This is a genomic window from Mesorhizobium sp. M0136 (assembly GCF_040322515.1).
In the GTDB taxonomy this organism is placed as follows: Bacteria; Pseudomonadota; Alphaproteobacteria; order Rhizobiales; family Rhizobiaceae; genus Mesorhizobium.
The window spans coordinates 1-53,890 of the sequence record NZ_JAMYTP010000031.1 but is presented as its reverse complement, the minus strand read 5'-3'; the positions used below and the strand labels follow the sequence as shown (position 1 = coordinate 53,890).

At 61.9% G+C, this 53,890-nt stretch carries 48 protein-coding genes, 1 tRNA gene and 3 pseudogenes; 18 read left to right on the top strand and 34 right to left on the bottom strand.

What is annotated here, in order from left to right:
• Positions 1 to 186: 186 nt before the first annotated feature.
• A tRNA-Gln gene (locus NKJ35_RS27430) sits at positions 187 to 260 on the top strand.
• Between the two features lie 243 nt (positions 261 to 503).
• Here the strand turns inward: NKJ35_RS27430 and NKJ35_RS27425 are convergent.
• Both NKJ35_RS27425 and NKJ35_RS27420 read right to left on the bottom strand, forming a co-directional pair.
• The gene (locus tag NKJ35_RS27425) at positions 504 to 872 is read right to left on the bottom strand and encodes a hypothetical protein (protein WP_352650596.1); all 369 of its coding nucleotides are present in this window, start codon (positions 870 to 872) and stop codon (positions 504 to 506) included.
• Positions 869 to 1,531 (bottom strand): hypothetical protein, encoded by a 663-nt coding sequence (locus tag NKJ35_RS27420; protein WP_352650591.1) that lies wholly within the window; start codon positions 1,529 to 1,531, stop codon positions 869 to 871. The genes NKJ35_RS27425 and NKJ35_RS27420 overlap by 4 nt, the downstream gene beginning before the upstream one ends.
• Before the next feature lie 94 nt (positions 1,532 to 1,625).
• Here NKJ35_RS27420 and NKJ35_RS27415 point away from each other — a divergent pair, with 94 nt between their 5' ends.
• Complete coding sequence (locus NKJ35_RS27415; protein WP_352650590.1) at positions 1,626 to 1,862, top strand: helix-turn-helix domain-containing protein; 237 nt, start codon at positions 1,626 to 1,628, stop codon at positions 1,860 to 1,862.
• Between the two features lie 275 nt (positions 1,863 to 2,137).
• A complete protein-coding gene (locus tag NKJ35_RS27410; protein ID WP_352650589.1) occupies positions 2,138 to 2,635 on the top strand; it encodes an SGNH/GDSL hydrolase family protein in 498 nt (165 codons plus the stop codon).
• A 9-nt stretch (positions 2,636 to 2,644) separates the two neighbouring features.
• Here NKJ35_RS27410 and NKJ35_RS27405 read toward each other — a convergent pair whose 3' ends face one another.
• The 11 genes from NKJ35_RS27405 to NKJ35_RS27355 form a co-directional block, all read right to left on the bottom strand.
• Positions 2,645 to 3,607 carry a hypothetical protein gene (locus NKJ35_RS27405; RefSeq protein ID WP_352650587.1) on the bottom strand — a complete coding sequence of 321 codons (963 nt, stop codon included), beginning with the start codon at positions 3,605 to 3,607 and terminating at the stop codon, positions 2,645 to 2,647.
• Positions 3,608 to 3,646: 39 nt separating this feature from the next.
• A complete protein-coding gene (locus tag NKJ35_RS27400) occupies positions 3,647 to 6,184 on the bottom strand; it encodes a GDSL-type esterase/lipase family protein (RefSeq protein ID WP_352650585.1) in 2,538 nt (845 codons plus the stop codon).
• Positions 6,174 to 6,725 (bottom strand): hypothetical protein, encoded by a 552-nt coding sequence (locus tag NKJ35_RS27395; protein ID WP_352650584.1) that lies wholly within the window; start codon positions 6,723 to 6,725, stop codon positions 6,174 to 6,176. Before NKJ35_RS27395 ends, NKJ35_RS27400 begins: the two co-directional genes overlap by 11 nt.
• Positions 6,722 to 7,072, bottom strand: a complete 351-nt coding sequence (locus NKJ35_RS27390) for a hypothetical protein (protein WP_352650582.1) — start codon at positions 7,070 to 7,072, stop codon at positions 6,722 to 6,724. Before NKJ35_RS27390 ends, NKJ35_RS27395 begins: the two co-directional genes overlap by 4 nt.
• Positions 7,073 to 7,226: 154 nt before the next feature.
• Positions 7,227 to 7,640: a hypothetical protein gene (locus NKJ35_RS27385; RefSeq protein WP_352650581.1), complete on the bottom strand. Its 414-nt coding sequence runs from the start codon at positions 7,638 to 7,640 to the stop codon at positions 7,227 to 7,229.
• An 82-nt stretch (positions 7,641 to 7,722) separates the two neighbouring features.
• Entirely contained in the window at positions 7,723 to 7,923 is a 201-nt protein-coding gene (locus tag NKJ35_RS27380; protein ID WP_352650579.1) for a hypothetical protein, read from the bottom strand.
• Between the two features lie 166 nt (positions 7,924 to 8,089).
• The gene (locus NKJ35_RS27375) at positions 8,090 to 8,224 is read right to left on the bottom strand and encodes a hypothetical protein (RefSeq protein WP_352650578.1); all 135 of its coding nucleotides are present in this window, start codon (positions 8,222 to 8,224) and stop codon (positions 8,090 to 8,092) included.
• A gap of 84 nt (positions 8,225 to 8,308) precedes the next feature.
• Positions 8,309 to 10,114, bottom strand: coding sequence for a phage tail tape measure protein (locus NKJ35_RS27370; RefSeq protein WP_352650576.1), 1,806 nt, complete (start codon positions 10,112 to 10,114; stop codon positions 8,309 to 8,311).
• A 106-nt stretch (positions 10,115 to 10,220) separates the two neighbouring features.
• On the bottom strand, positions 10,221 to 10,559 hold the full coding sequence (locus tag NKJ35_RS27365; protein ID WP_352640413.1) for a hypothetical protein: 339 nt from the start codon (positions 10,557 to 10,559) through the stop codon (positions 10,221 to 10,223).
• 785 nt (positions 10,560 to 11,344) lie between these two features.
• Complete coding sequence (locus NKJ35_RS27360; protein ID WP_352650575.1) at positions 11,345 to 11,560, bottom strand: hypothetical protein; 216 nt, start codon at positions 11,558 to 11,560, stop codon at positions 11,345 to 11,347.
• Positions 11,561 to 11,721: 161 nt separating this feature from the next.
• Positions 11,722 to 11,928 (bottom strand): helix-turn-helix domain-containing protein, encoded by a 207-nt coding sequence (locus NKJ35_RS27355; protein ID WP_352650573.1) that lies wholly within the window; start codon positions 11,926 to 11,928, stop codon positions 11,722 to 11,724.
• Between the two features lie 111 nt (positions 11,929 to 12,039).
• Here NKJ35_RS27355 and NKJ35_RS27350 point away from each other — a divergent pair, with 111 nt between their 5' ends.
• Complete coding sequence (locus tag NKJ35_RS27350; protein WP_352650572.1) at positions 12,040 to 12,750, top strand: Arc family DNA-binding protein; 711 nt, start codon at positions 12,040 to 12,042, stop codon at positions 12,748 to 12,750.
• Positions 12,750 to 13,889 (top strand): tyrosine-type recombinase/integrase, encoded by a 1,140-nt coding sequence (locus NKJ35_RS27345; protein WP_352650571.1) that lies wholly within the window; start codon positions 12,750 to 12,752, stop codon positions 13,887 to 13,889. The genes NKJ35_RS27350 and NKJ35_RS27345 overlap by 1 nt, the downstream gene beginning before the upstream one ends.
• Positions 13,890 to 14,146: 257 nt before the next feature.
• On the opposite strand, the gene NKJ35_RS27340 is transcribed toward NKJ35_RS27345, so the two are convergent.
• The 3 genes from NKJ35_RS27340 to NKJ35_RS27330 all read right to left on the bottom strand — a co-directional run bounded on the left by NKJ35_RS27340 (position 14,147) and on the right by NKJ35_RS27330 (position 17,789).
• The gene (locus tag NKJ35_RS27340) at positions 14,147 to 15,598 is read right to left on the bottom strand and encodes a hypothetical protein (protein ID WP_352650569.1); all 1,452 of its coding nucleotides are present in this window, start codon (positions 15,596 to 15,598) and stop codon (positions 14,147 to 14,149) included.
• A gap of 321 nt (positions 15,599 to 15,919) precedes the next feature.
• Positions 15,920 to 16,771: a hypothetical protein gene (locus NKJ35_RS27335; RefSeq protein WP_352650567.1), complete on the bottom strand. Its 852-nt coding sequence runs from the start codon at positions 16,769 to 16,771 to the stop codon at positions 15,920 to 15,922.
• 70 nt (positions 16,772 to 16,841) lie between these two features.
• Positions 16,842 to 17,789, bottom strand: a complete 948-nt coding sequence (locus NKJ35_RS27330) for a hypothetical protein (protein WP_352650565.1) — start codon at positions 17,787 to 17,789, stop codon at positions 16,842 to 16,844.
• Here NKJ35_RS27330 and NKJ35_RS27325 point away from each other — a divergent pair.
• A complete protein-coding gene (locus NKJ35_RS27325) occupies positions 17,782 to 17,961 on the top strand; it encodes a hypothetical protein (protein ID WP_352650564.1) in 180 nt (59 codons plus the stop codon). The genes NKJ35_RS27330 and NKJ35_RS27325 overlap by 8 nt on opposite strands.
• Before the next feature lie 103 nt (positions 17,962 to 18,064).
• Here NKJ35_RS27325 and NKJ35_RS27320 read toward each other — a convergent pair whose 3' ends face one another.
• The 8 genes and pseudogenes from NKJ35_RS27320 to NKJ35_RS27285 all read right to left on the bottom strand — a co-directional run bounded on the left by NKJ35_RS27320 (position 18,065) and on the right by NKJ35_RS27285 (position 22,973).
• The gene (locus NKJ35_RS27320; RefSeq protein ID WP_352650563.1) at positions 18,065 to 18,685 is read right to left on the bottom strand and encodes a hypothetical protein; all 621 of its coding nucleotides are present in this window, start codon (positions 18,683 to 18,685) and stop codon (positions 18,065 to 18,067) included.
• Between the two features lie 127 nt (positions 18,686 to 18,812).
• Entirely contained in the window at positions 18,813 to 19,469 is a 657-nt protein-coding gene (locus NKJ35_RS27315; protein ID WP_352650561.1) for an acyl-homoserine-lactone synthase, read from the bottom strand.
• Between the two features lie 83 nt (positions 19,470 to 19,552).
• A pseudogene (locus NKJ35_RS27310) lies at positions 19,553 to 19,705 on the bottom strand (LuxR C-terminal-related transcriptional regulator); the annotation flags it as partial.
• A 118-nt stretch (positions 19,706 to 19,823) separates the two neighbouring features.
• Positions 19,824 to 20,366 (bottom strand): hypothetical protein, encoded by a 543-nt coding sequence (locus tag NKJ35_RS27305; protein ID WP_352650558.1) that lies wholly within the window; start codon positions 20,364 to 20,366, stop codon positions 19,824 to 19,826.
• 87 nt (positions 20,367 to 20,453) lie between these two features.
• A complete protein-coding gene (locus NKJ35_RS27300; protein ID WP_352650556.1) occupies positions 20,454 to 20,819 on the bottom strand; it encodes a hypothetical protein in 366 nt (121 codons plus the stop codon).
• 9 nt (positions 20,820 to 20,828) lie between these two features.
• Entirely contained in the window at positions 20,829 to 21,380 is a 552-nt protein-coding gene (locus tag NKJ35_RS27295) for a hypothetical protein (protein ID WP_352650554.1), read from the bottom strand.
• Between the two features lie 43 nt (positions 21,381 to 21,423).
• The gene (locus tag NKJ35_RS27290) at positions 21,424 to 22,080 is read right to left on the bottom strand and encodes an acyl-homoserine-lactone synthase (RefSeq protein ID WP_352650552.1); all 657 of its coding nucleotides are present in this window, start codon (positions 22,078 to 22,080) and stop codon (positions 21,424 to 21,426) included.
• A gap of 170 nt (positions 22,081 to 22,250) precedes the next feature.
• Entirely contained in the window at positions 22,251 to 22,973 is a 723-nt protein-coding gene (locus NKJ35_RS27285) for a LuxR family transcriptional regulator (RefSeq protein WP_352650550.1), read from the bottom strand.
• Positions 22,974 to 23,135: 162 nt separating this feature from the next.
• On the opposite strand from NKJ35_RS27285, the pseudogene NKJ35_RS27280 reads away from it, so the two are divergent.
• Both NKJ35_RS27280 and NKJ35_RS27275 read left to right on the top strand, forming a co-directional pair.
• Positions 23,136 to 23,377 (top strand): annotated as a pseudogene (locus NKJ35_RS27280) (isochorismatase family protein); the annotation flags it as partial.
• A gap of 23 nt (positions 23,378 to 23,400) precedes the next feature.
• Positions 23,401 to 23,736 (top strand): annotated as a pseudogene (locus NKJ35_RS27275) (N-formylglutamate amidohydrolase); the annotation flags it as partial.
• A 201-nt stretch (positions 23,737 to 23,937) separates the two neighbouring features.
• Here the strand turns inward: NKJ35_RS27275 and NKJ35_RS27270 are convergent.
• A complete protein-coding gene (locus NKJ35_RS27270; RefSeq protein WP_352650548.1) occupies positions 23,938 to 24,672 on the bottom strand; it encodes a hypothetical protein in 735 nt (244 codons plus the stop codon).
• A 199-nt stretch (positions 24,673 to 24,871) separates the two neighbouring features.
• On the opposite strand from NKJ35_RS27270, the gene NKJ35_RS27265 reads away from it, so the two are divergent.
• Genes NKJ35_RS27265 through NKJ35_RS27235 form a run of 7 tightly spaced genes read left to right on the top strand, consistent with a single transcriptional unit; the run spans position 24,872 to position 31,190 of the window.
• The gene (locus NKJ35_RS27265) at positions 24,872 to 25,498 is read left to right on the top strand and encodes a DUF4129 domain-containing protein (protein ID WP_352458749.1); all 627 of its coding nucleotides are present in this window, start codon (positions 24,872 to 24,874) and stop codon (positions 25,496 to 25,498) included.
• Positions 25,495 to 26,694, top strand: a complete 1,200-nt coding sequence (locus tag NKJ35_RS27260) for a DUF4350 domain-containing protein (protein ID WP_352650547.1) — start codon at positions 25,495 to 25,497, stop codon at positions 26,692 to 26,694. Before NKJ35_RS27265 ends, NKJ35_RS27260 begins: the two co-directional genes overlap by 4 nt.
• Positions 26,681 to 27,637, top strand: a complete 957-nt coding sequence (locus NKJ35_RS27255; RefSeq protein ID WP_352650545.1) for an AAA family ATPase — start codon at positions 26,681 to 26,683, stop codon at positions 27,635 to 27,637. Before NKJ35_RS27260 ends, NKJ35_RS27255 begins: the two co-directional genes overlap by 14 nt.
• On the top strand, positions 27,634 to 28,941 hold the full coding sequence (locus tag NKJ35_RS27250) for a DUF58 domain-containing protein (RefSeq protein WP_352650543.1): 1,308 nt from the start codon (positions 27,634 to 27,636) through the stop codon (positions 28,939 to 28,941). Before NKJ35_RS27255 ends, NKJ35_RS27250 begins: the two co-directional genes overlap by 4 nt.
• Positions 28,938 to 29,969, top strand: coding sequence for a stage II sporulation protein M (locus NKJ35_RS27245; RefSeq protein WP_352650541.1), 1,032 nt, complete (start codon positions 28,938 to 28,940; stop codon positions 29,967 to 29,969). The genes NKJ35_RS27250 and NKJ35_RS27245 overlap by 4 nt, the downstream gene beginning before the upstream one ends.
• Positions 29,956 to 30,822 (top strand): RDD family protein, encoded by an 867-nt coding sequence (locus NKJ35_RS27240; RefSeq protein ID WP_352650539.1) that lies wholly within the window; start codon positions 29,956 to 29,958, stop codon positions 30,820 to 30,822. The genes NKJ35_RS27245 and NKJ35_RS27240 overlap by 14 nt, the downstream gene beginning before the upstream one ends.
• Before the next feature lie 17 nt (positions 30,823 to 30,839).
• Positions 30,840 to 31,190 carry a hypothetical protein gene (locus tag NKJ35_RS27235; protein WP_352506554.1) on the top strand — a complete coding sequence of 117 codons (351 nt, stop codon included), beginning with the start codon at positions 30,840 to 30,842 and terminating at the stop codon, positions 31,188 to 31,190.
• 38 nt (positions 31,191 to 31,228) lie between these two features.
• Here NKJ35_RS27235 and NKJ35_RS27230 read toward each other — a convergent pair whose 3' ends face one another.
• Positions 31,229 to 31,915: a D-lyxose/D-mannose family sugar isomerase gene (locus tag NKJ35_RS27230; protein ID WP_352650537.1), complete on the bottom strand. Its 687-nt coding sequence runs from the start codon at positions 31,913 to 31,915 to the stop codon at positions 31,229 to 31,231.
• Positions 31,916 to 32,056: 141 nt separating this feature from the next.
• Between NKJ35_RS27230 and NKJ35_RS27225 the strand changes: the two genes are divergently transcribed.
• On the top strand, positions 32,057 to 33,115 hold the full coding sequence (locus NKJ35_RS27225; protein ID WP_352650535.1) for a D-TA family PLP-dependent enzyme: 1,059 nt from the start codon (positions 32,057 to 32,059) through the stop codon (positions 33,113 to 33,115).
• A gap of 13 nt (positions 33,116 to 33,128) precedes the next feature.
• On the opposite strand, the gene NKJ35_RS27220 is transcribed toward NKJ35_RS27225, so the two are convergent.
• The 8 genes from NKJ35_RS27220 to hutI form a co-directional block, all read right to left on the bottom strand.
• A complete protein-coding gene (locus tag NKJ35_RS27220; protein WP_352650533.1) occupies positions 33,129 to 33,884 on the bottom strand; it encodes a heme ABC transporter permease in 756 nt (251 codons plus the stop codon).
• 247 nt (positions 33,885 to 34,131) lie between these two features.
• The gene (locus NKJ35_RS27215; protein ID WP_254817502.1) at positions 34,132 to 35,901 is read right to left on the bottom strand and encodes a glucan ABC transporter ATP-binding protein/ permease; all 1,770 of its coding nucleotides are present in this window, start codon (positions 35,899 to 35,901) and stop codon (positions 34,132 to 34,134) included.
• 363 nt (positions 35,902 to 36,264) lie between these two features.
• Positions 36,265 to 44,835 (bottom strand): glycoside hydrolase family 94 protein, encoded by an 8,571-nt coding sequence (locus NKJ35_RS27210; RefSeq protein ID WP_352650531.1) that lies wholly within the window; start codon positions 44,833 to 44,835, stop codon positions 36,265 to 36,267.
• Between the two features lie 267 nt (positions 44,836 to 45,102).
• Complete coding sequence (locus NKJ35_RS27205; protein WP_352480596.1) at positions 45,103 to 45,690, bottom strand: HutD/Ves family protein; 588 nt, start codon at positions 45,688 to 45,690, stop codon at positions 45,103 to 45,105.
• 8 nt (positions 45,691 to 45,698) lie between these two features.
• Positions 45,699 to 47,369 carry a urocanate hydratase gene (gene hutU / locus NKJ35_RS27200; RefSeq protein ID WP_352650529.1) on the bottom strand — a complete coding sequence of 557 codons (1,671 nt, stop codon included), beginning with the start codon at positions 47,367 to 47,369 and terminating at the stop codon, positions 45,699 to 45,701.
• Positions 47,370 to 47,401: 32 nt separating this feature from the next.
• Complete coding sequence (gene hutG, locus NKJ35_RS27195; RefSeq protein WP_352650527.1) at positions 47,402 to 48,220, bottom strand: N-formylglutamate deformylase; 819 nt, start codon at positions 48,218 to 48,220, stop codon at positions 47,402 to 47,404.
• Between the two features lie 424 nt (positions 48,221 to 48,644).
• The gene (hutH, locus tag NKJ35_RS27190) at positions 48,645 to 50,180 is read right to left on the bottom strand and encodes a histidine ammonia-lyase (protein WP_352650525.1); all 1,536 of its coding nucleotides are present in this window, start codon (positions 50,178 to 50,180) and stop codon (positions 48,645 to 48,647) included.
• On the bottom strand, positions 50,177 to 51,412 hold the full coding sequence (hutI, locus tag NKJ35_RS27185; RefSeq protein ID WP_352650523.1) for an imidazolonepropionase: 1,236 nt from the start codon (positions 51,410 to 51,412) through the stop codon (positions 50,177 to 50,179). Before hutI ends, hutH begins: the two co-directional genes overlap by 4 nt.
• 98 nt (positions 51,413 to 51,510) lie before the next feature.
• Here hutI and NKJ35_RS27180 point away from each other — a divergent pair, with 98 nt between their 5' ends.
• Positions 51,511 to 52,863, top strand: coding sequence for a formimidoylglutamate deiminase (locus NKJ35_RS27180; RefSeq protein WP_352650521.1), 1,353 nt, complete (start codon positions 51,511 to 51,513; stop codon positions 52,861 to 52,863).
• A complete protein-coding gene (hutC, locus tag NKJ35_RS27175) occupies positions 52,860 to 53,621 on the top strand; it encodes a histidine utilization transcriptional repressor HutC (protein WP_254817494.1) in 762 nt (253 codons plus the stop codon). The genes NKJ35_RS27180 and hutC overlap by 4 nt, the downstream gene beginning before the upstream one ends.
• Positions 53,622 to 53,890: the final 269 nt, after the last annotated feature.

Genomic DNA, 53,890 nt, shown 5'->3' with positions numbered 1-53,890 from the left:
ATCGAAAGCTTGACCCCAGCACCGCGGTGCTCAGGTCCTCATGGCATCGGATATGCACGTCTGCGGTCTTCACCGGATGCGTACAATTGAACCCAGACACAGGGTTGACTATTTTCCGGCGGCGGCTACAAGGGCCGCGCGGCTGCTTGGCGGCCCACCCTGCGCGTTTTCTTCAACCGCGCCTGCTGGGGAATAGGTTAACGGTAGACCCACGGACTCTGACTCCGTTAGTCCTGGTTCGAATCCAGGTTCCCCAGCCAACGATTTTCCTCTTATGAAACAACAGCTTACAAGCCCAACACCTCTCTAAAACCGTGTTGCAGGCCGTTTCCGGTGTATTCCGGTCCAAGTCCTTATTTTCCAAGGCTTTCCGGTCTGGTCCCGTTAAGTCTATGCAACACCGTTGCAACACGGATCGAGCGGTTTGTGCCACTAATGTTCCGGCAAAAAAATGGCGGGCATTTCTTGCCCGCCCACCGTTCGCCCTTGGCCTTTATCCCAATTCAGCCGGCGCCGTCGGCCATCGCCTTGATATCATCGACCAAGCTTCGGAGTATGGTGATTTCCAGATCCTCGTCGTCACAGTAGTCGCGCTCGCGAACTCGCACCTTGGCGGCGAGCCCCTCGATAGTTTTGGCCCGCGTCTTCATGACCTTATCGAGCGCGCGGCTGAAAGCTGCGGCCCTATTCTCCTCCTTTTTTTCCGCCTTTGCGATGCGCGACCTGAGCCGCTTGACCGCCACTTCGAACTCATCCTCGAGCTTCGCCGTTCGGTGCGTGGCCGCGTTCCATTTGTCGCTCGCAGAGTTGAATTTGGATTCGAGACGGAGGAGCTTGGCGTCGAGGCTGCGCCTGGTGGTCTTACCCATCACGCCGCCTCACCTGCCAGGCGCCTGATATCGGCGGCGATCGATATCAACGCCTCGCTCTTGGCGTCGATTTTGTCGGCCGCCCGGAGCTTGACGATGATCCCCGCCAACGTGTTGGCCGGCATTGCCAAGATCCGATCGCCGACCTGGTAAAACTCGGCGGAGCGCGCGCTGTAGGCGGCCTCTGCGGCATCAACGCCGGCCTCGCGATTTATCTCAGCCACTTTTATGACGAAGGCTTCCTGCAAAGCCCTGTGCGCGGCCCGCTGCTCTTCACGCGCCCTGTGAAAATCGCGCAAAGGCGCCGGCTGTTTCTCCGGAAACGCAAGGTCGCGCACAAGCATGCCGCCCGTCATCTCATGAAGGTCGTCCGGCATGCGCCGTTCCTTCCATGCCGCAGGCTGTGGCGGATAGAGCTTATCGGCCTTCCTGCCGACCCGACAGCATGCCTTGTTAGCCCGATTCATCTGGGCCTCAGCTTCCACCATTTCCTGATCGAGCCAGAACAGATCGGCGTCGGGATGCTCGGCGGCACGCGCGGCCGGAATAGCCGCTACCAAGGCAGCGGCGGCGGCTGACGATGCTGCCAGGCTATGAAGGACCTGGCGGCGGTTGATTGACGGCAAGCCTTCGGCGGCTGCCGCAACGAGTGCGTTCGGCATTGCATTTGCTCCTAGGTTCGCATTGTGCGATAACCCATTTCATGTAATGTTACCGGTTTAAAGTCAACCTATTTTATGTAAGGTTTCCCAAAACATGTCACTTACCCCGGCGCAATGCCGCGCGGCGAGAGGTCTAGTAGACTGGTCGCAAGCGCAGCTCGCGGATGCTGCGAAGGTCGCAACTAAAACCCTTGCGGATTTCGAGCGTGGGAAACGCACCCCCTACGATCGAACGTTGGAGGATGTCAGAGCAGCCCTCGAGGCTGCCGGCGTGATCTTCGTCGACGAGAACGGCGAAGGGCCAGGCGTGAGGTTGAGGAAAGCGCGATAACTAATTTGCCGCAATGGGCCGGGCCCTGGTTGTTCAGCTTCACGTCTTTGTCCCAATCATTCACATCGGCGTGATCTAGCCGGCGTCACTGAAACCGGCTAAGTAGAAGGCGGGCTTGGGGGCTTGGGCAAATGGGACTTATTAAAGTAAAGGGCGTTCTTTCGTCTTGGAAAGGTCGCATGCTCGCGACCAACGCCGTCCCATGGCAAGATCATTGGGCGGTCCGCACCGCAGCGATATCGGCTCATCTGCGATGGATCGGTCCCGGCTGTCTGATGCTTGTTGGCGATTCACTCTTCGAACTTGTCCCGCCGCATCCGCTCGAGGGTCTCAATGTCGTGAACGCCGGCTTCGGCGGCGCGACGGCCGCCCATGTCTATGCCTCTGTCGCGTCCTCCGTCGTGTCGTCGGCCTTGAAAGCAAATCCGCCGTCCAAGGCCATCATCCAGGTCGGAACAAATGACAGCAAGGCCGGCGCCGATTCCTCCGCCGTAGCGGAAAAGACCATGGCGATCGGCAAATTGTTTCGGGATATTGGCACCGAACCCATCATCTTCGCCATCCCGCCGATTGAAGAGAACAAGACTGCCTTCAGATCGGCATCCGTGGCCGCCGCGATCAATGATGCAACGCGCCAGGCGTCGCTCAGAAATGGCGTCCCCTTTATTGATCCCTACCTGACAATTCGCGGGTCAAATGACGTGACGGAGGATGGCATCCACTTGGCCCGCCACGCCATCATTGCACTCGTCGAAGCCATTCGAGCGGCTTAGCTCGCTCCTTCAGAGCAGAGTGATGCCACGCGTCAGCAACCGGGCCTTGGAGCGCGCGTAGATGGCGGCGATCTGCGCAGAAGTCTTGGCGGCTTGGAACACCATCAACTCGGCGAAGTCGCCACCGCCGGCGTAAGCGTAGGTGCTCCCACCGATGCCGACCCGGTGCCTGACGTCGGCCACGTCGAGCGCCCCGGCTTGGCTGTAGACCGTACCGTTGCCCCAGTCGATACGCCGGGCACCCGCTGCGTCATGCGTGACGGCTAGAAACAACCAATCCCCAACGCTACCAGCAGGCGGCGCGACAGTCTGTGCGTCGCCAGAGAAGTTGCCGCCCGACGCACGCGAAAATGCGACATAGCCAGCGGCGGTAACCTGCACCATCCATGCCGGGGTGCGCGTGTTGCCGATGGGCCACCAGCCGACAATCATTGTGGTGCTCGCCAGCGCCTTGCGCTTGACCGCTAGGCAGATCGTCTGATCGCGCTTGATGTCAATCGGCGTCTGGTAGCCATTGAGATTGTTGGTCGTGGCGTCGGCAAGCGTGAGAGAGCCTGCGTTCTGGGTCGGAGCCGGGGCGAGGCCGCTGGCGATCACCGCGCCCGATCCGCCGCCGCCAGTCGCTGCCACCGAGCCTTGGGCAGTCGCATCCGGGGAACCGGGATCGGTTTCGGTGAATGAGGAAACCGCGCCGCTGGTGAGCGTTGCGGTAAGCGCCTGCGGGATGGTCTGGCCAGTCCCGCTGCGCGTCAGGGTCGGCGCGGAGGTGTAGCCAGTACCACCGGCCGTGAGGCGGGTCGAGAGGCGCGGCGTCATCAACTGCCCGGACAGCATGTCGGCCATGGTCGGGTTGTCGTTGCCGAAAAGCCAATGCGCCTCGGCGTCGGTCTCGGCGATGCCTTGGAACATCGGCTGAAAGTCGGCCGGGTTTACGGAATAGCCCGTGCCGTTGATATCGACGGGGAGAACCATGCAGGGCCAGAGAGTGGACACGGGTGGGGTGATCCTTCTTTAGAAGTGCGTGAAGAGGTTGGTCCGGATTTCGGACGCGCCTAGGTTGTTGGGATGCGTCTGATCGCTGCCAAGCCGATCCGAGGAGTTGACCATCAATGCCTTGCCATCGACATAGGTGAGGTTCGGATCAGCCGCAGCGACGACAATTGCCTGCATCACGTCCCGGTAATCCTGCAAAGGATAGGTGTGCGCGGTCTCGTGCGCGGGACAGTAGAACGCGCCGCAGAAGACCAGCGGCGTCGTCGGACACTTGGTTCTGAACCCGGCGAGATATCCCTCGACCGCCGTCTTGAAGGCGACGGTCGGCACCCGGTTGGTGATGCAGTCGTTGATGCCAATCGAGTAGAACGACTTGGCGTCGGCGATGCCCTTGTCGAGTATCGCCTGCCCGACCACCGCGCCCTGCGAGGCGACCGCCGTGTTGGAGCCGTTGCCGGTGTTGAGAAGCTGTCGGCCGAGGTCCACGGCCAAACCGAATGCCCACGCCTCATAGATAGAGGACACGCCCAAGCCGTGCGTCGTGCTGTCGCCATGCGTGTTCAGCAACTTGTTCGGGCGCGCCGAGCCCAGGGCCAGCGCGGCATTGGCCGAGAACCGGGTCTGACGAAGCTCCATGCCCGCCGCAAGACACCATACCACCTCGACCAAGCGCTTGCCGACCGAACCGAAGTCGAATGTATAGCTCTGGTCGCCCGGCGTTCCCGGAGCAAAGCCGCTGGAGAATGTGGCGAAGAGCGCGCCATCCACCAACACGGCGCAAAGCGTGTTGTAAGTGTCGAGCCGGGTGACGAGGTTGTTCCAGTACACGTCAAGCTGCATGTACTGGGCCGTCGTGATGTAGCCGACCCGGGCTCCCGGTGCGCAATGCTGGAAGTTGTTGCTGTCATTGACCGGGCGCAGGAAGCGCAGCGTATCGACCGACTGCTCGGCAATGGACGCGTAGTCGGAGACGAGGCCACGGGCATCGTTCGGGAACAGCGCCTGGTACTGCACGCCCGAGAAGATGAAGTTGCCGCTGAGCGCTGGCGGGCTGACGCTGGTATCCAGCCACATCAACACGCCGCCGTTCTTGCCGGCGACGATCGGCTTGCGAGCGTCCAGCCCGATATAGTTGCGCATGCCGCGCCCGGGGATCGACACGTTGTGGTCGATGGCCTGCACAAGGCTGACATTTTCAGGATCGATCTGGACGCTCTCTGATGCCAGCGGCAGGATCGCCTTGCCGTCCGACAGGCGCAGACCTAAGAACACGCCGCCATTTCGACCGGCGATGATTGGCTGGATAGCCGGCTGCTGCGGCAAGCGTGTGAGCGCGCCGGCGTTATTGAATTGCTGCTGAACTGCGGGTTTGACCTTGCCCTGCTCGACATAGCCGGTGCCGCCGATGCCGTTCGAAATGTCTCCTTGTGTTGCCGGGCTCAGGATGCGCGATATCGAGCCGACGACGATCGCCGGCGCGCCGCTGTTGTTCAAATAAAGCTGGTAATAGGTCCCGTCCGCCGACAGCGCGTAATAGCTTTGCCCGCTCACCACCAGGAATTCCGGGTTCAGGACGACAGCGGCACCGGTCAGGCCAGCCGCTGAGGCAAACGAGGGCGTCGGCAGTACGGGCGATGCGCCGATGTAGCGGCCCCGGCCAGTGATGCGCACCGCAGCGACGCTACCGGAGACGATGTCGAACTCGCCGGTCGGATTAATGGCGAAATTGCCGCCTGTCCAGGCCAGCGAGTACGTGCCGTTGGCAGGGCCGCCAGAGCCCGGCGTGATCGCGCCCACCGTCTTACTGACGCCGCGTGGCACATTGGTTGCTGCAGTGTTGGCATAGAAGCCGCCCTGGTCAGCGGCAGCGGCTGCATAGGTAGAGGATGCGGCGACATTATTCGCCGTCAGAGCGGCATCGCTTGCTGCTGTCGATGCGCTGCTGGCAGCGGCAGCTCGGTCGAGATCGGTAGCGACGCGATCCTGGCCGGTCTGCACGACATCAAGGCCGGTTTGCGTACGATCGGCGCCAGTGGCAATGCGATCAGCCGCCGTCTGGCCGGCATCGACGCCGGTCGCGGCGCGATCGAGACCGGTCTGCGCGCGGTCGGCGGCAGTGGCGATGCGATCGGCCGCGGTTTGGCCGGCATCGGCGCCGGTCGCGGCGCGATCGATGCCGGTGGCGGTGCGATCGGCCGCCGTCTGGACGGCATCCTGCGCAGCCGCGGCGGCCGCCGCCTGCGCCAGCGTCACGCCAGCCTCCAGATCGCCGAACGCATCGGCGATGGTTTGCGCCTGCTCGGCCGCGAGGCGCGCCTGGTCGACCTGCGTGGCGCCCTGCGCCAGCAGCGTGCCCCAGAAATTTTCGCCAGTCGCCGCCCACACCCCTGCCGTCTTCAGCCATTCGTCGCCATTGGCGCGGACGATGGCGCGGTCGCGGTCGCGGCCGAAATCGGCGGTCAGCTCGGAGGCATCATCGACGGGCAGGAAGGACTGGCCGGCCGGGCCAGGCACAATAGTGACATTCGGGATCGACAGAATAGCATTATGCGCCATCGGATGATCCCATCCCGATCTCACCATCCGGCGCCAATAGGATGGCCGGGTTTGCGTCGATGCGACGGGGCATGTCGGCACCCAATACACGTTCCATTTCCCGGCAGGCGACTTCCTCGGCAATCTCGGCCGACAAAATCTCAGCATCAATTTTAGCCAAGCGCGCCGAACGCGTTTCAGCCGTGATGCCATCCTTCGGCAACGCCGCAAGCATGGCTGCTTTCAAGCGCGGTGCATCCAGCGCGGCGAACACGCCAAAAGCGTTCTGCTGAAGCGCCGTGTTGAACGCCCCGGCGACAGGCAGATAATAACCTTCACCACGGACAAGGAACGGCATAAAGAGCGGCCGCGTTTGAATCGCGGCCTCAATCGCTCGATCAATTTCCCTTTCGATCGTACCGAGGTCGTTCGGCGCCATCTCCACCAGGTGACGCTCAGCCTGAAGATCGGCAATCCGGTCGCGGATCGTGTCAATATCGGAGCGCGCGCTGCGGAAGGTTCGCTCCAGCAGTGCCGCAGTGTTTTTGATGACGTTTTTCATGCGATCGCTCCAGCCAAGAAGAAGCTCGGTTTGCGCGGTTCCGCGTACTCCCGGCACAGATCGGCGATCGCTCCGAGATGCACCCATTTGTCGTTCAATAGGTCTTTCGCGGCTTTGAGACGTACAACCTCGGCCTCGAGCTTTGCGATTTCTGCCTGCTTCTCGGCGATGTCATCGTCTGAAAGACGATACCTCTCGGAATCACGTTGGGCTTTTGCCCTGACAGCCGCCAGTTTGTCGCGCGCAGCCCGTTCGTCCTCGCCTGCCGACAAGCAGGCGGCGTTCGCCCCTTCGGCGGAAGCGATGCGGGCAGACAGCCTTTGCTGATCAACTGAAAATTTGCGCATTCGGAAAATACCTCCCTTTTGGGGCGAGGCCTCCCCGGTTCGTCAGCAACAGGGGAGGCCTCTTGTTCACCATCAGCCATGACGGTGCCTGAGGGAGAACGCCCTGGAACAGTGCGCCAGATGGATCGTCGCGGCAGCAATGTTTTAGAAATTTTTAGTCCCGATGACCGTCCTGCGAGGCGTCCAGGTCGGCCCAGATCGTATTCCAGGACTTCGGGCTGATACGGGCTCTGGAAAGGCGCGCGAAATAGGCAGCCTTGGTTCCCGGAAGCGCATCGCCAACATCATCTTCACTGGCCATATGCCAGTCAGCCGCGATGAGCTTAGCGGCCACTGTGATGGCCTTGCCGGGATAAAACACGTTCCAGACGCGACGGAGAATATTTCTTCGTAGAGCCCGCGCGTCAGGAATAATCCGGTCGGCGTCGTCGTCGACGAGCTGCCTCAGGATCAAGAGGCCGGCCAACACGTCTTCGGTCTCGGGAAAACTGCCGGCCGCGATCTGGTCGGCGATACGTCGAAACCGACACGCAGTCTCGATGACATCTTTGTCGAGCGGCGCGCCCATTTTCGCTCAAGCCTTGACGTTGAGGAGAGGCTTACCCCCTACCCCCCACAGGTCTCCAAGCCCCGCCCGCAAACTGCCGCGTCTAAACATCGACAAGACAGGGCTCCAAGGCAGCGCCAAGCGCATAAACGACTGTGCCGTCCATCTCGCCCACGATGCCGCCCTGCGCCTTCACGGCAGCCACGCCTGCGGCGCTGAGCGCGCCAGTCGCCAGGTCGAGCTTTTCCCCGCACCGCTCGCAAGTCGTGCGCCATTCGCCCTGGTCGCGATGCCACAGGCCCATGGTGTGACCTCGCGTGGTCGCGCGTCGCACCGCAGCCGCTTGCGCCGTGGCGATGCTCAATGCCGGCAGCAAGGGCGCGACCCGAGCGTGAAACGTCGGCAATGTTTCACGGGAAGAGCACTGAAACGGCGGTGAGGTGCGGCCCGCCAATGAGATTGGCTTGTTTTTAGGCATCGGCCCCAGCGCCTCCTTCCGCCAGGTGCCCGGCGACTTCCTCCCAGAGATCGGCGATACGATTGCTTGCTTCGGCGATCATAAGCCTGCGAAACAGCCGGTCCTCCCGGTCGTCGACCTCGGCCATGGCGCAAACGATCCTGACCAGCTCAGTGTGTTCCTCACCGATCCTCTGAAACCGCTGCGACAGAAATTCGCCGTCGAACATCGTTCACCGTGGTCCCATCAAGCGGCCGGCGCTCGAGCGTCCAGTATCGGCGCGCACTGCGACAGGCGACGGCGCCCTTGCCGTCGCATTGAATGCGGCACCAGCCTCCGCTCCAAGTTGCTTGCCCATGCCGGCGATCATGGAGGCAAATATCCCTCCGGCCTGCTTTGCGCCCTCGGTCATCTCCTGGTTGATGGACTGGCCAGCCTGGTGGCCGCCACTGGCGATCTTATCCTCGATCTCGGCGCCTACGGGGGCGAACCAGTCGCCGGCCGGCCGCGACCCGCCGCCCGCACCTGGCGGCAGCGACCAGTCGCTTTCCGGCCGGTACGAGGATCCTCGGCCGTGCTGTGCCGGGTAAAGGTTGCTGCGCACCACCGGACCGAGCGGCGTCGGCGCGCCGTAGGGCAGCGGAATGGGCACGCCATTGGCGTCAGTGCCGGCGCTGAAACTGGGATCACGCGGCAAGCCTGCGCGCCGCGAATCGCCATATTGCTTATAGGCGGCGGCCGCGCGAAGCTCTTCATCGGAGCGATAGCCGCCGATCCGGGCCATCTGGTCCTTGTCCTCGTCGCCGTGGGTGATGCCCCACGCCGTGCGCGCGGCGAACCCATGGACGCCGCTTTTTTCGAGACCGGCATTGACCGAGTTGGCATAGCCGAGTGTGTCGACGATGTATTTCAGCCCGTCGACGACGCCCAGCGAAGCGGCGAAATCGCCGGCCTGAATCTGCAGTTGGCTGAGGGTTTCCTTGATCCGGTCAAGACCGGCTTGCGTGTTTTTCAGCAGCTGCGCGTTGTTGCGATCGAGGACGCCAGGTGCATTTGCTGCAATCTCCTTTTGGGCGGCGACGATCTCGTCATACTTGGTGAGGATCACGGTTGCGGCCTGGCGGGCTTCCTTGTCGCCGAAAATCTGGCCAAGCCGGTCCGCCTTGCCGCCGGTGGCCTCCATCAAAATATCATGCGTCACCTTGAGCATGTCCTCGCCATTTTCGCGAGCGGCCGACATGCGCTTCAGAAAGCTTCCGCTGATTTTCGCGAGCCGCTTCTCGACGTCCGGACTGGAAAGCTTTTCGAGGAAATCGCCGACCGACGTCGCGGCCTCGCCGACAGTGCCGGTATAGTTCGCCATCACCTCGAGGAATCCGACCATGCGCTGCGCGCCCTCGATCCCTTGAAACCCCTGCTTGGCCGCCGACGGCAGCAGCGAGGGAAGGAAGCGCGACATATCCGGCGCCTCGAATTTGCCGGCCGAGCTGCCGGCGGCGATGATCGAGAAGAACTTCTCGGCATCCTTGGTCGTCAAGCCGAGCGACAGGCGCGCCGTGTTCCAGCTGTTCACGACATCCTCGCCCGACGCGCCGAGTGCCTGCTGCGACTTGGTGAGCAGGTCCAGATCGTTGCGGATGTCCGTCAGACTGGCGCCGGCGGCCGCGTAGGCGCCGACCGTTTCCATGACCTGGTCAGACTGCAGGGCGTAGGCTTTGGCGAAGTGGTTTACATCCTGGTACAGGCCCTGCATGTCGTCGCGCGACGCGCCAAGCGTCAGGCCGATGCGCGTGAGCTGGCGCTCGACAGAGGCAAATTCCTTGATCGATTGCGTGAGGGCGTACCCCGCGACGGCCGGGCCAATGAAGCGCCCGATCGGCATGGCCGACATCGTGCGATTGAGCAGGCCCTGCGTCCTGTTGAACGCGATCGACTTCTGATTGACCTGGTTCAGCTTGGCGCCCATCTTATCGAAGGCGCCCATCGGGCCCAGCTTGGCGGAAAGCCGCATCACGGCTTCGATGGTACGGTTGCTCATTTTTGGCTCCTACGATTGTGATAGGCGACGGCGCGCGCGAACCAGGCGAGGATCTCCGACATCGGCATGCAGGCGACATCCGCCGCTCGCATGCCAAACCGGAAGATCAGCTCGTCGGCGCGGGTTCCGACTTCGAGGCAGGCGAGGCGGTTGCTGGCTCGCCATACGTAAAAAAATCGAGCACAGCGACCCGAACCGCCCTGGCGTCTTTGATGCCGAGCTCGCCAAGCATGTCGAAGCCGGGCTCGACGACGCAACGGCGGACATAGGCGGCGACCGTTTCGACGTTCTCGATGACGACGTTGTTGCCCGCAGCGCGCTGCATCTCGTAGGGCTCGCCCAGCTGCATCAAGTCGTTGAACCGCGGCTCGCGCACCTTCACCGTTTCGAAGACAGCGCCATGCGCTTCATAGCGGCGGGACAGGGTGACGGTCTTCTCAGTCATTTCGCATTCTCCTTCAGGTTGCATGATGTGTGTTGCACGGGTCCGAACGCGTGTTGCGTGTACCGCCTGCAAAGTGGCCTACTAGAAAAATCCCGGGCTCCCCCGGGCCCGTATGGGGCGAAGACGCTGATACGGTCCCTACACCGGGGGTGGGGCCAGCCTCAGGCCGATCGCCCTTGCCGCGCAGATCGGGCGGCAGGTACTTCATCAGCCGCCGCACCTGCTTTGCTGACAGACCAACACTGAAAGCAACGGCATCCACGCTCCAGCCCCGTTCTGCCACCAACAGGCGCGCTGCCTCAGCCCGCAAGCTAAGGGGCAGATTGAGGATTCTCTCCGGACGATCCGCAAAGTTCGGCGCCCAAAGCCAGAGTGCCTTCCTCAGCTTCCCTGTGCCAACAGCTCGGGCTGAACCAGGCTCAGATTGATGATCCTTATCCATCTTCCTTGCTTCACCACTTAGCGATAGTTTAGCGATAGTTTCGCGATAGTATTGTTGTTAGATATCAATAGGTTCGGCAGTTGCGATAGTTTTCGCCGTATTAGAGGTGGGAGAAAATATCCCGCACCCTTTTGTCTCTACGTATACACCCCACAAAACTGTCGCGGACTGTCGCAAGCCTTTGATTTCGTTTCGTTATCTTCGCTGAATGAACTGTCGCGAAGTGTCGCAAACTGCCGCAAGTGTCGCGGCGAAAAAGTTAACGAAAACAAGGAAAGCGCTACTCTTCGGCTGTGCGCCAACCCAAAACGGGGGTGCGGGGTTTTGGTCATAACTGTTGACATTATTTGAACCTCGCTTCGTAGGTGACGGTGCGCCCCGCCACACGTCGAATGCCGGTCTGCTGCATCAGCAAGCCAAATCGTGTGAGGGATAGCTGGGGCGCGCCTGTCTCGATCGCCCAAATGGTGTAGGCTCTGTGGAGCTGCCGCGCGGCAATTCCGACCCGACTATCAGCCACCAGGCGCGCGTCGACGAATGCGGCGACATGCTGCAGCAATCTTAAATCGGGGGTTCCGGGGGCTCGGCCGCCGACTGGCGGAAGACCAAGCTCGAACCAAAGGCGCCGCGCCGCCTGAGCGCCGAAGACATCTCGAGCGGCGCTGACTATTTGCGCCTTGTTGGCCTTGACGCTCCAGTCCGGATGATCCTCTAGAGACATCAAGCAGACTTCTGCTGGGGCACTTCAAGCATCCGTTCGACCGCGGCGCGCGGTACTCGAATCGAAGTGCCGAAACGAACCGACGGAATCTCGCCGCGCGAAATCGCTAGGTATGCCGTGGACTTCTGCAGGCCGAGCAGGGTGCAAACTTCTTTCACGGTATAGACGGCAGGGGCAACGGACGTGCCAATCTGGTTTGAGCGCATGGGACATTCCTTTCCAAACGAAGCAATCATGGTCCACACAATACATTCCGTTCCTTGACAGTGGAAGGAATTGGGTATTAGAAAAAGAATACACAGTTTTGGAGCATTCAAATGGGAAAGCGCGGACCAGCACCTGGGTCAGGCAAAACCCCAATTTTCACTATGCGCTTGCCGACCGACCTGCGCGAAAAACTGACCGAAAAGGCCGAGGCTGCTGGGCTATCCCTGTCTAGGCAGATTGAGCTCAGGCTGTCGAAGAGCTTCGACGAAGAAGACGCAATCGAGAACAGGTTCGGCTCGAAAGAGAATTATAGAATAATGCAGGTCCTCGGGATGGCTATCGACGCTGCGAAGGAAAAATACGACGCAAAGTCGTGGCTGCACGATCCTGAAGTGTTCGACCTTGTTGTCGAGACGTTCAATCGTACTATTGCGCCACTGAGGCCGACTGATGATCGTCAAATGTTCGAACGCGCGAGCCCAACGCAGCGCTACAGCGACGCGATCAATATAGCCCGGCAATCATGGGCGGCCGTCGCCGAAGCGAAATCTCCCCGAACAAAATACATCAAAGCTGATTTGGCTGATGTGGCAGATCGACCGACGATCCATCGCGGGGAGTTCGAGCTGCGATCCAAAGAACGCCTTGCCCAATTTCTATTTGAGGGCGGTATGCCGGCTTCGTCCCCTGACGACCTTGAGGATAGGATGAAATGGCTGCGCCAGCGGGGCGAACTCCTACAGCGTGCTGAAAACGAAATAGCAGCCGAGATGATCTCCGAAGGGAAAGATCCTCGTCTGAGCGATGAGGATACCTTTTGATGGCTAAAGTCCGCAAACGTACCCTCCCCTCTGGTGAGATTCGCTGGCTCGCCGACTATTTTGACGGCTCCGGCAAACGCCGCTCAAAGCAGTTCGAGAAACGCAAGGACGCCGACGCCTATCTCGTTCGCACTAGACGAGACGTGCAGCTCGGTCTGCACGTTCCTGACAGCACGTCGATAACGGTGCGCGAAGCGGCAAAGCTATGGCTTGGAAAATGCGCCGACGCCGGCCTCGAGCGATCGACGCGCGACGCCTACGGGCAGCACGTCGACCTCCACATTGTGCCGCTGATCGGCTCAAAGAAGCTATCGCAGATGACAACGCCGGCTGTTCACGCCTTTGCCGATGAACTCATGCTGACGCGCTCGGCGGCGATGGTAAAGCGCGTCGTAAGATCGCTCGGCGCAATCTTCGTCGAGGCGCGCCGCCGCGGCCTGGCTAACACCAATCCGGTTTCGGACGCCAAGATCAAGGTCGGTGACCGCCGCAAGTCGAAGCGGCCCGACATTCCCACCAAAGCAGAACTGCGCGCCATTCTATCGGCCGCGCAGGGCAAGCACCGTGCGCTTATCGTGACCGCCATCTTTAGCGGCTTGCGCGCTTCCGAGCTGCGCGGCCTGCGATGGAACTGCGTCGATCTCAAAGCTGGCGTTCTGTCGGTCAAGGGCCGCGTCGATGCGTGGGGAGACTTCGGCCTGCCGAAGACATCCGCCGGCGAACGCGACGTACCCTTGGCGCCCATGGCTGTCACCGCGCTCAAGCAACAACGGTTGGCCATAGCGAACGGGCCGGACGGTCTCGTCTTCCCTTCCGACGAAGGGACACCGCTGGACCACAAGAACATTCTCAACCGTGTGTGGACGCCCCTACTGATCACCGCCGGCCTGGTCAAGGTCCACCGCACGAAGCGGGACGAGAATGGAAACCCGCTCCCGATCGGTAAGTACAATTTTCACGCTCTTCGCCACGCGGCCGCCAGCCTATTCATCGAGCAAAAGCTCTCGCCAAAACGCGTCCAGGCGATCATGGGGCACAGCTCGATTACCGTCACTTTCGACACTTACGGCCACCTTTTTGAAGATGCCAAAGCTGATCAAGTTGCGGTGGCGGAGATCGAAGCTCGGCTTATGCAATAACCGCCGATTTGCAACACGCTTGCAACACGAGCCGGAATTATGCAGCAGAAACAGCAGCAAAATCTGCCTCTGACTCCGTTAGTCCTGGTTCGAATCCAGGTTCCCCAGCCAAACGTAGCCGCAAAGCACGAACTTCTATCGAAGCTTCCTCGTGGGTGACTTCAACAGGTTGATACCCGCTGCCTGGCAAGCTATTTCATCGATCGATCGAACTGAAGTGAATAGCGGGCGGCCATTCAGGGCCAAAACCCGCGCGTTTATGCGAATTCGAGGCGCTTAGCTATATGGCGACGGGTGTTTCCCTTATCCAAAAGGCCCACCAACATCAAAGAACACGTAGTCCAAAGACCCAATGCCATCCAATACCAATATAGTCCTCGCCTGTTGTGCGTGTACCATTCGTAGCCAAAAGCCTGCAAGCTTGGAGCCAGGGCACTAAAAAACACGAGTGTCGCCAACAGTGGTATGCCTCGGACTTTTAGTTTGTAGCGTATAGTAACCCAAGCCAAAAAAACGATTGTAGGCAAAATCGCCACCGTCAAAGTATCGAACCAAAACTTTGGCGTCACGACGGAGTATGGAGTTTCTCTAGGTGAAGCTACAGCTTGTATGCCAGCAATCACCTCAAGGCTGTCTAGAAAGCAAAAGGCAAAAGAAAATATTAGAGCTATAACAACCTGCTGCAAGCACGCCACCCTCACGCAATCCCCAATGGTATCGTAAGTATCATCTGACCTTCGCCTCGCCGTATAAATAAAGAAACCAAGATATAGAGGCACAAGGAAGCAGAAAATATACCGTAACACTTGAACAGTGCCTCCATAAGGCTCGTAAACCCATTCGAACAAAGATGGAGACCACGCCTGCTCTATTCTAACAGGCTCGCTTGCACGATAAGCAAACAACAAGATGAATAACGCGCACATGACCGCAAAGGCTGGGACTGCCAGTAGAATCACCTTCCAGTCGGTTGGCGTGTCGTCCTGCGGAGCCGGTCGTCCGCCAATGTTCAAGCCGATGAGAATGGATTCGATTCCACGCTTGAGGCCGATCTTCCTAGTGTTATTCGTCGCTGCATAGATTAAGGTATATGCGATCTTCTGCTGCGGCGTGGCCGCAGCCAATTCCTCTCTGAGAGGAACCTCGACGCCTAGCAGCACGCCTATCTGTTCTCGCAGCTTTGCATAGTCATTGTTAAAGGCGCGAAGCGATGCTCTTGAGGCCTCTAGCGCAATATCGTCAATGTGCTCTTCCACGCCGGTTGAGCGAATAAACAAGCCTTGGAGCCCGATGATTGGCATATTAACGTACGGTGCAAACAGGAATAGTGCTGCCAATAGACAAAACAGTGGTGATAAATATGAAACACTAATAAAATAATTCTCAAACGCACTTGTCACGCCATCATGATAATCAACAGGAAGAAATCCGTTGATTACTTTCGGCGCAAATTCTTTTACCAACGCGACAATTGCTTCCTTTGATCTCCAACATACAATCAAAAACAGCGCCGCGATCGGAAGTGAAGCCAAATATGAAACTAGATGTAGAAAATTGCTTGAAAGATATTTACGAAGCGGGAAATACGACGAAGGTCGTTGCGGATCAAACTCTGTCACGCGCTCAGAAATAGCGCCGACTTGGATCCAAAAGATCACGAAGGCAGCGAAAGCAGCGATCGCTGCGTATATAACGTCTCCTCCCAACATCACAACGATACCTAGCTACAAACGCCGTTTACGCAAGAAACTGCCAAAGCTGACTCCGAAAGCCCAAGCGACAACCCAAAAATTGTCGCCACAACAAAATATATCACACAGCGCATGAGAATTCTCCCCAAAAAATGAGAAAAAACTCTGTCATAGTTTGTTAACTTCCGCAAGAACTTTCTTACGCAAATCCCCGTCGTCACAGCTTTGATATACCCGATTGCTGTTGGCCAATAGCTCGACTGCCCGAAACTATTCTAGCCCATGGGCTCCGAATAGGTACGGGATACACGAGACGGTCTAATCAGAATCTACAGTCCTTCAATTCAGCCAGCTCGTTAGTTGCGGCAGCAATGCGGACGGGTTCGGGGCACCGCGGGATATGTCGACAATGTAGGCGTCAGGGTGGCCATACTTAAGCTTAGGCAGTGCATCTGAAGCGTACGCACGCGTGCCGAACAGGGCAACAGACCGCCAGTATCCTTGTCTCTTAAAGAGCAGGAAGGGGTTGGCCACGCTAGACTGCGCCTTCCTGACCTCATCCATTGCCGCCTGGGTGGTTGCATCGGCACCAATGACCACTCCGTACCCGACCGCGGGCACCATGTCTGGCTCAGCAATGATCTTAGACGCCTGAGCAGCTACCGTAGTGGCGGATGCGACTTGCGCTGCACTTTCTTCGTTTGTCTTGGTAATCCTGGTGTCCAGCGCTCGCGTTTCGAGAGGGCTTGAGCTCGAGGCGCGTAATCGGTTGTTGGCCTCATCAAGCTGTGACTTGGCCGTAGCAACCAACGCCTGTAGCTCCTGAACAGAGCCTTTCAGCTTGTCGTTTTCCGTCCTGAGGTCGCGTCCAGTCTGCTCCAGCTGAGCCAGCCGATCCGGTATTGCGTTCGCGTCGACGCCGGCGATCAGCATGCGTCCATCCTGGGTGAGCTTGACCGCACTTCCGGACAGTGCGAGATCAACGATCTGCACTTTGGACCCGAGGATATTGATCTCCGAACTCCGGACGCCGAACCGCTTGAGTAACGGAATGAAGTCAGGATACAAGATCGCGATTATGACTGCCGAGCTGACTAGGATTTTCAGAAGGACGTTGAGCCACGCGTGAGCGACGTCTGCCCAAATTCGCGCGCCTGGCTCGTTCACGCCGAGTGTCTCAGTTTCCGACATCCGTGCCTCCGGCTGTCCATGCAGTCTAATCGAAGTGGCCGTCGTGTGCATGGCTGAACTCGACAACCGCTCATTTCAGCCTGTCGTTGGTCAGCCAGCCGATTACGGGATCAGTCTTTTGCCCGGTCGCCGTCACGAAGAGATCATCGCTCTGCGAGTCCTTGAGCGCTCGAAGCGCCTGCTCCACGGACGCCCCCTGGGGGATGAAGCCGAATTGGACGGCATCGGCCGCGTTGTTCCCAATCTTCAGATAATCGTCAATTGTCAGCGCCTGTGCCTTGAGCTTTCCGGCTTCATCGATCCAATCGGCGGGAATGTTCTTACGTCGGATCACGAAGATGGGAGAGCGAGCTTTGTCGAAGACAATGACGCGCGTTGTTTGATCATTGAAGCGCGAGAATACATCCGACACTAAAGTGGTGCGCACGCCTCCCCGATCGACCTCAAACTTGGCGATCTTCTCATAGGGGATCATGCGCGATGAGGCAAAGGGCAGGTGCGCATTTGGTGGATTGGCGGCGAGGAGTGCCGCCTCCGACGCTTGCTTGAAGCTCTCATTGGTGAAGTAGAACGCAAGGACCGTACCCACCCATGTCGCGAAGACCGGAAGAGTGGCGGTGAAAATGCTCATTAGGATCGAGTCGAGCTTCGTGCGGATCACGTTTTCGGGCCCTGTGGCGGTGCCTAGTTGCCAAAATACGACGATCAGGAGCGCGGACAGCGCCGTAATGGCAAGCGTCCCGACTGTCAGCACGATCGGTGCGATACGCTGGCGCATCCACGTGTCGGAAGCGGTGGGGTCGGGCACTGCTGGTTGCGCCGAGACGACCGGCCCTATGGCGAACCGGGAAACAACCATCACAACCCCCGAGATGGCCACGATGGCGCCGAAGTTGGTGAGCTTCTCGAAGCCGCCCCAAGGCAACCTAGGAACTTCGAGAACGCTCACGCCTGTCACAAAGGCAAGAAGGCCAATGCAAAACGGAAGATAGCGACGGAATAACTCCTCGATGGCCATCATCATTCCTTTCGACCAGCAGAATTCATCCCTCGTCCTTAAGACCGAATATCCGCATGGGCCCGACGCTCAACCAAAATTCTCGCCTTTCATACCCCTGATCAGCCTCGGCCTTGGTGATGATCCCATCTCGATTGGCGCCCACTTTTCCGTTGGCTGCCGCCGGCGCTGAATCGCGCTGCAGTCAACTAGCATCCGAGATGGCAGCAACTGCCAACCACGAACCACGGCTCCATAGAATTCACAGCCGCTTGTAATAGACAAACTGCTGATATTTAGCCTGTCGTATAGCTCAGGCACGCATAATATTGCTTGCCGTAGGCAGCAACGAGGTCTGCCCTTTCGAGACCGTTTATGATGCGCCGGGCCTCGCGCCATTTTTCTTTGGCGCCTGAGAAGAAATCGCCAAGCTTGGCTCCTGTGAAGGAACCTTTGTCCATCCCCTTGAACATGATGTCGGCCGCAGTCGCCGTGTTCATCGCGAGGCTTGGGTTCGTGGCCAAATTAGGGTCCGTAAGCGCCGCCATTTTGAGATAATTGGCCTTATGCGTCAGTTGAACAAAACCTCGTCCGAGCCACGATATTCCTTGGGGATCGAGCTGCCAGTACCGCTCTTTTACCCAAGGCAGCTTTCCCGTCGCAAACGCCTTGTCGAGGATCTTTATGGCTTGAGCGTCGGTGCTGGCAAAAGTTTCCCTTAGGGGTTGCATTGTTCGACCAGTTTCGTGATGTGCGGTGCCGAACATATAGGCGAGCCAACGGTCGTCGGCCTTCGGCATCTCATGTTCCCATTTGTCAAGAATCAATGTGATGCCGCTCACTTGCGAGCTCGACATTTTGCCGCCGAAGAGCCCCAGCCGCGCGTGGTCAAAAAAGAAGTTTCTGTTGATTGCCATATCCCTAACCGCTCGCTGCGGCCTCCCGTTAGCTTTGATTTTCTGCTTCTGACAGTTCTCCACGCAATGGCCACCGCCTTGCTATTGACCTGGTTCAACTCCTGCTCCAATCGTGGAACGGGAGGCATCAAGCGATCTCGACCGACCTCTCGGGCCTCCGGATGAAAGGCATCTGCATCCCGCGCCGAACCAGCAACGAATGCCCGATCCCAAGTATCTTCCGCACACTCGCCAGTGCCGCCTCATTCACCTCGATATACGCGACGATATACCACTCGCCGTTTTCTTCCCTCGCCATGCCCATTGGCTCGGCCCGCCATTTGAGAGCGCCGTGGTGAGGCATGAAGTAGGTTTCCTGGACACCGCCGACGGCGCTCAGGCCCTCGTCGAGAGCGTACTCCATTACGGCGCAGCACAGCTGCGTCAGCGTGCCCCTCAGTCCGGCAGTTCGCTTGTCGGGAACGACGAATGTGCGGGTCCATTCGGCCCAATCGGGACGTCTTGGGACGCCCGATTTTTCGCACATGTGAGAAAAAACCTCCGAGACCATGTGCGGCTCGCTCGTTGGGATCAATCGAGCCGAAGTTACTACGCGATCGTCTTCAATGCCCAGCAGGGATGTCGCCGCGTCGGTATCGAATTGATCCAGCTCGCGACCATCCGGGCTCGGAGGGCGCCAACGTTTTTGATGCAGGAAGAAATCGTGCCGGCGGCGCAGAAATTCGTCGAATTCGTTTTCGTAGAGATGCTTGTTATGCGCGTTGACTACGTGGGCCGTTATCATGGCGCGATCCCCCGATCGTTCTCGAAGGAATAGTCGCAGTCGCGCTAATATACGTCACCTGTCCGATGGGACAGTTGACGCGTTTAGGGGAGGATCAGGCGCCGGCGCACCGCTTGGACGACCGCCTGCGTGGTCGTGGCGACGCCAAAAGCTTCGCGGGCCCGCATTGAGTGCCATTTGACGGTGCGTTCGGTCAGGCCGAGGATTTGGGAGGTCTCCGATGAGGTCTTGCCGGTGCCGAAATGGTAGGCGCCCCACAATAATTTGGCAGCATCGGACGACGCCCGAAATGTCGGCAACGCCGTTAGTGTCCCGCTCCTTTTTAGTGAACTGCTCCGCCGTGTGCCAATGACGTCAGGGCTCCCCGTCGATGACAACCCAAGCGTTGTCGATGGGTTGTCCGTAATGGTGGGGAAAGGCACTCCCTGCGAATGTTTGAAGGTCAGTGATTGCGGCCATAACTCGATCGCGGCTGTCACCAAAAGGTATGTTGGTGTTGCCGCTCGCCAAGGCGCTAGTCAGGTTGAGGCAACCGATACTTGCCAGAAATCCATGGCCAGGATGTACAAGGATTTCTCGACGATTCCCCGTTTGGCGCAATTCCAAGCCGGGCTTGGGCGTCTGGTCAGAGTCATTGCTGATCAAATAGCCTATAGTCACATAGTGTGAGCCTGCCTGAGTGGCCAAGGGATATTTTCCCGCCTCGATCCTTCGTCCGTTTCCTGCCACTTTATTGTCGCCTGGGCCTTTGGCTTCGACCGCAGTACCTTCGAGATTCTTTTGGGAAATGCCGTTGTGATAGATTTGATATTTGCCAACGGTACGTTTTCTGCCTTGTCTCTGCTGGACGCTCTGCCGGATTATGTGTAATTCCCATCCCAGTCCTGCGATTGGCATATGTTCCTCCCGTGATACCGACGAAATGGTCAACAAACTTTTTATACTGGCCCGTGAACCCGCGCCGATTTCGGGCAGGACTAAGTTCTATAGCGCAGGCAGAGCAAGAAGACCCATGCTCGCACCCGTTAATGCCTTGTTGATTGCACCCCAAAGCACACTGACTGCGGCATTCCACACTTTTTCTAATGTCAGAATCGTCAGTGCCGCTACGTCATTGGCCAAACCTCTAACGGAGTCGGCCAATTGATCGGTAAACATGCGCTGCAGGGCAGAATCATGCTTTAGCGCGCCTGCTATACTGCTTTCCGCGATCCACGCAGCTTGGTGTGCCATCATTTTGGCTTGCTGCGTGACCAACGCCGATATTTTGGTCCACCCCTGCTTTGCCTGCTTCTGGATCGCATCGACCAAAGCATTAGCAGTAGCGTTTACATCAACAATAGCGGCCAAGAGTATCTCCTATCGCTGCAAGGCAGTCTCGAACACCAGAATTCGGCTCATTTCTATTTCGTATTGGCCCTTGAAGCCGCCTTGGCCGTTAAACCCTGTGACCAACTCACTGACGAGTTCTCCCTGCTGGTGAGTGTTACGCATTGCGCTCAACAACGCGATCACCTTGTCCAGATGGTGAGGCGTTGGGTTGACGCAATTCGATGGCTCATTCCCGCACACCCCATTCAAGTGAGCGATACCTAGAAGCCGCTGGCTGGGAGCCGGAACATCGCGCGAAGCGGTCGCTACACGCGCGGCCGAAAAGCCCCCGATAAGCTGGTCATAAGTCGCCTTATGCTTGGAAAAATCGCCTGCTGTGCCGCCGTGGGACAGGGAGGCCAAGAGCGTCTCAGTTTTCACGTTAAGGTCGGAGATACTGGTGAGTGTCGCTTGGTCGTAAGCCGGTGAGAGTTGGATCGAACAACCGGAAACGACCGAAACAACAATTATGAGTAAGACGGCGGCGGATTCGACAAAAAAACGGTATGACTGCCAAGACACGCAATACAATTTATGCATCAGATCATCACCTAGTGGACGCCAACTACTCTAAACTTTATTTCTAGGCGGCCTTGCTAAGTTTCTGTGCATTTTCGATGAAAGGCATCTGCGTCCCCCGCCGAACCAGCAACGAATGCTCAATCCCAAGTATCTTCCGAACACTCGCCAGTGCCGCCTCATTCACCTCGATATACGCGACGATATACCACTCGCCGTTTTCTTCCCTGGCCATGCCCATCGGCTCGGCCCGCCATTTGAGGGCGCCGTGGTGAGGCATGAAGTAGGTTTCCTGGACACCGCCGACGGCGCTCAGGCCCTCGTCGAGAGCGTACTCCATTACGGCGCAGCACAGCTGCGTCAGCGTGCCCCTCAGTCCGGCAGTTCGCTTGTCGGGAACGACGAATGTGCGGGTCCATTCGGCCCAATCGGGACGTCTTGGGACGCCCGATTTTTCGCACATGTGAGAAAAAACCTCCGAGACCATGTGCGGCTCGCTCGTTGGGATCAATCGAGCCGAAGTCACTACGCGATCGTCTTCAATGCCCAGCAGGTATGTCGCCGCGTCGGTATCGAATTGATCCAGCTCGCGACCATCCGGGCTCGGAGGGCGCCAATGTTTCTGGTGCACGAAGAAGTCGTGCCGCCGGCGCAGAAATTCGTCGAATTCGTTTTCGTAAAGATGCTTGTTATGCGCATTGACTACGTGGGCCGTTATCATGGCGCGATCCCCCGATCATTCTCAAAGGGATACTCGCAGTCGCGCTAATATACGTCACCTGTCCGATGGGACAGTTGACGCGGCTGGTAGCAGGACGGTCGTCCTGCTCTAGTTCTTTGTTTCTTCGCATGATCTTATCCGAAAAGTCTGCAACTTTTCGGGATCATGCTTTAGGGGTGAATCAGGCGCCGGCGCACCGCCTCGACGACCGCCTGCGTGGTCGTGGCGACGCCAAACGCTTCCCTGGCCCGGGTGGAGTGCCATTTGACCGTTCGCTCGGTCAGGCCGAGGATCTGCGAGGTTTCCGACGAGGTCTTGCCGGCCGCGGCCCACAACAGCACCTCTTTTTCGCGGTCGGTCAGCAGGCCTTCATCGTTGTCACCGTCATTCGACAACGCCTGGATCGACATGCCGGCATAGACCGCCATGGTCACCAGTTGCACTTGATGGCGCGGCGACAGGGTGCAGGACTTCGCGGAAGAGGCAAACGACAGCACGGATTGCCAATGGTGAATGCTGAGCATCGGCACAGCGAAGCCGCTCCAGATGCCGAACTCCGTCGCCTCGCCGGCAACGCGTCGTGAACCTTCCGTATCCGACCACTTTGCCGGGACTTCGGACCAAAGGAACGGCTTCAGGGTCTTTGCCGAGTAGATGCAAACACCATCGACCGCGGCATGCTCGGCCTCGACATAGCGTTCGAACCAGCCCGCCGGCCAGCCATTCAGTTCAACCATCGGCGCAAGTTTCTGGCCACTGAGCGGCACACCGCTCAGGATAAGATGTTCGAAGCCGAGATTCCTCACGGTATCAAGAAGGTCGCTCAGCAGCGGCCCGGTGGCTGTATGGTTCCTGCAGCGTTCGACAAAGTCGAACACGTCTGAATCGATCATGACAGAGACCCCCGTCTCCACGCCCGAAAACAAAGTTTAACTCAAATTAGCGACTTCGAATACTCCCAGTAAGTATGTCCGCCACGCAGGACGCGCGGACCAAAATCAGCTAAATCAGCCGGATTGTGATAAGCAACACAGGACCAAGCATGACCGCCATCACTGCCGAAACGAAACGAGCCGTTCCGGGCCGGCGCAACCGCGCTGCTCTTGGTCGACATGCAGCGGGTCTGGCTCGAGCCCGGCGCCGATCCGGCGCATCCGGAGCGCGGTCCCGATCACATTTCTACCGGCAGACCGCGTCGCAGACGATCCCCAACCAGGAGCGCCTGTTGGCGGCGGCGCGGGCCAACGGCGTCGAGGTGATCCATACCATCATCCAGAGCCTGACCGAGGACGGCCGCTTGGTTCCAGCGGCAGCATTCCGGTGCAATCGGAGGACACGGACATCCCCGGCAATGTCGGCCTCGATCCGGAGGAACGAAGCCGGCGTGCCGAAATCATGTTCGCGTCGTTTCATGACCGCGTGGCCGCCCATCTCGACGACCGGGCGAAGCAGGGCAGAGCGACGCGGATCGCGACGATCCACTCCTTCACGCCGGTCTTTCTCCGCATTGCGCGGCCTTGGCACGCCGGCGTGCTTTACGACCAGGCAATCGAGTTCGGCCAGGCAGCGCTTGCCGGCCTGCGCGCCGACATTGAGCCCAATGTCGCGGCGAACGAGCCCTACGTGATCAGCCGCGACGGTGACAACGCCATACCGGTCCATGGCGACGATCGCGGCATTCCCGCCGTCCTCATCGAGATCAGGCAGGACCTGCTGGCGGGCCGCTCCGGCATCGAGGAATGGGCGAAGCGGCTGGCCACAGCGTTACCGGCGCAGACAAGGCTTTGTGAACAAGCTCGGCTGCTCGAGCGCAACGCGAGAGCCGAGCCGTCGGTGAAAAGCCGGAGCGAACGATCGCTACGAGAAGATTTGCGACAGTTCTTCGACGCTGGTGCCTTCCTTGACCTGACGCAGTTCGACATAGCTGACCGCCGTGGCCACCGACAGCACCATCGACAGTACGGTCGACACCAAGGCTGCCAACACATCTGCAATGATCCCGCCAAACATGACGATGACTGCAAGCATTACCCACTGGATGACCATTGCGATGACCATCAGGATCAAGAAGAGGCCAAATAGCGGCCAGCGGTTGCCCTTGGTCAGGACGCGGCTGCGAGACATCGAACCGAACACGCCAAGCCGCTCCTGGATCAGAACCGGCACCGCCACGCACCATCCGAGCCACAAGATGATGCCGGGAACCAGCAAGGCTATCGACGCCAGGCCCACACCCAGGCCGACGAGCAGGCCAATACCAAGGGTCGGCAGCAAATTGCGGATGGCTATCTGAATGCAGTCGCCAAAGGTCGGCCGCTTGCCATTCAAGTCCTCGATCGTCGCCCGGACCAGCGCCGACTGGAGCAGCAGCGCGAAAACGAACGATAGCAATCCCGTAATAACCGTAATCCATGAATTCTGAAACATCATAGACGGATCGGCCGCGGCGCCGGGGTCGCCCTGCAGAACCGCATCTATTTGTGGTTGGCTCCACAGCCGAAGAATAATCGCCGGCAAGCCTGAAAACAGCAGCGCGAGCCCAACGCACAAGCCGATGTTGCGGCCGATTACGGCGAAGCTGTTGTTGAACACCCTGCCGATCTCGAATTTCTCAGGCCGTTCCAGTGTCGTTGAAGCCATGATTTCCCCCCGTGTTTCGCCGGAACAGTATCACGGCGCCCCTAACAGTAATTCTGCCAAGATTAACCGTCGCCGTCCAGCCCACTTGCAATTGTTCCGCTGCATTGTCAGTGTCGGCTCGGAACCACAGGTTGCAGGGGAGCGGGTGGCGGTGGCACAGCCAGGCACAGCGGAAGCCGAACGGCTGACCAATCTGCACAAGCAGTTGATCGCCGATGAGTCGATCCAGTTCGACCTGCCGGCCTATGTGCCGCCGAAGCCGCCCGAGTGGCTGAAGCCGCTGCAGGATTTTTTGTCGTGGCTCGGCCCCTACATGATCTATCTGTTCTGGGGGGCGGTGATATCGGGCGTCGCAATCATCCTGCTTTTGGTCTTCCTCGAGGTGAAAGGCATCGCCTGGCGGCTGCCGTGGCAGCGCGCGCGGCCCGAAGTCGAAGACGAAGAAGCCTGGCGCCCAGACGCCGGCGCCGCGCAGATCCTGTTGTCGCAAGCCGATGCGTTGGCCGCACGCGGCGACTATGACGAGGCGGTTCACCTTTTGCTTCGGCGCAGCGTCGCCGATATTGCCGGCCGGCTGCCGGACTTCCTGCGCCCGTCGCTCACCGCGCGCGACATCGCCAATGCCCCTTCCCTGCCGGGAAGGGCACGCCATGCGTTCACCGAGATCGCCCGCATCGTCGAGGCGGCGCTGTTCGCGCGCCGGCCGGTTGGCGCGGAAGGCTGGCGGCAGGCACGCGGCGCCTATGAACGTTTCGCCTTCCGGGATGCCTGGACGTGAGCGCACCGGCGGTCGAGGCGCAGGAGCCGTTCAATCGAAAGACACTGTTTTGGGGGATTTTCGCCAGCCTGCTTGCGGCGGCCGGTTTCTTCCTGCTGTCCACCTATGCTCCCGATTTCCGGCAACCCGGCAATGGCGGCGCCACGCCGCTGTCGAAGAGCGGTGTCGGCTACGCCGGTCTGGTGGAATGGCTGCGGCTGACCGGTGAAGCGCCCTTGATGGCGCGGACCGAAGACGATCTTGCCAGAGATATACTGCTGATCGTCACCATCTCGCCCGACAGCGACCAGGAGGCGCTCGACCGCATCCTCAATCTTCGCCAGGACCAGAACACGCTCTTCGTGCTGCCCAAATGGCAGATCCTGCCGCTGCAGGGGCATGAAGGCTGGAACATGAAATTCGGCCGATTGCCCGGTTCGGTGGTGAACGAATGGCTTGGCCGCATCGCCGATGCGAAGATCGGTGCCGGCCAGAGCACGGCAAAGCAACTCGACATCGAAGGCAGCATGGTTGCCGCACCCGAAGAATTGCAGTGGGTGGCCGACAAGTACCCTCTCATCGCAGCCGGCAATGACAAGGCTGTGCTTACCGAACTAGACGACAAGCCGTTCTATATCCTGACCGACCCCGACCTGATCAACAACGCCGCCCTCAAGGATCCCGAAAAGGCAGCAGCCGCGCTCGGGCTGATTGCCTTGCTCCAGCCCGACGACGGCCCGGTGATGTTCGATCTGACGCTGCACGGCGCGGGGCGGAAGTATGATCTGGCCAAGCTTCTGGTCGAGCCGCCGTTCCTGGCGCTGACACTGACGATCCTGATCGCGGCGGCCCTGGCGTTCCTGCATGGCCTTGGCCGGTTCGGCCCGCCGCGTATCGACCAGCGCGCGATCGCCTTCGGCAAGCGTGCGCTGGTCGATGCGACGGCGATGCTCATGCGGCGTGCCGGCCGGCTGGATGAGCTGGGAGGCCGCTATGCGGCCTTGATGCGGGTGCGCGCCGGCGCGCTGCTCGGGGCACCGCACGGACTGCAAGGCAAAGCGCTCGACCGCTGGCTCGACTCTCGCGATAAGGAGCAAGCTGGCGGCTTCACGGCGCGTTCGCAAGCCGCCGGCGAGGCCAAGAACCTGGCGCAGATGCAACAGGCAGCAGAACGGCTGCACGACTGGACGGCAAGGAGGCTCGGTGAACGTCGATGATGTGAAGGCCCTGGCGACACGGATCAGGGAAGAAGTTGCCAAGGCGATTACCGGGCAGCACGATACAGTCGACCTGATGCTGATCGCCTTGTTTGCGGGCGGGCATATCCTGCTCGAAGGTCCTCCCGGCACGGCCAAGACCATGACCGCACGCTGCTTCGCCCAGGCGCTTGGGATCGCCTACGGGCGGATCCAGTTCACGCCGGACCTGATGCCCGGCGATATCGTCGGGTCGAACATCTACAACTTCCAGACCGGGCAGTTCACGCTGACGCGCGGCCCGATCTTCTGCGATCTCCTGCTTGCCGACGAGATCAACCGCACGCCGCCCAAGACGCAGGCCGCACTGCTCGAGGCGATGCAGGAACATGCGGTCACCTTCGACGGCACCACGCATTCGCTCGGCCGCAACTTCATGGTCGTCGCGACCCAGAATCCGATCGAACACCAGGGTGTCTATCCGCTGCCGGAGGCGCAGCTCGACCGCTTTCTGTTCAAGCACCGCGTCAGCTATCCCGGCCCCGAGGAAGAACGGGCCATCATCGTCCATCACGGCGGCGGCTCCGCCTCGCACGACATCGCGCAATACGGCATCAAGGCGCAGACAGACCGCGAGACGCTGCAGGAGGCCCTTGAAGTCGTCGGCTCCGTCACCCTTGTCGACGATGTCGTCGGCTACATAGCGGCGCTGGTTCGGGCTACGCGCGAAAATGCCGATCTGGAAGTCGGAGCCAGCCCGCGCGCCGGCGCCATGCTGGCGGGGGCGGCGCGTGCCCGGGCGGCGCTGGACGGACGCGCCTATGTGATCCCCGACGACGTCAAGGCGCTGGCGGTGCCGGCACTGCGCCATCGCGTCATCCTTTCGCCTGCCGCCCAGATCGACGGCCGCCTGGTCGAGCAGATCGTCTCCGACCTGGTCGACCAGACGGAAGCACCACGTTGATCTATCCCAGCGGCCGAGCGGTGTGGGCAGCTGCTGCCGGCGCGGTGCCGGCCTTCCTGGTCGCGCTGGCATTGCCGTCCTTCTGGTATCTGGGATTGCTGTGGAGTTGCCTGCTGCTTGCCTTCCTGGCGGTGGATGCCGCGGCGGGACGCGGACGGGCATCGCTGAATGCCAGCATCGATGCGCCGCAGCAGGTCGGTGTCGGTGGGGAATTCGGCGTGCAAATCACCGCCCGTCACTCGGGGCCGCGCGCCGCCGAGGCTCGCGTCGGCCACGATGCGCGTCTGGCGCCGGTGAGCGGCAGCGGCGGGGCCTTGCAGCCGACCGCCAGAGGCGGGTCGCTCAACCTCCGCTTCCAGGCGCTGCGGCGCGGCGTCGCCAGCTTCGACCGTCTCTGGGTGCGCTGGCGCGGGCCGTTTGGGCTGGTCTGGAACCAGGTCGTCCTGCCGGTGGAAAGCAAGATTGCGGTGCTGCCCGACGTCAGCAGCGCTCGCGGCGAGGCGATCACGCTGCTGCAACATGCGGCGCTTGCCGAAGGCCATGCGCAGCGCCGCGCCGGTCAAGGCCGCGAGTTCGACGCGCTCAAGGATTACCAGCCGGGCATGGGCCGGCGGATGATCGACTGGAAGCGCAGCGCCCGCCACGGCAAGCTGTTGGCGCGCGAGTTCCGCATCGAGGAGAACAACAACATCGTGCTGGCCATCGATAGCGGACGCCTGATGTGCGAGCCGGTCGCCGGTGTGCCTAAGGTGGACCGGGCCGTGACGGCCGCCTTGCTGTCGGCGTTCATCGCGCTGAAGGGCGGCGATATGGTCAGCCTGTTCGGCTTCGATGCAAGGCCGCGCGTTTCGAGCGGCGCGGTACGCGGCCCCGCCAGCTTTGCGATGATCCAGAAACGAGCGGCGGAGATCGACTATTCCAGCGAGGAGACCAATTTCACGCTGGCGCTGACGACGCTCGCGGCGCGGCTCGACCGCCGCTCGCTGGTCATCATCTTCACCGATTTTGTCGATCCGATCAGCGCGGAATTGATGCTGCGCACCGTGGGCCGGCTCACCGAACGGCATCTCGTGCTGTTCATGCTGATGAAGGACACCGAACTGGAGGGCCTGGCCGATATGCCGCCACGCTCCGGCGAGGACGTTGCCCGCGCGGTCGTTGCCGGAGGGCTTTTGCGCGAAAGGCAGGTCGTCATCGGCCGGCTGCGTCTGCTCGGGGCGCATGTGATCGAAGCTGACCACAATCGGCTGGGTCCCGCGCTGGTCGAGCGTTATCTGCAGTTCAAGCAGGAGGATTTGCTGTGACGGCGCCAGTCGTCGACAATGCTGCACGTGGCGACGCGGTACGCCAGTCGCTGGCCAGCTTCCGCCGCGAGCGCGAGGCCGACTGGAAGGCATTCGAGGCGCTGCTGGCGCGTGTCGAGAAGCGTGCGCCGCGGACGCTTTCCGAAGAGGAGCTGCTGTCGCTGCCCCTGCTCTATCGATCGGCGTTGTCTTCCCTTTCGGTGGCGCGCGCAACCTCGCTCGACAATGCGCTGGTCGGCTATCTCGAAGCGCTGTCGCTGCGCGGTTATTTCTATCTCTACGGCGCGCGTCGCGGGCTGCGGCAGCGCCTCGCCGATTTCTTCCTGCACGACTGGCCCGGGGCCATTCGCGACCTGTGGCGCGAGACATTGGCGTCGGTCGCGCTGATGGTGATCGGCATTGGTGCAGGCGCCTGGCTGGTGGCATCCGACAAGAGCTGGTTCGACGCGATCATCCCGCCCGGCCTGGCAGGAGGCCGCGGCCCCGACACCTCGGCCGAACTGCTGCGCAACATGCTTTATGATGGCGACAATGGCTTTCTCTCAGGCTTTGCCGCCTATCTGTTCACGCACAACGTCCAGGTCGCAATCCTGGCCTTCGCCCTTGGCTTCGCCTTCGCGGTGCCGACAGTGCTGCTGATGCTGTTCAACGGCTGTATGATCGGGGCGTTGTTCCAAGTCTACTGGTCCAAGGGACTTAGCATGGAGCTCGGCGGTTGGCTGGCCATCCACGGCACCACCGAATTGTTCGCGATCGCTTTGGCCGGCGCGGCCGGCATGCGCATCGGCACCAGCATCGCCTTTCCCGGCGAATTGACACGCATGGCGGCAGCGGCTCGTGCCGGACGCATTGCCGCGAACGCCATGGTCGGGGTCTCGGTCATGCTGCTGTTTGCCGGGCTGCTCGAGGGCATTGGCAGGCAGACCATCACCAGCGACGTCACGCGCTACGCCATTGGCGGTGGCATGCTGGCGCTGTGGCTCGGTTATTTCTACCTGTTCCGGGCGGTGCGGCATGGCGATCGTTAAACGCGCCGCCTTCGCGGCCATACGGCCGCTGATCACGCCCGAAGGCGTCGATCTCCGGATTAGGCTCGCCGACGCCGGCACGCGGGCCTCCGCCTTCCTTCTCGACGTCGTGTTCATCGCCGTGGCTGCAATCGTGATCACGATCGTCGCGCTGTTCGGAGTGGGAGGCCTTGGCAGCGAGGGGTTTCAGCCGCTCTTTGTCGTCTGGATCATCCTGATCTTCTTTCTGCGCAACGCCTACTTCATCGTTTTCGAAGCAGGCCGGCGCGCGGCTACGCCCGGCAAGCGGATCGTCGGCATCCGGGTCGCGTCGCGCAGTGGCGACGGCCTGTCGATCGACCAGGTCATTGCCCGCAACCTGATGCGCGAGATCGAGGTGTTCCTGCCGCTGTCGATCATCGCCGGACGCAGCGGGACCGACCTTGCCGATACACTGACGACAATCTGCGGACTGGTGTGGACGCTGCTGTTTGCCTTGTTCCCGCTGTTCAATCGAGACCGCATGCGGATCGGCGACCTGTTGGCAGGGACCTGGGTGGTCGAGGCGCCGAAGCGCGCCTTGCTTGAAGACCTGTCGGCACGGCAGGATCCGGCGGCCGGCGCCTTCCGGTTCAGCCACGCCCAGCTCGATGCCTACGGGATTGCTGAACTCCACAAGCTGGAGGAGGTGCTGCGCCGCGACGACTATTTCGCCCTGCGGACGGTTGCCGAAACGATCGGACGCAAGATCGGCGCGGCACCCCAAGCCCATGACGCACGCGCGTTCCTGACGGCGTATTACGGGGAGTTGCGGGCGCATCTCGAACGCAAGCTTCTGCTGGGCAACCGCAGGGCCGACAAGCATCAGCGTTAGACCGGAGGAGGGACGAGATGCAGGTCAAAATTAGCGCGATTGAGGAATCCAGGATAGATCGCGCAATTCAGGCGGCGGTCTCTGGGTCCTGGGAAGAATTCAGCAGCCTCACCGACACTCCCTTTCCAAACGACGAATCGATGCGAGAGCAATTCGACGATTCCTCCCCCCGACTTCAGCAAGTGGGCGGAAATTGGAAACGAGAAACGGGCGTTGAGATCCTGGATGACGGAGTGCGTTTAATAATAGTGAGAATAGAAGCGCCGCCCACGGTGGATATTGTTTTTTCACTGCATAGCACGAGCGAATTCAGTGACAGCACAATCGGTTTTCGGACATTTTTGCAGCAGCTGAATTGGGACTCCTAGCTATCGGTTTCGGCATTTCCAACCAGCGCCACCCTGCCTTAACCCACCCACTTCTCGTAATCGGATACCAAGAGGTGCAGCGGTGCTGTGTCCTCGTCGATGTCCGCGAAGCGGCCGATCGGCTCGCGAAAAACGTTGTCGGTGAGATCGTCATTGACGGTCGAGACCTCGCCGATCAGCACGTCCTTGCCCTCGGCCCAGAAGGCGTGCCAGACGCCCGGCAGCAGCGTCACACTCTGGCCTGGGTCGAGCTTCAGCAATCCACCCGCAGGCAGTCTGTGGATGGTTCCGTCGACAGGCACCGATACTTCGGCCTTCGGATCGATGCCGCCATCGCGGTCATGCATGAACAGCTCCAGCACCAGCTTGCCGCCGCCACGGTTGATGATGTCCTCGGCCTTAATGTTGTGGCGGTGCATCGGCGACAGCTGATCCTTGCGCGAGATCATGATCTTTTCGGCATAGAGCATGCCCATGCCCTTCTTCATGTCCTCGTAGCGGCCGTTGCGAACAGTGAACAAGAACAGGCCGAGCTCGTCGAACTTGCCCTGGCCGTAATCGGTGATGTCCCAGCCAAGCCGCGACGAGAAGATGGCCGCCGAATCCTGCCGGTGCGCCTTCATCTCGTCCGGGGTCCAGTAGGCGAAGGGCGGCATGATGTAGCCGAACGAACGGATGAAAGCGTCGGCGTCGCGGATGATGTCGTTGATGGCGGAGCGTTTCATGATCATGATCCCTTCTTCAGGCGGCGCCTACAGCGCATAACCGAACACCGATCCGGTGTCGACGTAAACCGCATTCTGGCCTCATGACATCGGCGACGATCAGGGCCATAAGTCCCGACAGAGTCCCAAAGGTGACATTCCATGCGCAGCATAGACGACCTCGATACGCCGGCGATCCTGATCGACGCCCGCCGCGCAGAAGCCAACATCGCGCGGGCGCAGGCCCATGCCGACCGGCACGGGCTGAAGCTCCGGCCGCACATCAAGACCCATAAGCTGCCCTACTGGGCGAAAAAGCAGGTCGCGGCCGGGGCCATCGGCATCACCTGCCAGAAGATCGGCGAGGCCGAAATCATGGCCGATGCGGGACTGACTGACATCTTTCTGCCCTACAATATCCTCGGGCGGGCCAAGCTGGAACGCCTCAAGGCGCTGCACGGCCGCGTAACCCTGTCGGTGACAACGGACAGTATGGACACGCTGATGGGACTTGCCGCCACCTTTGCCGATCCCGGCCACCGCCTGCCGGTGCTGGTCGAATGCGACACCGGCATGGGCCGCTGCGGTGTGCAGTCGGCCGGCGAGGCAGTCGCGCTGGCGAGCGAAATCGACAAGGTCCGGGGGCTCGTCTTCGGCGGCCTGATGACCTACCCGGGGGCGGGCCGCGCCGCCGAGACCGAGGCGTGGCTCGCCGATGCGCAGCAAGCACTTGCCGCAGCCGGCCTTGCTTGCGAGCGCATCTCCAGCGGCGGCACACCCGATATGTGGCGTTCCGGCGAGCATAGCGTCGTTACCGAATACCGGCCCGGCACCTACATCTATCTCGACCGCTACCAGGTCGCCAAAGGCGTCGGCAGCCTCGACGATTGCGCGCTGACCGTGCTGTCGACGGTGGTCAGCCGTCCAACGCCGACACGCGCCATCCTCGACGCCGGCAGCAAGGCGCTCTCCAGCGATACGCTGGGGCTCGCCGATTTCGGCGAGCTGCTGGGCATTTCAGGCGCAAGGGTGACCAGCCTCAGCGAAGAGCACGGCAACGTCACGCTGTCAGGCGGCGCCGAGCTTCGCATCGGCGAGCGCGTGCGCGTCGTGCCCGACCATTGCTGCGTCGTCACCAACCTGTTCGACGAGGTGCATCTGATCGAAGGCGAGACGGTGATCGAGACGCTGCCGGTGGCAGCACGCGGGCGTATGGCTTGATCCTATCGGTTGGTTACCGTTCAGCCTGCCTCGCGGCAACCCGGCGCATCGAAATGACCCGGCGGCGCCGGATCTCGGTGCGCATCGCCGTCAGGTGCAGCGCGAAGAAAAGCACGGTGAAGCCGAGTGCCATCACCAGCAAGGGCCACAACAGGCTTGGATCTATCGTCGGCCCACCAAGCCGGAACACCGACGCCGGCTGATGCAGCGTGTTCCACCAGTCGACCGAAAATTTGATGATCGGGATGTTGATGAAGCCTACCAGGGTTATGATGGCCGCGGCCCAGGCGGCGCGCCCGGCATCGTCTAGCGCGCGGGTCAGCGCGATAATGCCGAGATACATCAGGAACAGGATGAATACGGAGGTCAGCCGCGCGTCCCACACCCACCAGGTGCCCCACATCGGCTTGCCCCAGATCGAACCGGTGATCAGTGCAAGGGCGGTGAAGACGGCGCCGATGGGTGCCGCCGATTTCAGCGCCACGTCGGCCAGCGGATGGCGCCAGACCAGCGTGCCCAGTGCCGAGACCGCCATCAGCGTGTAGCACATCATGGCAAGCCAGGCGAAAGGCACGTGGATATACATAATGCGAACGGTGATGCCCTGCTGGAAGTCCTCAGGCGCCGTGAAGCTCATATAGAGACCGAAAGCGAGGACGACGGCGGCGACGCTCGCCAGCCACGGCACGACCTTGTCGGCAAGCCCGACGAACCGCGTCGGGTTGGCAATATCCATCCAGCCGGAGGGGCGTGAAGTCGTGTCGCTCATGCGGCCTTACATAGACCGCCGGCGGAGTTGCGGCAACCACAGCGGCGGTTCCCCTTGCGGGAGAAGGTGGATCGGCGCGTAGCGTCGAGCCGGACGAGGGGTGCTGGACGGAGTGAGGCGCCAATGATCGCCGTGCGCCGAAGTCTGGATTTTGGATGAAGATTTGAGCCAAGCCGGAACACCCCTCATCCGACCTCGCTTCGCGAGGCCACCTTCTCCCGCAAGGGGAGAAGGCAAACCGCGCTGCTCAGGCGGCCTCGTTCACCGGGCGGCTGAGGCGGCGAACCTCCTCGTCGTTGAGCAGGCCGCCGGCGCGCAGCAGGCTGGCGAAGCGACCGTTGCGCAGCGACAGTTCGGTGAACCCGCCCATCTCGACCACCCGGCCCTTGTCCATGAACACGACCAGATCGGCATCGCGAACGGTGGTCAGGCGGTGGGCGATGATGAAGGTGGTGCGGCCGCGCCGCAACTCGTCGATGGCGTCCTTGACACGGTCTTCCGTCTCGACGTCGAGCGCGCTGGTCGCCTCGTCGAGAACCAGGATGGGCGCGTCCTTCAGCACGGCGCGGGCGATCGCGATGCGCTGGCGCTCGCCACCGGACAGCTGTCCGCCGCGTTCGCCGACGACCGTGTCGTAGCCCTCGCTCTTCGACAGGATGAAATCCTGCGCGGCGGCGGCATTGGCCGCGGCATGGACCTCGTCATAGGTCGCCTCCGCACGGCCGACGCGGATGTTGTCCTCGATCGAGCGGTTGAGCAAGCCGGCATCCTGGAACACGGTGGCGATCGAATGGCGCAGCGACTTGCGGGTCACCGTGCGGGTGTCGATGCCGTCGATCAGGATACGGCCGCTGGACGGGGTAAAGACGCGCTGCAGAAGGTTGATGAGCGTCGTCTTGCCGGCGCCCGTGGGGCCGACGATGGCGACCGTCTGGCCGGCCTGGACCTCGAACGACGCGTCGTCGACGCCCTGCCCCGAGTTGCCGAACTCGAAGCAGACATTCTCGAAACGCACGTGCCCCGTGACGTTGACGAGCTCGCGCAGCCCATCGGGCTCGGCGGCGTCGGATGCAGAGTCCTCGAGATGATAGAATTCCTCGAGCTTGGCGCGCGCCTCGGAAATCTGGTTGGCGAACGCCGACATCTGGTCGAGCCGGGCAATCAGCAGCGTGGCAAAGCCGGTAAAGGCGATGACGTCGCCGATGCGCAACTGGCCGTGCGTCACCAGATAGGCGCCAATCAAGAGCACCACCATCATCGAAATCGTCGACGACAGGCGGTGCAGCGCGTTGGCCATCGCCCACCAGTCGAGCACCGGATTCTGTGCGTCGAGCAGGTTCTTGACGTAGCGCTTCAGCGCCTCAGTCTCATGGCCGATGCGGTTGTAGCTCTGCAGGACGGCGACGTTGCTGACCGAGTCCGTCACATGCGCAAACACCTTGTGGTAGTGCCGCTCTACGGCCGCCTGGCCTTCCTTGGTGCGCCGCATCACCAGCCGTCCGATGCCGACATAGAGCGCGCCAAGCGCCAGCAGCACCATCGACATGCGGATATCCATGCTGAGCGCGGTGGGCACCAGCAGAACCAGCGCAACCGCGGTCGACAGATGCTGCCGCATGAATTCGAGCCAGAGGCTGAACAGGGTCTCGACCGCGCGCAGGAGCGTGTGCAGGGAATTGGAGGTGCCGCGCTGATGATGCCAAGCAAGCGGCATGGTGATCACGCGCTCGAACGACTGGCAGAGAACCTCGCTGCGCCGCTGGTGGGCAAAGCGGTCGGCGCCGCGCGCTACCAGAACGAAGGCGATGATATTGAACGCGCCGAGACCGGCCCACATTGCGAGTGTCGCGAATACCGAGCCGCGGTCCGAAATGGCATCGATCACCCGGCCGAACATAATCGGCTCGAGAATGGCGATAATGGCAAGCGCGACATTCGCCCCGCAGATAAACGCAACGCGTTTCCTGTCGGCAGCGAGATAACCAAGGGCTCGCCAGTAGATTTGCAGAAGTGACACTTCAGCTACTCCGCCAATTATTTATGGTGCAGTGCGTCATTTTTGACTCGTATCGGTTGACGCGTCGCAAAACAATGCTCGTCTACCTCTTCCGTTCCCATTCCGCGAACAAAAGATGACGACGCTTCGAAATTTGCCGTGATCGTCTAACAGTTTGAGATAAAAGGTGAAATGTCAGCGTTGCGGCAAAATCATGGCAACTGGAAAGCACTGCCACATTTTTAATCAGCAAGACCCCAGGCACGACGTCTAAAGTCGTGTGCAGGCATTCAGCAAGGTCAAACGCAAATATAACCGGTAGAGGCACTTGGAGCGCCCGCGCGTGCCCTGGGCAACCCTGAGCGACGCTCCAAGTCCTTGAATCTAGGTCGGTATTCTAACGACCACCTCGGCATTGTCTCCGGCTTTTGGCTCGAAGGACGAAGATTTGGTCTTCGTGCCATTCACTTCAAGTGAGATGGCCCGGGCCTTTTTGTCGCGGACGACGCGTACCTTGATCTCGGCGCCCAGCATCTTCAGGGTTGCCGAATAGCCGTCCCAATGGCTGGGAAGTCGCGGCGTGAACTGGAGGCGCTGTCCGCGGCGCTCTATGCCGAGAATGCTCTCGACCGCAGCGCGATAAAGCCAGCCCGCCGACCCGGTATACCAGGTCCAGCCGCCTCGGCCGCCCTTGTCTTGCCCGGAATAAACGTCGGCCGCGACGACGTAGGGTTCCACGCGGTAGCGCTCTGCCGCGGCTTCATCGAGCGCATGGTTGACCGGATTTAGCATCGAAAGGCAACGGTACGCATCGTCGGTGCGACCCATCTCGGCGAGCGCAATAACGAACCATGTCGCGGCGTGCGTGTATTGGCCGCCGTTTTCACGGACCCCCGGTGGATAGCTTTTGATGTAGCCCGGGTCCTTTTCCGTCTTCGAGAAGGGCGGGGTGAACAGTTTGACGATCTTGAGCTCGTCGTCGACGAGCGCTTTCATCGCCTGCCCCATTGCCGTGGTCGACCGCGCCGGGTCGCCCTCGCCCGAAAGCACGCTCCAGGACTGGGCGATCGAGTCGATCTTGCACTCATCCGACTTGCGCGAGCCGAGCGGCGTGCCGTCGTCGAAGCTGCCGCGCCGATACCACTCGCCATCCCAGGCGGTGCTTTCCAGCGCCCGCTTCAGCACCTCGGCGTGCTTCGTCCAGGCTTGCACGCGCTTTGCATCGCGCTCCGCCTTGGCGACATCGGCAAATTCGCCCAGCGTCTTCAGCAGGAACCAGCCCAGCCATACGCTCTCGCCCTTGCCGTGCTCGCCGACGCGGTTCATGCCGTCGTTCCAGTCGCCGCTGAGGATCAGCGGCAGCCCGGCCGGGCTGCTGCGCTTGACAGCAAGATCGAGCGCCCGCGCGCAGTGGTCGTAGAGCGAGGCTGTCTTCTTCGAGATTTCCGGGATGAAGAACGCATCGTGCTCGCCTTCGCTCAGCGCCTGCCCTTCGATGAAGGGCAGTTGCTCGTTCAGGATCGCGGTGTCACCGGTCACCAGCAGGTAGCGCGCGGTAGCGTGCGCCAGCCAGACCACGTCGTCAGAGATCATGGTGCGGACGCCGGCCTCGGTGCGCGGCAGCCACCAATGCTGCACGTCGCCTTCGGGAAATTGCCGCCGCGCCGCGTTGAGGATCTGATCGCGCGCCAGCTTGGGGTCGTGCGCCAGCAAAGCCAACGTGTCCTGCAACTGATCGCGGAAGCCGAAGGCACCGCTCGCCTGATAGAACGCAGAGCGGGCACGGATGCGGCAGGCCAGGCTCTGATAGGGCAGCCAGTGATTGACCATGGCGTCGAGGGCCTTGTCCGGCGTCTCGACCTGGATGGTGTCCAGAAAACCGCGCCATGTGCGCTCGTTGTCGGCCAGCCGCTGATCGAAATCCCTGGAGCGATGGGTCTGCACCAGCGCGCTGGCCTCGTCGGGCGAGGCCGCGTCGCCGAGCAGCCAGAGCAGCGTGACGTCGCCACCGGCAGCGATGTCGATGTCGCGTGCGATGGCCGCGCAGGGATCGTCGCCGGCCTCTACGCGGCCCGACAGGTCGGCGCCGCTCAGCACCGCATGCGGAAACTCGCTCGTGCCTTGCCTGCCGATGAACTCGCCGCGGTCGGCGGTGACCGAATGCACCGCACCGTCGGCGGCCAGAAAGGCGATTCGCTCGCCGAAATCGAGTCCATAGGGATTTTGCGCCAGCAATGCGCCGGTTGCGGCATCCCTCGACGGAACGATGCTTGCAGCGGTGCGCGAGCGATGGCCGCCAAGTACCCATTCCGCATAGGCGTAGACGCGCAGCCGCATCGGCACCGAACCCGAATTCTGGATGCGCAGCCGCGATATCTTCACCGGATCGACGGGATCGACGACATGGGTCAGGTCCATCGACAGCGGCCCGCGTTGTGAGCGGAACGTCGAAAAACCCTGCCCGTGCCAGGTTTCGTAGGTCATTGTCGAATCACGCACCACGGCAGCCATTGGCGAGAACGCCCTGCCACTGGCATGATCGTAGATATAGATGCCCTCGCCCGGCCGGTTGGTGACCGGATCGTTCGACCATGGCGTCAACTGATAGTCGCGGCTGTTGCGGCTCCAGGTGAAGGCAGCGCCTTCGGCCGAAATGTGGAACCCGAACGATGGGTTGGAGATGACGTTGATCCACGGCTGCGGCGTCGTGCGCCGGCCGGCAAGACGCACGACGTAGTGGCGTCCGTCGCCGTCGAAGCCGCCGAAACCGTTCCATTGGTCGAGCCCACTGCCGTCGACGCGGCCCTCGATCAGTGCCTGGGCGGCAGATGCTTGCGACGTCGGCACCGGCAAGGACGGCTCGCGAAGCGCTGCAAGGTCTGCCGGCTGGAGGGCGGCGTCCCGCGCCTGCAGTGCCGCGGCCTCGGCGCGCTCGATCTGGTCGAAGATGGTGCCGTTGCGCGTATGCAGCACCACCCGAGCGACGGCGAGCAAGGTCCTGTAGGTCGTTTCCTCCATCAGATCGCGTCGCACTGCGAAGATGTGCTGGCGGGGTCCGAGTTCCTTGCCGCGCAACCGGCTGTTTTCGCATAGCGTCTCCACCGCGCGCTGCAGGTCCTGCACGTAGGATGACGCCTGCTCGTTGACGACGACAAAATCGATCATCATGCCGCGAGCGCGCATGTATTCCTGGAAGCGAAGCGCCTGGGCGACGATCTCCAGATCGGCGACATCGGCGATCCTGACCAGGAAAATCGGAAAATCGCCGGATATGCTGGTCGGCCACAGGCTGGACTGCCTGCCGAGCCCGGAGACGATGGATTCGCCGGGAAGGCGCAGGAACGGGTCGGGATAGATCAGATAGCGCGCCAGCTTCTGCACATTGGCGGCGTCCGACAGACTGAGGCCAAGGTGCCGGGTCTGCACCTGCGAGCGCGTCCAGGCGAGCATCGCCTGGCGGGCGAAGCTTTCGGGATGGTCGAGCCGGGCGATGGCGGCATCCAATTCGGCGCGATGGGTACCGACGACGGTCCAGAAGGTCAGCGAAATCTTCTTGTTGGCCGGCACGCGCACCTGCCGGCGAAGCGAGGCGATCGGATCCAGGGTGAAGCCGGAATGGCCGCCAAGCTTGGCGCCCGGATCAAAGGCAGCCGCCTCGGTGATAGTGCGGCCACGGCCGATGAAGGCGCGCCTGTCGGTTTCCGCCTCGGCGTCGCGCGCCGATCCAGACGGGTCGGTGACGAAGTGCACCATGGTGACGTCGGGTTCATCCTTTTCGCGCTTGCGCCTGGTGGCGAAGATCGCGCCGTTGTTCGGCGCGATCTCGGTTTCCACGAACATCTTCGAAAAAGCCGGATGGGCATTATCGGAGGGCTCGGAGCCCAGCACCAGTTCGGCAAACGAGGTTACTTCGATATGCCGGTCGGCGGGGCCATCATTGTGGAGCGTCACCCGTCGGCCCTCACCATTGCCTTCCGAGATGACGATGCACTCGACTTCCGAACGCAGCGATCCAACCGATTTGACGAAGCTCGCCTTGTCGTCAGAAAACAGCGTCTGCGCCCGCTCGCCGGCGGCGCGCTTCGGCTCGGCGGTGGCCGACCACCAGTCGCCGTTGCTGGCGTCGCGCAGGAAAATATAGGAACCAAGGCGGTCCTCGGTCGGATCCGGCTGCCAGCGCGTGACGGCAAGGTCGCCCCAGCGGCTGTAGCCGGAGCCGGTGGCGGTGACCATGACCGAGTAGCGGCCATTGGACATGACACTGGTCGAGCGCAGCGCCTTGAGCGGATCGAGCACGATGCGGGTGTCCGGGCTTTCCAACTCGGTCTCGTCCTTCGAGCGCTCGTCGGCCTCGGTTCTGACGGTCGCAGTCGGGATGTCGCGCGGCGCCCTTTCCTGCAGCAGCAATTCGGCCGACTCGATCACCGGATCGCTGTGGAAGCGGTCGCGCAGGCGCCCTTCGAAGATCGCATCGGCAACTGCGGCAATCGACATGCCGGAGTGGTGGGCCATGTAGTTGAGCACGACGGCGTGGTCGGTGCCCTCGGGGACGCGTTGCGGCGTGAAATCCACCGCGTCGTAAAAGCCGTGCCGGCCCAGCGCGCCCAACCGCCTCAGCCTGGCCAGGTTCTGCACGGATTCATGCGGCGTGAACTGCGCTGCCAGCACGGTCGCGTAAGGCGCGATTACCGTATTTTGGCCAAGGCCGCGCTTCAGGCCGAGTCCGGGCACGCCGAAATTGGTGTACTGATAGGTCAGTTCACGGTCGCGGGCGTTGTAGGCCGCTTCCGAAATCCCCCAAGGAACGTTCTTCGAACGGCCATACTGGATCTGGCGCTTGATGATGAGCTTGCTGGTCTGGTTGAGAATGCTGCCTTGCGGTTCCTTCATCACCAGGGGCGGCATCAGATATTCGAACATCGAGCCGGACCAGGACATCAGTGCGCCCTGGAAGCCGATCTCGACGATCGGCCGGCCGAGCCGGAACCAGTGCTCGGTCGGCAAATCGCCCTTGGCGATGGCGAACAGGCTGGTCAGCCGCGCCTCGGAGGCCAAAAGATCGTAGCAGCTTTCGTCGAGCTGATGCTCCTCGACCCGGTAACCGATCGACAGGAGCTTGCGTTCGGGCCGCATCAGGAACGAGAAATCCATCTCGAAGGCGAAACGGCGCGTGCGCTCGCGCAACGTCAGAAGCTTGGCCCGCAATGCCGCGACGGCGTTTTCGTCGCTGTGCGCGTCGTGCACATGCGCCTCGCAGGTGGCTTCGAGCCTGGCCGCCCAATCGGCGATGGTGTCGCTCTGGGTCGACGCGGCCTCGGTGTGGATGGCTGTCGCGAGCTTGCGTATCTCGCCGGCCAGGACGGCCAGGTTGATGGTACGGATCGACGCCATCTCCGGCTGCGCCTTGATCAATTCGACCGCCCGCCGCATGCCGTCGAGACGGTCGGCGAGCCGCTGGCGCAAGGGCCGCAATTGACGCCGGTCGTCGGGCAGTTCCTCAAGGCTTTCGTCGAGGATGGTGACAGTATCGAGGATGCCTTCGAAGTCGCCCTGCACATGCACCGACGGCGCTTCGGCCCATTCGGCGCAGGCTGCGGCCACAGCCACCAGATGGCCGGCGAGATTGCCGCTGTCGACTGCAGAAATGTAAAGCGGATAGAGCGGCTTCAACGTCGTGGTGTCGTACCAGTTGAAGAGATGACCGCGATCGCGCGGCATGCTCTCGATGGTCGACATGGTCGCGTCGATGCGGTTGACGGCGTCGGAGAGGCTGATCCAGCCGAAATCGCGTGCCGAAATCACCGACAGCAGGTAGACGCCGATATTGGTCGGCGAGGTGCGGGGCGCCACCACGGGGGCCGGGCTTTCCTGGAAATTATCCGGCGGCAGATGGTGATGCTCGGCCGTCACGAAGGTCTCGAAATAGTGCCATGTACGCCGCGCCACGGTGCGCAGCGCGTGGATGTCGGCGGCCGATATGCGCAGGCGGTCCTCGGTTTCGGCCGAACGGCTGATCCAGCAGGCGATGGCGGGCGAGCCGATCCAGAACAAGGCAAAGAAGAAGGCGACGAAGGCGCCGGTGGAATCGGCCAGCACCGGGACGGCGAGGCCGACGACGCCGATGATCACGGCGCCGTACATGATGCTGTAGTAGGAGCCGAGATCGTTGTCGCCGCCCTTGTGTGCCTGCGAGGCGGTCCGCCATTCGAGCAGGTTCTGGCGGCTGACGAACAGGCGGTAGAGCGTGCGGATGATAGCGTCGCCCATCATCCAGGCTAGGTGCGCCATCAGGACAATCTTCAGCGCCACCAGGGCGGTACCGAAGGCAACATCGCGTGCCAGCGCCGAGAAATGGCCGCGTGGCGTCTGATCGCCGCTCTTCGGCAGGATGGCGTTGACGATGTCGAAAGTGGGCGCCATGAACAGCGTGAGGATCAGCAGCGCCTGCCATTGCGCCGCCTGCGTGAAGGGCAGCAGCGTCCAGCCGGCGATCGCGGCCATCACCCAGAAGATCGGCGTCACCGAGCGGCGCAGATTGTCCACCATCTTCCAGCGCGACAGCGCCGGCACATTTGAGCGCGGGCCGAGGATGAAGCCCAGAAGCTGCCAGTCGCCGCGTGCCCAGCGATGGTGGCGCGACGCATCGACCGAATAGCGGGTCGGATAGTCCTCGACCAGTTCGACGTCGGTGACCAAGGCCGAGCGCGCCAGGGCGCCTTCGAGCAGATCATGGCTGAGGATTGTATTTTCCTCGATGCGGCCCTTCAGCGCCGCCTCGAAGGCGTCGACATGGTAGAGACCCTTGCCGGTGAAGGAACCGTCGCCGAAGATGTCCTGGTAGAGGTCCGACACCGCAAAGACGTACGGATCGAGCCCGCGATTGGCAGAAAAGACACGCTGAAAGAACGACGCCTCGTCGCCACTGGTCAGCGACGCGGTGATGCGCGGCTGCAGGATGGAATAACCTGCCGTAACCTCGCGCCGTGCGACGTCGAAATGCGGACGGTTGAGCGGGTGGCAAAGCTTGCCGGCCAGCGCAGCGACGGCGTCGCGGGTGGTGCGGGTGTCGGCGTCCAGGGTCATGACGTGGACGACGCTCTCCGGCAGTGGCACTTCCAACGGCAGGAAGGTGGTGTCGCTGTCGCCGCGCAGCAGAAGGTTCAATTCGTGCAGCTTGCCGCGCTTGCGCTCCCAGCCCATCCAGACGCCTTGCGATGCGTTGTAGAGCCGGCGCCGATGCAGCAGATAAAAGCGCGGTGCGCCTTCCGAGGGATAGCGGGCGTTCAGCCTGGCGATTTCGGCACGTGCGAATTCGAGGATTTCGACATCCGCCGTATCGATCTCGGTCTTCGAGTCCGGCCAGTCGGAAAGCAGCGCGAAATAGACCTCACCCGCCGTGTTGGCGAGGTGATGCACCTCGATGTTACGGATGTTCTCCTCGACATCGTCGCGCGAGCCGATCAGCGACGGCACCACCACCAGCGTGCGCGCCTCGGGCGGCACACCGTGCCTGAAATCATAGCCGACGAGACGCGTCGGTTTCAAAAACAGCGAGACGACGGTGTTGAAGAATGCGAGCGCGCCTTCGCTGGCCGGCACCGCGAACAGGGCCAGCATCAGGACGATCGACGGCACCGACAGGCCGAGATTGGCAAGCGCATTGCCGGAAACGACCAGAAGCAGGACCGTCAGCGCAAACACCGGCACGACGATGCCCAGCCATCCGGTCTTGCGGAACGTCCGGTTCAGCGTCTTGCCGATGGTCGGCCGGTAGCCGATCGATCGCTCGAGCTCCTGCCGGCGCGGGCCGACCAGAAAGAAGCCGACGTCGGTGTGAGCGATCGGACCGCTTTCGGAGCCCGGTGCATCGGCAGCATGGCCGGCGAGCTCGATCGCCCTTTCGGCAACGCGAAATTCGGAGAGATCGGAACGGCGCGCCAGCTCCTCGATCGCAGTCCGGTATTGGTCGCGCGAAAAGAAATCAAGCGCGGCGAAATCGGTGCGTTCGCGCAGCAAGGTGTCGATGCGGCTGACGCCCTCGAACCACACCGTCCAGTCGACGTCGTTGATCAGGCGCAGGCCGCGGATGATGTTGCCGGTGGTCACGTTGCCGCTGGACAGCGTGTGGTGCTCGCTGAGGATGATCTCCTCGGCGTCGGAGCCGGTCCTTTCCAGCTCGCCTTCCAGCCATTCCAGCGCCCTGCCGGCATTTTGCGAGCCGTCACGCAGCCGGTAGAGCAACTGGGTGGCGAAGGTGGTGTCCTGCGCATGGGCGCTGTAGTGGGAAAGTATCGCCTGCCGGTCGGCGCTGTCGTCCGTCGCCAGCACACGGTCGGCGACCTCGTTGGCGATCTGGCGCAGTTCCCGCGTGCGATTGACGCGGACCGCGATGCGGCGAAGGTTCTCGATCAGGACGAAGCGCAGCAGCGACGGCAGCGCCCATAATTCGCCGATCTTCAGCGGCTCGACGGACTGGAAGCCTTCGACGATCGCCTTGAACATGGCCGACGAGACGGAACTGTCGGAATGCGCGACATAGGTCCACGCGACCGCCAGTGCGCGCGGCACGCTGGATCCATCCGACAGTTTCAGCGTCGGCAACTGGCGATAGAAGCGGCGCGGCAGGTCGCGCTTGACCTGAAAAATGGTCTCCTCGACCAGATAGTTGTTGTCGAGCAGCCACTGCGCCGCGGGCGTGATCGTTTCGCCCCTCGCCTGGGCAGCATTGGTGGAACGGTAGACATCGAGAATCTTCCTGGCGCTGTCACGAATGCGCGCCTGAAAATCGAAAGGCGTCAGACCGAACAAGTCCTTGGCATCGCCATTGGCAAGGGCTGCGCCCAAAGCGCGCAGCCGATCTTCCGGCAGGAAATGGGAGCGTATCGGCTCGTCGGTGACAGCCGGGAAGCTGGCGCTCGTCTTTTCGATCTGTGCGAGATTGGTCTGGATATTCATCTAAGGTTCCGTGTTGGGGACGCAGTGCGGCGTCACCGCCACGGCAATGTCCCTAAAACCGGTCCAAATGCAATTGGTTGCATCGCAACACTTGGCCGAAAGTTTGTTTCCGCACCACGACAAGATGCCGTCTCTCGACAACTTCCAGGCGAGCACTATGAGCATCGTTTCGGCTTCTGATCGGCGGAAGATTCAGGCTTTTTCGTGATGCAGCGACCAGCTTACGCGATATTTGGCCGGCGTCACGATCATGTTTGGAAACAGACGTTAATCGTTGCCGGCAGTGCGGTCGATGCGGATCACGAACAGCATCGCCGGCCGGACCGCATCCAGGCGCAGTTCCGGCGCTTGCGCCCCGAGCAACAGCGCATCGAGCGGCCCCAATTGCATGGGCGCCGCGCCGGCCACGCTGAGTTCGCCGTCGACGCACAGAATAAGTGTTTCATCGGCCTCGGCCTGGATCTCCGTCGGAGCCGAAATCAGCAGGCGCCTTACCGTGTGGGTCGCCCGGGCGCGGCGGGTCATGACGTTGAGGTCGATGATCGGGCCGGCGATCAGCGTAGCTTGCGTCGGCACGTCGGCCGGAAAGGCAAGCGGGTCGGAAGCCTTGGTGATTTCGACCGGCGGCCGGCCGGCGATATCGAGGACCATGCCCTCGCCTTCCAGCAAGGCCAAGGTCCGGTCGACGCCGGCGAAGCCGGAGAACGGGCCGCTGCCCTCGACGCGCGCCATCGAGACACGCCAGTCGAAATCGTCGAGCCCGGCACCTGGCGGCGACACGACAATCTCCGTCGTCACCCCGCCGCCGTTCTTCCACGGCATCGACCGGTATTCGGCTGCCCGAAGGATGCGCAAGGCGCGGCTCAGCCCAAAATGCCGGGCAGGTTGAGCTGGTTCTCCCTGGCGCACTCGATCGCGATGTCATAGCCGGCATCGGCGTGGCGCATGACGCCGGTCGCCGGGTCGTTCCACAGAACCCGCTCCAGGCGCTTCGCCGCCTCGGGCGTGCCGTCAGCGACGATGACCATGCCGGCATGCTGGGAAAAGCCCATGCCGACGCCGCCGCCATGGTGCAGCGACACCCATGTGGCGCCGGACGCCGTGTTGAGCAAGGCATTGAGCAACGGCCAGTCGGAGACGGCATCCGAGCCGTCCTTCATCGCCTCCGTCTCGCGGTTCGGCGAGGCGACCGAGCCGGAATCGAGGTGATCGCGGCCGATGACCACCGGTGCCTTCAGTTCGCCCCTGGCGACCATCTCGTTGAAGGCGAGGCCGAGCCGATGGCGATCGCCAAGCCCAACCCAGCAAATGCGCGCCGGCAGGCCCTGGAAGGCGATGCGCTCGCGCGCCATGTCGAGCCAATTGTGCAGATGGGTGTTGCCGGGCGTGAGTTCGCGCACTTTGGCGTCGGTCTTGTAGATATCCTCGGGGTCTCCGGAAAGCGCTGCCCAGCGGAACGGGCCGATGCCGCGGCAAAACAGCGGACGGATATAAGCCGGCACGAAACCTGGGAAGGCAAAAGCATTCTCGAAGCCCTCCTCCTTCGCCACCTGGCGGATATTGTTGCCGTAATCGAGCGTCGGCACGCCGGCGTTCCAGAACGCCACCATCGCCTCGACGTGCTCGCGCATCGACGCGCGGGCAGCTCTTTCGACGGCCTTCGGGTCGCTGCTGCGCTTCTCGCGCCACTCGGCCAGCGACCAGCCCTTGGGCAGATAGCCGTTGAGCGGGTCATGCGCCGAGGTCTGGTCGGTGACGATGTCGGGGCGCACGCCGCGCCGCACCAGTTCCGGCAGGATGTCGGCGGTGTTGCCGACGAGGCCGACCGATTTCGCCTCACCGGCTTTGGTCCAGCGCTCGATCTTTTCCAGAGCCTCGTCGAGCGTGTCGGCGCGTTCGTCGACGTAGCGGGTGCGCAGCCGGAAATCGATGCGGTCGGGATCGCATTCGACGGCCAGGCAGCAGGCGCCGGCCATGACCGCCGCGAGCGGCTGGGCACCGCCCATGCCGCCAAGGCCGCCGGTCAGTATCCACTTGCCCCTGAGATTGCCGCCATAGTGCTGGCGGCCGGCCTCGACGAAGGTCTCATAGGTGCCCTGCACGATGCCTTGCGTGCCGATGTAGATCCACGAGCCGGCCGTCATCTGGCCGTACATCATCAGGCCCTTTCTATCGAGCTCGTTGAATTTCTCCCATGTCGCCCAGTGCGGCACCAGGTTGGAATTGGCGATCAGCACGCGCGGTGCATCGGGATGGGTGCGAAACACCCCGACCGGCTTGCCGGATTGCACCAAAAGCGTCTCGTCGTCGCCGAGTGTCTTCAGCGAGGCAACGATGCGGTCGAAATCGTTCCAGGTGCGCGCCGCCCGGCCGATGCCGCCATAAACGACCAGTTCATTGGGGTTCTCGGCAACATCGGGATCGAGATTGTTCATCAGCATGCGCAACGGCGCTTCCGTCAGCCAGGTGCGGGCGTTGAGCTCGCTGCCGCGCGGGCTGCGCACTTCACGGATGTTGTGGCGAGGATCGGTCATGATTGTCCCTTTCGAATGAAGCGCGCCGCGCGTCAGCGCTCGGCCCAGGCGATCGCGGTTTCCAGGATCTTTCTCAGCGTGACGCGGATCGGCGCCGCGAATTCGGCATCATAAGGCACCGGCCAATTGCCGGGCATGCCCTTGCCTTCGGGCTCGCGCAGATAGCCGCGGTTGGACAGCTCCATCTGCAGCGCGTGGACGTCGTTTTGCGGCTGGCCGAAATGGCGCGTGATCCAGCCGCCCTTGAAGCGGCCGTTGACGACGAAGCTCTCGCCGGTTTCGCCCAGAATCTGCCTTACTTCCTCCTGCAGCGTCGGATCGGCGCTCTTGCCGTCGTTGGTGCCGAGATTGAAGACCGGCAATTTGCCTTCGAATAGGCGTGGCAGCACCGAACGGATCGAATGGCAGTCATAGACGACGATCTTCCCATGCAAAGCGCGCAGCCTGTCGACCTCGGCCTGCAGCGCGGCATGATAGGGCAGGAAGAATTTTTCGCGGCGTCCGTCGATCTCCGACGGTCCCGGCTCTTCACCTTTGCGGTAGAGTGGATCGCCGTCAAAGGTCTCGGTCGGACAGAGCCCAGTCGTCGTCTGGCCGGGATAGAGCGAGGCGCCGGACGGATCGCGGTTGACGTCGATGACGGTGCGCGAAATCGCCGTATGCACAACGGTCGCGCCGAGGTCTTCTGCGAAGTCATAAAGCTTGTCGATCCACCAGTCGGCGTCACGGCGGCCGAGCCAGGGCGAGATTAGCCGGCTGTCGAGGCCGGCGAGATCGATGCCGGTATGCGGGATCGAAACCAGCAAGGGTGCCGTGCCTTGTGTGACGGTGAGCCAGGAGGGTGAGGTCATCGGAAGTCTCCACGCGACAGAACGCAACTTTGCAATTGTCCGTGAACACCGACCTCGCTTTTTGCCGGCCGTGTCGTATTTTGTTCTTGCTTTGTGCCGGCAGCTATGCTAATAATTTCGGTATGGTGCTGATTCGGCCCGACGACCCGCCCTCGAGGCGGGTTTTTTGTTTCTGACCTTGAAAGTTTCGGTGTTGCCGGGCTGAGGTCGGCGGGACAGCGCCCCCCTCTGTCCTGCCGGACATCTCCCCCTCTTGGGGGGAGATTGGCTATCATCTCTTCTACTTTCGCCAATCTCGTAGGACGCAGAAAGGGCGCCGTCCCCGAAGCTGCCAATCTCCCCCCTGGAGGGGGAGATGTCCGGCAGGACAGATGGGGGCGCGACGGAACACGACCCATGCCGGCGTAACGCAGCGACGACGGCTTCACGACGTCACGCCCGGCAGTTTCACTGCCCCCGCGGCCTCCACCGGCGCGCCGCTGCGTACCATGGCGATGGCCTTCTCCATGTCCGGGTGGAAGTGCCGGTCATTGTCGAGATGCGGCACCTCTGCCCTGACCAGCCGGCGCACCGCCTCCAGTGCCGCGCTTGATGCCAGAGGCGCATGGAAATCGCAGCCCTGTGCGGCGGCTAGCAATTCGATGCCGATGACGGCCGTCGCATTCTCGACCATGCCGATGAGCCGGCGCGCCCCATGCGCCGCCATCGAGACATGGTCTTCCTGGTTGGCCGAGGTCGGGATCGAATCGACGCTGGCCGGATAGGCTTTTTGCTTGTTTTCAGAAACCAGTGCCGCGGCCGTGACCTGAGGGATCATGAAACCGGAATTCAAACCCGGCTTGGGCGTGAGAAAGGCCGGCATGCCCGACAGCGCCGGGTCGACCAGCATGGCGATGCGCCGCTCCGACAGCGAGCCGATTTCGCAGACGGCGAGCGCGATCATGTCGGCGGCGAAGGCCACCGGCTCGGCGTGGAAATTGCCACCCGAAAGTGCGGAGTCGTCCTCGGCAAAGATCAGCGGATTGTCGGTGACGCCGTTGGCCTCGGTGGCGAGCGTGTCCGCAGCCTTGCGGAGCACGTCGAGTGCAGCGCCCATCACCTGCGGCTGGCAGCGCAGGCAATACGGATCCTGCACGCGCTCGTCGCCGACGCGGTGCGATTCACGGATGGCGCTGCCGGCCATCAAATTGCGCAACGCCTCGGCCGTCTCGATCTGGCCGCGATGTTTCCGGAGCAGATGGATGCGTGGATCGAACGGAGCGTCGGAGCCTTTGGCGGCATCGGTCGACAGCGCGCCGGCGACCAGTGCCGACTGGTAGAGCACCTCCGCTTCGAACAAAGCGGCAAGCGCATACGCGGTCGAGAACTGGGTGCCGTTGAGCAGCGCCAGGCCTTCCTTGGCGCCCAGTATCACCGGCTCCAGGCCGTGCGAAACGAAGGCGACCTTGGCGGGAAAGCGGCCATGCGGGGTAAAGCACTCGCCGACACCGATCATCACCCCGGTCATGTGCGACAGCGGCGCAAGGTCGCCGGAAGCGCCAACCGAGCCTTGCGCCGGCACCACGGGGATCACGTCGTTGGCCAGCATCGCCTCGAGCAGTTCGATGGTCCGCGGCCGCACGCCGGAGGCGCCCTGTGCCAGGCTGGCCAGCTTCAGCGCCATCATCAGCCGGCAAATTGCGACGGGCATCGGCTCGCCGACGCCGGCGGCATGCGACAATACGATGTTTCGCTGCAGCGTTTCCAGGTCGGCGGCGGGGATGCGAACACTGGCCAGCTTGCCGAAGCCGGTGTTGATGCCATAGACCGGCTCGCCTTTGGCAACGATCCTGGCGACAGCCTCGGCGCTGGCCTTGACCTTCGGCCGGCAGGCATCGTCGAGCCTCAGTGCGGCGCCGCGATAGATGGCGCGCCAATCGGCCAGCGTGGCATTGCCTGGCCGTAGCTTGAGTTCGGTCATTGTCCCCTCCAGATGCGGGCATGCAGCGGGTTGAAGCCCATGCGGTAGACGATTTCGGCCGGGCGTTCGACGTCCCAGATAGCCAGATCGGCGGATTTTCCGGCTTCCAGCGTACCGGTCTGTCCAAGCAGCCCGAGCGCGCGGGCAGCCTCGCGCGTGACACCGGCAAGGCATTCATCGACCGTCAGGCCAAACAACGTCGCCGCCATGTTCATGGTCAGCAGCAGCGAGGTCAGCGGCGACGTGCCGGGATTGTTATCGGTGGCAACGGCCATCCTGACGCCATGCTGGCGAAACAGAGCGATTGGCGGCTTCTTGGTCTCGCGGATGAAGTAGTAGGCGCCGGGCAGGATGGTCGCCACGGTTCCTGCTTTCGCCATCGCCGCCGCACCGGCCTCGTCGGTATATTCGAGGTGGTCGGCCGACAGCGCACCATAGCGCGCCGCAAGTTCCGCGCCGTGCAGATTGGACAGCTGGTCCGCATGGAGCTTGACCGGCAGGCCCGCCGCCTTCGCGGCATCGAACACGCGGGCGATCTGCTCCGGCCAAAATGCAATGCCTTCGCAAAAGCCGTCGACGGCATCGGCAAGGCCCTCGGCAGCGATGGCCGGCAAAATCTCGTTCGCGACAAGATCGATAAAGGCATCCTTGTCACCTTTTGCTTCGGGCGGCAGCGCATGGGCGCCGAGGAAAGTGGTCCTGACGGTCACCGGCCGCTCACCGCCCAGCCGTCGCGCGGCGCGCAACGACTTCTTCTCGTTTTCGAGGTCGAGACCGTAGCCAGATTTGATCTCGACTGTGGTGACGCCTTCGGCGATCAGCGCATCGAGGCGCGGCAGCGACTGGGCGACCAGCTCGTCCTCGCTGGCCGCGCGCAGTGCCTTGACCGAGGAAACGATGCCGCCGCCGGCCTTGGCAACCTCTTCATAGGTGGCGCCGGCCAGCCGCATCTCGAATTCATTGGCACGGTTGCCGGCGTGGACCAGATGAGTGTGGCAGTCGATCAGGCCGGGCGTGATCCAGCGGCCTTCGCAGTCTATCGCCTCGGCGCTTTCGCGGAGCGCTGCCGGCATGTCGGCTTCCGACCCGGCATAAACGATCCGGCCATCGCGCGCGGCGATTGCACCGTGCTCGACGACGCCTGACCCGGTGCTGCTATCCACCATGGTCGCGAGGCGCGCATTGCGCCACAGGCGAACCTCCCCTGCCCGGCTTTTGCTCTCTGCAGCCATCATCTTTTCCGTTTCAATCGGTGACGATTATGTATATACATATCAAAAGGCACTGCAAGCACTATCATCGCATGGCAGACCGGGATTTGGAGAAAAACGTGACGGCAATCTTTGCGGAACAGGCACTTCTGCCCGACGGCTGGCACAGCAATGTGCGGATCGTCATCTCCGACGGCAGGATCGCCGCGGTCGAGGCGAATACCTCGCTCCTGCCTGGCGACGAGCGCCATGCCATCCTTTTGTCCGGCATGCCGAACCTGCACAGCCACGCCTTCCAGCGCGGCATGGCCGGCCTTGCCGAATTGCGCGGGCCTTCCGCCGACAGTTTCTGGAGCTGGCGCGAGGTGATGTACCGTTTCGCGCTGTCGATGACGCCGGACCAGGTCGAGGCGGTCGCGGCCCAGCTCTATGTCGAGATGCTGGAGGCCGGGTTCTCGCGTGTCGGCGAGTTTCACTATTTACACCACGACCGCGACGGCCGGCCCTATGCCAACATCGCCGAGATGGCGGAGCGCATCATTGCCGCAGCGTCCGAGACGGGCATCGGGCTGACGCTGTTGCCGGTGTTCTACGCGCATTCCTCTTTCGGCGGCGCTGCGCCAAATGAAGGCCAGCGGCGGTTCATCAACAATGTGAACCAGTTCTCGCGGCTTGTTGAGAAATGCCGCGAATCCGTTCGCAGCTTGAATCAAGGCGTTGTCGGCGTCGCCCCGCACAGCCTGCGTGCCGTGACACCGGAGGAACTGGAAAACATCACGGTGATGGCGCCGGAGGGGCCCATCCACATCCACGTCGCCGAGCAGATGAAGGAGGTCGAGGACTGCCTTGCCTGGTCCGGGGCGCGGCCGGTCGAGTGGCTGCTTGCCAATGCCAAGGTCGACCGGCGCTGGTGTCTCATCCACGCCACCCACATGACCGACACAGAGACGGTGCAAATGGCGAAAAGCGGCGCCGTTGCCGGCCTTTGTCCGATCACCGAGGCCAATCTCGGCGACGGCACCTTTGCCGCGTCCTTGTTCATGCAGCATGGCGGCCGCTTTGGCATCGGCTCGGATTCAAACGTCCTGATCGGCCTGCCTGACGAGTTGCGGCAGCTCGAATATTCGCAGCGCCTCGCCCACCGCGCCCGCAACGTGCTGGCCGTCGCCTGCGGCTCGACCGGCCGTGCTTTGTTCGACGCAGCGCTCGATGGTGGCAGTGCCGCGCTGGGCGCCGGCCCCTCGCAGATCGCAGCAGGTGCCCCGGCCGATTTCGTCTCGCTCGACGGCAAGCATCCATCGCTGGCCGGCAAGACGGGCGATGCAATCCTTGACGCCTGGATTTTTGCCAACGGCACCAAGATCGATTGCGTCTGGGTGCATGGCAGGAAACTGGTCAGCGGCGGTATGCATGCCAGGCGCGATGCTATCGCCGAGCGGTTCCGCAAGGTGATGACGGCGCTTTCGGCATGAGCATGATCGCGACAACAAGCGCGGATTCTGGAAGCGCGGACGGCGGCGAGGTTCTTTCGCTGCACCAGCGCATCCTGTCGGACATCAGCGAACGGATCCTGTCGGGTGCCTGGGCGCCCGGCCACCGCATTCCGTTCGAGCATGAACTGACGGCCGAATACAATTGTTCGCGCATGACAGTGAACAAGGCGCTGTCGCAACTGGCCAAGGCCGGGCTGATCGAGCGCCGGCGTCGTTCGGGCAGCTTTGTCCGCCGGCCGCAATCGCAGGCGGCCGTTCTCGAAATCCACGACATCCGGATCGAGGTCGAGGCACTTGGCCTACCCTACCGCTATGAGCGCATGGCGCGAAGCAGAAGGCGCAGCAGCGCCGACGACCGCGCCCTGTTGGAACTCGACGTCGCCGGGCCGGTGCTGGCGCTGGAATGCCTGCATTTCGCAGGCAAGCGGCCGTTTGCCCACGAGCAGCGGCTGATCAACCTGGCTGCCGTGCCGGAAGCCGCCGAAGAGGCGTTTTTCGAGACCGCGCCCGGTCCGTGGCTGATCGGGCGCGTGCCGTGGAGTGCCGCCGAGCATCGCATTCGCGCGGTTGCCGCCGAAAAGCACATCGCGGCGGCGCTCGACATCGAGACCGGCGCGCCGTGCCTGGTGATCGAGCGGCGGACATGGAGCGCCGAGCACCCCGTCACCCATGTCCGGTTCACCTATGCGGCAGAGAACCACACTCTCGTGGCAAGGTTCACGCCGTCGCAGGGGTAGTGACACGCCCCCTTCTCCCCTTGTGGGACAAAGTGGATCGGCGCGCAGCGCCGAGACGGATGAGGGGTGCTGGAAGGAATGAGACGTTAAAAATATCGAATGATTTTTGGTGTTTAGAATTTCGGCGTAGCGATCCGTCCAACACCCCTCATCCGACCGAGCTTCGCTCGGCCACCTTCTCCCACAAGGGGCCTGTTGCGCAGTAACCGGGGATGTTTGGATGGGGCGGGATCGCAGGGATTTCGCTCGTCTTTGTGAGCTCCGCCCCC

What these genes read in the sequence shown, in the direction of transcription:
- NKJ35_RS27420 (WP_352650591.1), bottom strand. Translation starts at nt 1,531, where the DNA reads ATGCCGAACGCACTCGTTGCGGCAGCCGCCGAAGGCTTGCCGTCAATC.
- NKJ35_RS27295 (WP_352650554.1), bottom strand. Translation starts at nt 21,380, where the DNA reads ATGCATAAATTGTATTGCGTGTCTTGGCAGTCATACCGTTTTTTTGTC.
- NKJ35_RS27240 (WP_352650539.1), top strand. Translation starts at nt 29,956, where the DNA reads ATGGCGATCGTTAAACGCGCCGCCTTCGCGGCCATACGGCCGCTGATC.
- NKJ35_RS27410 (WP_352650589.1), top strand. Translation starts at nt 2,138, where the DNA reads ATGCTTGTTGGCGATTCACTCTTCGAACTTGTCCCGCCGCATCCGCTC.
- NKJ35_RS27325 (WP_352650564.1), top strand. Translation starts at nt 17,782, where the DNA reads ATGGCCATCATCATTCCTTTCGACCAGCAGAATTCATCCCTCGTCCTT.
- hutG (WP_352650527.1), bottom strand. Translation starts at nt 48,220, where the DNA reads ATGACCTCACCCTCCTGGCTCACCGTCACACAAGGCACGGCACCCTTG.
- NKJ35_RS27305 (WP_352650558.1), bottom strand. Translation starts at nt 20,366, where the DNA reads ATGCCAATCGCAGGACTGGGATGGGAATTACACATAATCCGGCAGAGC.
- NKJ35_RS27225 (WP_352650535.1), top strand. Translation starts at nt 32,057, where the DNA reads ATGCGCAGCATAGACGACCTCGATACGCCGGCGATCCTGATCGACGCC.
- NKJ35_RS27380 (WP_352650579.1), bottom strand. Translation starts at nt 7,923, where the DNA reads ATGGGCCTGTGGCATCGCGACCAGGGCGAATGGCGCACGACTTGCGAG.
- NKJ35_RS27395 (WP_352650584.1), bottom strand. Translation starts at nt 6,725, where the DNA reads ATGAAAAACGTCATCAAAAACACTGCGGCACTGCTGGAGCGAACCTTC.
- NKJ35_RS27415 (WP_352650590.1), top strand. Translation starts at nt 1,626, where the DNA reads ATGTCACTTACCCCGGCGCAATGCCGCGCGGCGAGAGGTCTAGTAGAC.
- hutI (WP_352650523.1), bottom strand. Translation starts at nt 51,412, where the DNA reads ATGGCTGCAGAGAGCAAAAGCCGGGCAGGGGAGGTTCGCCTGTGGCGC.
- NKJ35_RS27230 (WP_352650537.1), bottom strand. Translation starts at nt 31,915, where the DNA reads ATGAAACGCTCCGCCATCAACGACATCATCCGCGACGCCGACGCTTTC.
- NKJ35_RS27350 (WP_352650572.1), top strand. Translation starts at nt 12,040, where the DNA reads ATGGGAAAGCGCGGACCAGCACCTGGGTCAGGCAAAACCCCAATTTTC.
- NKJ35_RS27375 (WP_352650578.1), bottom strand. Translation starts at nt 8,224, where the DNA reads ATGGCCGAGGTCGACGACCGGGAGGACCGGCTGTTTCGCAGGCTTATG.
- NKJ35_RS27340 (WP_352650569.1), bottom strand. Translation starts at nt 15,598, where the DNA reads ATGTTGGGAGGAGACGTTATATACGCAGCGATCGCTGCTTTCGCTGCC.
- NKJ35_RS27370 (WP_352650576.1), bottom strand. Translation starts at nt 10,114, where the DNA reads ATGAGCAACCGTACCATCGAAGCCGTGATGCGGCTTTCCGCCAAGCTG.
- NKJ35_RS27405 (WP_352650587.1), bottom strand. Translation starts at nt 3,607, where the DNA reads ATGGTTCTCCCCGTCGATATCAACGGCACGGGCTATTCCGTAAACCCG.
- NKJ35_RS27355 (WP_352650573.1), bottom strand. Translation starts at nt 11,928, where the DNA reads ATGCGCTCAAACCAGATTGGCACGTCCGTTGCCCCTGCCGTCTATACC.
- NKJ35_RS27400 (WP_352650585.1), bottom strand. Translation starts at nt 6,184, where the DNA reads ATGGCGCATAATGCTATTCTGTCGATCCCGAATGTCACTATTGTGCCT.
- NKJ35_RS27345 (WP_352650571.1), top strand. Translation starts at nt 12,750, where the DNA reads ATGGCTAAAGTCCGCAAACGTACCCTCCCCTCTGGTGAGATTCGCTGG.
- NKJ35_RS27285 (WP_352650550.1), bottom strand. Translation starts at nt 22,973, where the DNA reads ATGATCGATTCAGACGTGTTCGACTTTGTCGAACGCTGCAGGAACCAT.
- hutU (WP_352650529.1), bottom strand. Translation starts at nt 47,369, where the DNA reads ATGACCGATCCTCGCCACAACATCCGTGAAGTGCGCAGCCCGCGCGGC.
- NKJ35_RS27385 (WP_352650581.1), bottom strand. Translation starts at nt 7,640, where the DNA reads ATGGGCGCGCCGCTCGACAAAGATGTCATCGAGACTGCGTGTCGGTTT.
- NKJ35_RS27235 (WP_352506554.1), top strand. Translation starts at nt 30,840, where the DNA reads ATGCAGGTCAAAATTAGCGCGATTGAGGAATCCAGGATAGATCGCGCA.
- NKJ35_RS27365 (WP_352640413.1), bottom strand. Translation starts at nt 10,559, where the DNA reads ATGACTGAGAAGACCGTCACCCTGTCCCGCCGCTATGAAGCGCATGGC.
- NKJ35_RS27335 (WP_352650567.1), bottom strand. Translation starts at nt 16,771, where the DNA reads ATGTCGGAAACTGAGACACTCGGCGTGAACGAGCCAGGCGCGCGAATT.
- NKJ35_RS27210 (WP_352650531.1), bottom strand. Translation starts at nt 44,835, where the DNA reads ATGAATATCCAGACCAATCTCGCACAGATCGAAAAGACGAGCGCCAGC.
- NKJ35_RS27220 (WP_352650533.1), bottom strand. Translation starts at nt 33,884, where the DNA reads ATGAGCGACACGACTTCACGCCCCTCCGGCTGGATGGATATTGCCAAC.
- NKJ35_RS27390 (WP_352650582.1), bottom strand. Translation starts at nt 7,072, where the DNA reads ATGCGCAAATTTTCAGTTGATCAGCAAAGGCTGTCTGCCCGCATCGCT.
- NKJ35_RS27290 (WP_352650552.1), bottom strand. Translation starts at nt 22,080, where the DNA reads ATGATAACGGCCCACGTAGTCAATGCGCATAACAAGCATCTTTACGAA.
- hutC (WP_254817494.1), top strand. Translation starts at nt 52,860, where the DNA reads ATGAGCATGATCGCGACAACAAGCGCGGATTCTGGAAGCGCGGACGGC.
- NKJ35_RS27330 (WP_352650565.1), bottom strand. Translation starts at nt 17,789, where the DNA reads ATGGCCATCGAGGAGTTATTCCGTCGCTATCTTCCGTTTTGCATTGGC.
- NKJ35_RS27315 (WP_352650561.1), bottom strand. Translation starts at nt 19,469, where the DNA reads ATGATAACGGCCCACGTAGTCAACGCGCATAACAAGCATCTCTACGAA.
- hutH (WP_352650525.1), bottom strand. Translation starts at nt 50,180, where the DNA reads ATGACCGAACTCAAGCTACGGCCAGGCAATGCCACGCTGGCCGATTGG.
- NKJ35_RS27320 (WP_352650563.1), bottom strand. Translation starts at nt 18,685, where the DNA reads ATGGCAATCAACAGAAACTTCTTTTTTGACCACGCGCGGCTGGGGCTC.